The organism is Ruegeria sp. G12 (assembly GCF_056533565.1).
The window spans coordinates 57,475-112,927 of sequence record NZ_JBQFOO010000009.1; the positions used below are offsets into that span (position 1 = coordinate 57,475).

Annotated in this window: 54 protein-coding genes and 3 tRNA genes (1 of these 57 cut by a window edge); 30 read left to right on the forward strand and 27 right to left on the reverse strand. The window is 61.0% G+C overall.

From position 1 onward, the window contains the following. Positions 1-462 carry the final stretch of an acyl-CoA dehydrogenase family protein gene (locus ACR0JN_RS18340; protein WP_480887809.1) on the forward strand. The gene continues 696 nt to the left of window position 1, outside the view, so 462 of the gene's 1,158 nt are visible here — the last part of the coding sequence; its start codon lies off the left edge, out of view; it ends in the stop codon at positions 460-462. A gap of 142 nt (positions 463-604) precedes the next feature. On the opposite strand, the gene ACR0JN_RS18345 is transcribed toward ACR0JN_RS18340, so the two are convergent. Then, complete coding sequence (locus tag ACR0JN_RS18345; protein WP_480887810.1) at positions 605-1,492, reverse strand: LysR substrate-binding domain-containing protein; 888 nt, start codon at positions 1,490-1,492, stop codon at positions 605-607. A 134-nt stretch (positions 1,493-1,626) separates the two neighbouring features. On the opposite strand from ACR0JN_RS18345, the gene ACR0JN_RS18350 reads away from it, so the two are divergent. Together ACR0JN_RS18350 and ACR0JN_RS18355 are read left to right on the forward strand one after the other, a co-directional pair. Beyond that, positions 1,627-3,819: a dehydrogenase E1 component subunit alpha/beta gene (locus ACR0JN_RS18350; protein ID WP_480887811.1), complete on the forward strand. Its 2,193-nt coding sequence runs from the start codon at positions 1,627-1,629 to the stop codon at positions 3,817-3,819. Next, positions 3,816-4,850, forward strand: a complete 1,035-nt coding sequence (locus tag ACR0JN_RS18355) for an ACP S-malonyltransferase (protein WP_480887812.1) — start codon at positions 3,816-3,818, stop codon at positions 4,848-4,850. Before ACR0JN_RS18350 ends, ACR0JN_RS18355 begins: the two co-directional genes overlap by 4 nt. 3 nt (positions 4,851-4,853) lie before the next feature. Here ACR0JN_RS18355 and ACR0JN_RS18360 read toward each other — a convergent pair whose 3' ends face one another. Next, the gene (locus ACR0JN_RS18360) at positions 4,854-5,558 is read right to left on the reverse strand and encodes an SDR family oxidoreductase (protein ID WP_480887813.1); all 705 of its coding nucleotides are present in this window, start codon (positions 5,556-5,558) and stop codon (positions 4,854-4,856) included. A 105-nt stretch (positions 5,559-5,663) separates the two neighbouring features. Here ACR0JN_RS18360 and ACR0JN_RS18365 point away from each other — a divergent pair, with 105 nt between their 5' ends. From ACR0JN_RS18365 to ACR0JN_RS18390, 6 genes are all read left to right on the forward strand, one after another. Then, positions 5,664-6,515, forward strand: coding sequence for a LysR substrate-binding domain-containing protein (locus tag ACR0JN_RS18365; RefSeq protein ID WP_480887815.1), 852 nt, complete (start codon positions 5,664-5,666; stop codon positions 6,513-6,515). Positions 6,516-6,635: 120 nt separating this feature from the next. Then, a complete protein-coding gene (locus tag ACR0JN_RS18370) occupies positions 6,636-9,848 on the forward strand; it encodes a 2Fe-2S iron-sulfur cluster-binding protein (protein WP_480887816.1) in 3,213 nt (1,070 codons plus the stop codon). A 129-nt stretch (positions 9,849-9,977) separates the two neighbouring features. Beyond that, positions 9,978-10,844, forward strand: a complete 867-nt coding sequence (locus ACR0JN_RS18375) for an FAD binding domain-containing protein (RefSeq protein ID WP_480887818.1) — start codon at positions 9,978-9,980, stop codon at positions 10,842-10,844. Beyond that, complete coding sequence (locus tag ACR0JN_RS18380) at positions 10,841-11,320, forward strand: (2Fe-2S)-binding protein (RefSeq protein WP_480887820.1); 480 nt, start codon at positions 10,841-10,843, stop codon at positions 11,318-11,320. Before ACR0JN_RS18375 ends, ACR0JN_RS18380 begins: the two co-directional genes overlap by 4 nt. Then, a complete protein-coding gene (locus ACR0JN_RS18385) occupies positions 11,320-13,575 on the forward strand; it encodes a xanthine dehydrogenase family protein molybdopterin-binding subunit (protein ID WP_480887821.1) in 2,256 nt (751 codons plus the stop codon). The genes ACR0JN_RS18380 and ACR0JN_RS18385 overlap by 1 nt, the downstream gene beginning before the upstream one ends. Next, a complete protein-coding gene (locus tag ACR0JN_RS18390) occupies positions 13,568-13,813 on the forward strand; it encodes a MoaD/ThiS family protein (protein WP_480818430.1) in 246 nt (81 codons plus the stop codon). The genes ACR0JN_RS18385 and ACR0JN_RS18390 overlap by 8 nt, the downstream gene beginning before the upstream one ends. Here ACR0JN_RS18390 and ACR0JN_RS18395 read toward each other — a convergent pair. Then, positions 13,810-14,511: a lysophospholipid acyltransferase family protein gene (locus tag ACR0JN_RS18395; protein WP_480887823.1), complete on the reverse strand. Its 702-nt coding sequence runs from the start codon at positions 14,509-14,511 to the stop codon at positions 13,810-13,812. The genes ACR0JN_RS18390 and ACR0JN_RS18395 overlap by 4 nt on opposite strands. 142 nt (positions 14,512-14,653) lie before the next feature. On the opposite strand from ACR0JN_RS18395, the gene ACR0JN_RS18400 reads away from it, so the two are divergent. Then, positions 14,654-14,729 (forward strand) — tRNA-Trp (locus tag ACR0JN_RS18400). Between the two features lie 200 nt (positions 14,730-14,929). Here ACR0JN_RS18400 and ACR0JN_RS18405 read toward each other — a convergent pair. The 6 genes from ACR0JN_RS18405 to ACR0JN_RS18430 form a co-directional block, all read right to left on the reverse strand. Then, a tRNA-Met gene (locus tag ACR0JN_RS18405) sits at positions 14,930-15,006 on the reverse strand. Positions 15,007-15,090: 84 nt separating this feature from the next. Beyond that, positions 15,091-16,065 (reverse strand): alpha/beta fold hydrolase, encoded by a 975-nt coding sequence (locus ACR0JN_RS18410; protein WP_480887825.1) that lies wholly within the window; start codon positions 16,063-16,065, stop codon positions 15,091-15,093. Between the two features lies 1 nt (position 16,066). Beyond that, the gene (locus ACR0JN_RS18415; protein WP_480887827.1) at positions 16,067-17,539 is read right to left on the reverse strand and encodes a flavin-containing monooxygenase; all 1,473 of its coding nucleotides are present in this window, start codon (positions 17,537-17,539) and stop codon (positions 16,067-16,069) included. A gap of 95 nt (positions 17,540-17,634) precedes the next feature. After that, positions 17,635-17,895 carry a hypothetical protein gene (locus ACR0JN_RS18420; RefSeq protein ID WP_480818388.1) on the reverse strand — a complete coding sequence of 87 codons (261 nt, stop codon included), beginning with the start codon at positions 17,893-17,895 and terminating at the stop codon, positions 17,635-17,637. Continuing rightward, entirely contained in the window at positions 17,873-19,033 is a 1,161-nt protein-coding gene (locus ACR0JN_RS18425; RefSeq protein ID WP_480887829.1) for an aromatic ring-hydroxylating oxygenase subunit alpha, read from the reverse strand. Before ACR0JN_RS18425 ends, ACR0JN_RS18420 begins: the two co-directional genes overlap by 23 nt. Before the next feature lie 90 nt (positions 19,034-19,123). Then, a complete protein-coding gene (locus ACR0JN_RS18430; RefSeq protein WP_480887831.1) occupies positions 19,124-20,038 on the reverse strand; it encodes a LysR substrate-binding domain-containing protein in 915 nt (304 codons plus the stop codon). A gap of 435 nt (positions 20,039-20,473) precedes the next feature. On the opposite strand from ACR0JN_RS18430, the gene ACR0JN_RS18435 reads away from it, so the two are divergent. Next, a complete protein-coding gene (locus tag ACR0JN_RS18435; RefSeq protein ID WP_480887833.1) occupies positions 20,474-22,297 on the forward strand; it encodes a BCCT family transporter in 1,824 nt (607 codons plus the stop codon). Between the two features lie 583 nt (positions 22,298-22,880). Here ACR0JN_RS18435 and ACR0JN_RS18440 read toward each other — a convergent pair. Both ACR0JN_RS18440 and ACR0JN_RS18445 read right to left on the reverse strand, forming a co-directional pair. Further along, a tRNA-Ala gene (locus ACR0JN_RS18440) sits at positions 22,881-22,956 on the reverse strand. Positions 22,957-23,096: 140 nt separating this feature from the next. Continuing rightward, a complete protein-coding gene (locus tag ACR0JN_RS18445; RefSeq protein ID WP_480887835.1) occupies positions 23,097-23,423 on the reverse strand; it encodes a TIGR02300 family protein in 327 nt (108 codons plus the stop codon). Between the two features lie 100 nt (positions 23,424-23,523). Here ACR0JN_RS18445 and ACR0JN_RS18450 point away from each other — a divergent pair, with 100 nt between their 5' ends. The 3 genes from ACR0JN_RS18450 to ACR0JN_RS18460 all read left to right on the forward strand — a co-directional run bounded on the left by ACR0JN_RS18450 (position 23,524) and on the right by ACR0JN_RS18460 (position 26,139). Beyond that, positions 23,524-24,219 (forward strand): M48 family metallopeptidase, encoded by a 696-nt coding sequence (locus ACR0JN_RS18450; RefSeq protein ID WP_480887838.1) that lies wholly within the window; start codon positions 23,524-23,526, stop codon positions 24,217-24,219. 30 nt (positions 24,220-24,249) lie between these two features. Continuing rightward, positions 24,250-24,897, forward strand: coding sequence for a GntR family transcriptional regulator (locus ACR0JN_RS18455; protein ID WP_480818290.1), 648 nt, complete (start codon positions 24,250-24,252; stop codon positions 24,895-24,897). Positions 24,898-25,008: 111 nt separating this feature from the next. Continuing rightward, positions 25,009-26,139 carry a lytic murein transglycosylase gene (locus tag ACR0JN_RS18460; protein ID WP_480887839.1) on the forward strand — a complete coding sequence of 377 codons (1,131 nt, stop codon included), beginning with the start codon at positions 25,009-25,011 and terminating at the stop codon, positions 26,137-26,139. 4 nt (positions 26,140-26,143) lie between these two features. Here ACR0JN_RS18460 and ACR0JN_RS18465 read toward each other — a convergent pair whose 3' ends face one another. Then, positions 26,144-27,106, reverse strand: coding sequence for an acetyl-CoA carboxylase carboxyltransferase subunit alpha (locus ACR0JN_RS18465; RefSeq protein ID WP_480887841.1), 963 nt, complete (start codon positions 27,104-27,106; stop codon positions 26,144-26,146). A gap of 121 nt (positions 27,107-27,227) precedes the next feature. Here ACR0JN_RS18465 and ACR0JN_RS18470 point away from each other — a divergent pair, with 121 nt between their 5' ends. Beyond that, the gene (locus ACR0JN_RS18470; protein ID WP_480887843.1) at positions 27,228-28,061 is read left to right on the forward strand and encodes an AraC family transcriptional regulator; all 834 of its coding nucleotides are present in this window, start codon (positions 27,228-27,230) and stop codon (positions 28,059-28,061) included. A gap of 1 nt (position 28,062) precedes the next feature. Here ACR0JN_RS18470 and ACR0JN_RS18475 read toward each other — a convergent pair whose 3' ends face one another. Beyond that, positions 28,063-28,659, reverse strand: coding sequence for a LysE family translocator (locus ACR0JN_RS18475; protein ID WP_480887845.1), 597 nt, complete (start codon positions 28,657-28,659; stop codon positions 28,063-28,065). 73 nt (positions 28,660-28,732) lie between these two features. Between ACR0JN_RS18475 and ACR0JN_RS18480 the strand changes: the two genes are divergently transcribed. Continuing rightward, a complete protein-coding gene (locus tag ACR0JN_RS18480; protein ID WP_480887847.1) occupies positions 28,733-29,185 on the forward strand; it encodes an Lrp/AsnC family transcriptional regulator in 453 nt (150 codons plus the stop codon). 116 nt (positions 29,186-29,301) lie between these two features. Then, positions 29,302-29,880: a PA14 domain-containing protein gene (locus ACR0JN_RS18485; protein ID WP_480887849.1), complete on the forward strand. Its 579-nt coding sequence runs from the start codon at positions 29,302-29,304 to the stop codon at positions 29,878-29,880. A gap of 33 nt (positions 29,881-29,913) precedes the next feature. On the opposite strand, the gene ACR0JN_RS18490 is transcribed toward ACR0JN_RS18485, so the two are convergent. Next, a complete protein-coding gene (locus ACR0JN_RS18490) occupies positions 29,914-30,873 on the reverse strand; it encodes an L-malyl-CoA/beta-methylmalyl-CoA lyase (protein ID WP_480887851.1) in 960 nt (319 codons plus the stop codon). Positions 30,874-31,168: 295 nt separating this feature from the next. On the opposite strand from ACR0JN_RS18490, the gene dgcN reads away from it, so the two are divergent. The 3 genes from dgcN (at position 31,169) to ACR0JN_RS18505 (ending at position 34,073) form a co-directional block, all read left to right on the forward strand. After that, positions 31,169-32,170: an N-acetyltransferase DgcN gene (gene dgcN, locus ACR0JN_RS18495; RefSeq protein WP_480887854.1), complete on the forward strand. Its 1,002-nt coding sequence runs from the start codon at positions 31,169-31,171 to the stop codon at positions 32,168-32,170. Between the two features lie 66 nt (positions 32,171-32,236). Next, entirely contained in the window at positions 32,237-33,202 is a 966-nt protein-coding gene (gene dgcA / locus ACR0JN_RS18500) for an N-acetyl-D-Glu racemase DgcA (RefSeq protein WP_480887856.1), read from the forward strand. Between the two features lie 10 nt (positions 33,203-33,212). After that, positions 33,213-34,073, forward strand: coding sequence for a D-amino-acid transaminase (locus ACR0JN_RS18505; RefSeq protein ID WP_480887858.1), 861 nt, complete (start codon positions 33,213-33,215; stop codon positions 34,071-34,073). A gap of 35 nt (positions 34,074-34,108) precedes the next feature. Here the strand turns inward: ACR0JN_RS18505 and ACR0JN_RS18510 are convergent, their stop codons facing one another. The 3 genes from ACR0JN_RS18510 to ACR0JN_RS18520 form a co-directional block, all read right to left on the reverse strand. After that, complete coding sequence (locus ACR0JN_RS18510) at positions 34,109-34,423, reverse strand: DUF1244 domain-containing protein (protein WP_480887861.1); 315 nt, start codon at positions 34,421-34,423, stop codon at positions 34,109-34,111. A gap of 87 nt (positions 34,424-34,510) precedes the next feature. Continuing rightward, positions 34,511-34,750, reverse strand: a complete 240-nt coding sequence (locus tag ACR0JN_RS18515; RefSeq protein ID WP_480887863.1) for a DUF6868 family protein — start codon at positions 34,748-34,750, stop codon at positions 34,511-34,513. A gap of 66 nt (positions 34,751-34,816) precedes the next feature. Further along, positions 34,817-35,554, reverse strand: coding sequence for an N-formylglutamate amidohydrolase (locus ACR0JN_RS18520; RefSeq protein ID WP_480887865.1), 738 nt, complete (start codon positions 35,552-35,554; stop codon positions 34,817-34,819). A 112-nt stretch (positions 35,555-35,666) separates the two neighbouring features. Here ACR0JN_RS18520 and pyk point away from each other — a divergent pair, with 112 nt between their 5' ends. The 7 genes from pyk to ACR0JN_RS18555 all read left to right on the forward strand — a co-directional run bounded on the left by pyk (position 35,667) and on the right by ACR0JN_RS18555 (position 41,967). Further along, positions 35,667-37,112, forward strand: a complete 1,446-nt coding sequence (gene pyk, locus ACR0JN_RS18525; protein ID WP_480887868.1) for a pyruvate kinase — start codon at positions 35,667-35,669, stop codon at positions 37,110-37,112. 270 nt (positions 37,113-37,382) lie between these two features. Beyond that, positions 37,383-37,820 carry a universal stress protein gene (locus ACR0JN_RS18530; protein WP_480818275.1) on the forward strand — a complete coding sequence of 146 codons (438 nt, stop codon included), beginning with the start codon at positions 37,383-37,385 and terminating at the stop codon, positions 37,818-37,820. A 14-nt stretch (positions 37,821-37,834) separates the two neighbouring features. Then, positions 37,835-39,388, forward strand: a complete 1,554-nt coding sequence (locus ACR0JN_RS18535) for an alanine/glycine:cation symporter family protein (protein WP_480887870.1) — start codon at positions 37,835-37,837, stop codon at positions 39,386-39,388. Between the two features lie 183 nt (positions 39,389-39,571). Beyond that, the gene (gene rpmI / locus ACR0JN_RS18540) at positions 39,572-39,772 is read left to right on the forward strand and encodes a 50S ribosomal protein L35 (RefSeq protein ID WP_010443552.1); all 201 of its coding nucleotides are present in this window, start codon (positions 39,572-39,574) and stop codon (positions 39,770-39,772) included. Positions 39,773-39,787: 15 nt separating this feature from the next. Further along, the gene (rplT, locus tag ACR0JN_RS18545) at positions 39,788-40,153 is read left to right on the forward strand and encodes a 50S ribosomal protein L20 (RefSeq protein ID WP_170658380.1); all 366 of its coding nucleotides are present in this window, start codon (positions 39,788-39,790) and stop codon (positions 40,151-40,153) included. A gap of 190 nt (positions 40,154-40,343) precedes the next feature. Next, complete coding sequence (locus ACR0JN_RS18550; RefSeq protein ID WP_480887872.1) at positions 40,344-41,054, forward strand: hypothetical protein; 711 nt, start codon at positions 40,344-40,346, stop codon at positions 41,052-41,054. Between the two features lie 124 nt (positions 41,055-41,178). Next, positions 41,179-41,967: a hypothetical protein gene (locus tag ACR0JN_RS18555; protein WP_480887874.1), complete on the forward strand. Its 789-nt coding sequence runs from the start codon at positions 41,179-41,181 to the stop codon at positions 41,965-41,967. Positions 41,968-42,009: 42 nt separating this feature from the next. Here ACR0JN_RS18555 and ACR0JN_RS18560 read toward each other — a convergent pair whose 3' ends face one another. Then, a complete protein-coding gene (locus tag ACR0JN_RS18560) occupies positions 42,010-42,459 on the reverse strand; it encodes a hypothetical protein (RefSeq protein WP_480887876.1) in 450 nt (149 codons plus the stop codon). A 127-nt stretch (positions 42,460-42,586) separates the two neighbouring features. Beyond that, positions 42,587-43,978 carry an aminotransferase family protein gene (locus ACR0JN_RS18565; RefSeq protein WP_480887879.1) on the reverse strand — a complete coding sequence of 464 codons (1,392 nt, stop codon included), beginning with the start codon at positions 43,976-43,978 and terminating at the stop codon, positions 42,587-42,589. Between the two features lie 222 nt (positions 43,979-44,200). Here ACR0JN_RS18565 and ACR0JN_RS18570 point away from each other — a divergent pair, with 222 nt between their 5' ends. Continuing rightward, on the forward strand, positions 44,201-45,829 hold the full coding sequence (locus ACR0JN_RS18570) for an acyl-CoA synthetase (RefSeq protein WP_480887882.1): 1,629 nt from the start codon (positions 44,201-44,203) through the stop codon (positions 45,827-45,829). 129 nt (positions 45,830-45,958) lie between these two features. Here ACR0JN_RS18570 and ACR0JN_RS18575 read toward each other — a convergent pair whose 3' ends face one another. The 8 genes from ACR0JN_RS18575 to hmgA all read right to left on the reverse strand — a co-directional run bounded on the left by ACR0JN_RS18575 (position 45,959) and on the right by hmgA (position 53,278). Continuing rightward, on the reverse strand, positions 45,959-46,288 hold the full coding sequence (locus tag ACR0JN_RS18575; protein ID WP_480818268.1) for a DOPA 4,5-dioxygenase family protein: 330 nt from the start codon (positions 46,286-46,288) through the stop codon (positions 45,959-45,961). Positions 46,289-46,374: 86 nt separating this feature from the next. Next, positions 46,375-47,013, reverse strand: coding sequence for a maleylacetoacetate isomerase (maiA, locus tag ACR0JN_RS18580; RefSeq protein WP_480818267.1), 639 nt, complete (start codon positions 47,011-47,013; stop codon positions 46,375-46,377). 12 nt (positions 47,014-47,025) lie between these two features. Further along, positions 47,026-47,223 (reverse strand): DUF2783 domain-containing protein, encoded by a 198-nt coding sequence (locus ACR0JN_RS18585; RefSeq protein WP_480818266.1) that lies wholly within the window; start codon positions 47,221-47,223, stop codon positions 47,026-47,028. Between the two features lie 5 nt (positions 47,224-47,228). Continuing rightward, positions 47,229-48,839: an FAD-dependent oxidoreductase gene (locus ACR0JN_RS18590; protein WP_480887885.1), complete on the reverse strand. Its 1,611-nt coding sequence runs from the start codon at positions 48,837-48,839 to the stop codon at positions 47,229-47,231. Between the two features lie 133 nt (positions 48,840-48,972). After that, complete coding sequence (locus ACR0JN_RS18595) at positions 48,973-49,923, reverse strand: MBL fold metallo-hydrolase (RefSeq protein ID WP_480818264.1); 951 nt, start codon at positions 49,921-49,923, stop codon at positions 48,973-48,975. Between the two features lie 86 nt (positions 49,924-50,009). Next, positions 50,010-51,266, reverse strand: coding sequence for a fumarylacetoacetase (gene fahA / locus ACR0JN_RS18600; protein ID WP_480887887.1), 1,257 nt, complete (start codon positions 51,264-51,266; stop codon positions 50,010-50,012). Between the two features lie 36 nt (positions 51,267-51,302). Further along, positions 51,303-51,926: a LysE family translocator gene (locus ACR0JN_RS18605; RefSeq protein ID WP_480887889.1), complete on the reverse strand. Its 624-nt coding sequence runs from the start codon at positions 51,924-51,926 to the stop codon at positions 51,303-51,305. Next, positions 51,923-53,278, reverse strand: a complete 1,356-nt coding sequence (gene hmgA, locus ACR0JN_RS18610; RefSeq protein WP_480887891.1) for a homogentisate 1,2-dioxygenase — start codon at positions 53,276-53,278, stop codon at positions 51,923-51,925. Before hmgA ends, ACR0JN_RS18605 begins: the two co-directional genes overlap by 4 nt. A 57-nt stretch (positions 53,279-53,335) precedes the next feature. Between hmgA and ACR0JN_RS18615 the strand changes: the two genes are divergently transcribed. After that, positions 53,336-53,788, forward strand: a complete 453-nt coding sequence (locus ACR0JN_RS18615; protein WP_480887893.1) for a MarR family winged helix-turn-helix transcriptional regulator — start codon at positions 53,336-53,338, stop codon at positions 53,786-53,788. Between the two features lie 60 nt (positions 53,789-53,848). Continuing rightward, positions 53,849-55,084, forward strand: coding sequence for an adenylate/guanylate cyclase domain-containing protein (locus tag ACR0JN_RS18620; protein ID WP_480887895.1), 1,236 nt, complete (start codon positions 53,849-53,851; stop codon positions 55,082-55,084). The last annotated feature ends 369 nt before the right edge of the window (positions 55,085-55,453 follow it).

Below are 55,453 nucleotides of genomic sequence, written 5' to 3' on the forward strand. Positions count from 1 at the left end.
GAAGAAGGGCAGGGGTTCTACCAGTTGATGAACCAACTGCCGTGGGAACGTCTGACCATCGGATTGATGGCATTGGGCGCGATCGACTTCGCCATCGCCGAGACGGTGAAATACGTGCAAGAGCGCAAGGCCTTCGGGCAGCGCGTCATGGATTTCCAGAACACACGTTTCAAACTGGCGGAATGCAAAACCAAGGCCGAGGTTCTGCGCAGCTTCGTCAACGATTGCATCGGCAAGCTTGAGGCGGGTGAGTTGGACGCGGCCACCGCATCGATGGTCAAATACTGGGGCTCGGAGGTGCAGAACGAGATTATGCACGAATGCCTGCAATTGTTTGGCGGCTATGGCTTCATGATGGAATACCCCATCGCCCGCCTTTATGCCGATGCCCGCGTGCAGATGATCTATGGCGGCACCAACGAGGTGATGAAGGAACTGATCGCGCGGTCGATTGACGTGTGAACAGGGCGCTCCCGCCCGTCGTCACCGTTCCTAGCGGAACGTCTCCTCCCGTTGGGCCGGGCAGGTGCGGGTGCAGCCCGCACCTGCCCGGCCCACCTGCCGTCCGCAGGACGCAAGGCCGAAGGCCGCGCAGTTTCTTACGCTATGAGGACAGTTGCTCCTCTAGCCAGATCCGAAACGATTTCAGCGGTTCTGCCTCGGCCCGTCCGTTCGGCCAGACAAGGTAGTAGTCGCCAAGGCTGACCTCTGGCCCGTCGCAGGCCTGCACCAGCCGACCGCTCTGCAGGTCTTCGGCCACCAGATAACCGGGCAGCAATCCTACGCCCAGCCCATGAATAGTGGCCTGAATCATTGTCGAGAACTGGTCGAACATCATCCCGCGCTGTCCGCTGGCCGGGTGCCCTTGAGCGGCGAACCATCGGTCCCAGCCATCCGGGCGCGTTTCAAGATGCAGCAGAGGGGCCTGTGTCAGCCACTCAATTCCTGACGGCTGGTCTGGCAGAAGCTCTGGCGCGCAGACCGGAAGCACCACTTCGTGCATGATCTTCATATAATTCACCCCGCTCCAGTCCTTCTGACCGAAGTGGATAGCGGCATCGAATGGCTCGGTGTCGAAGTCGAACGGTTTCAGGCGGGTGTTCAGAATGACCGTCACCTCCGGATGGCGGCGGGCGAAATCCTGCAGCCTTGGGGCCAGCCAGTGCATACCGAAAGCCGGAAGGATCGACAGATGCAGGGACCCGCCGGTGGGGTTCGCCTTCAGCTTCAGCGAGGCCTGCGCCAGTTGCTGCAGGGCCGCGCGCGCCGTCTGGACATAGTCCTTGGCGGCTGGGGTCAGGTGCAGCCGCATCTGCGTGCGCTGGATAAGGTCGACGCCCAGCTGCTCCTCCATCGCTTTCAACTGACGGCTGATCGCGCTTTGGGTCAAAGATAATTCCTCGGCGGCAGCCGAGGCGCTGCCGAGCCGGTCCACCGCCTCGAGCGCCAGCAGGGACGATATGGATGGCAGAAAGCGGCGGGGCGCAATCATATGACATTTCCTCATACCTTTGCTTCTGATTATCACTGGCTTTTTGCTTGCGCCAGCGGGATATAAGGGATGTTTGGCGCAGGGATGCGCCCAGATGTCGGGCATGCCCCACCCCGTTTGAAAAAGGCCAGACTATGGACCGCGCCCAGATCGTTCATGAAAACTTCCTGTCTCGGGTTGCAAATCGCGACTTTCCCGACGGGCCGCCGCCACGTGTGGGCCTGACGGATACGGATGCGGTGTCCCTGTTCCGCTCGCAGGTGCTGAGCCGGGCGCTGGATCGCACCAGCAGGGCGATGCAAAAGGCAGGGCAGGGGTTTTACACGATCGGGTCCTCGGGTCACGAAGGCATGGCTGCCGTCGCCCACGCCCTGCGCCCGACCGATATCGCCTTTCTGCACTACCGGGATGCTGCGTTTCAGATTGCCCGCGCCGAGCAGGTGCCGGGCCAGCAGATCGCTTGGGACATGTTGCTGAGTTTTGCTTGTTCTAAGGAGGACCCGACCTCGGGCGGGCGGCACAAGGTGCTGGGGTCGAAGGCGCTGACCATACCGCCGCAGACCTCGACCATCGCCAGCCATCTGCCCAAGGCTGTCGGGGCCGCCTATTCGCTGGGCGCCGCGCGCAGGCATGACCCTGAGCATCGGGAATTGCCGTTGGACGGGATCGCCATGTGCTCGTTCGGGGATGCCTCGGCCAACCATTCGACCGCGCAGGGGGCGATCAACACGGCGGGCTGGACCAGTGTGCAGTCCACGCCTTTGCCGCTGTTGTTCGTATGCGAGGACAACGGGATAGGCATTTCGGTAAAAACGCCGAAAGGCTGGATTCAGACCTCAATGGAGCATCGTCCGGGGATCAAGTATTTTCAGGCCAACGGGTTGGATATCTATGAAACATACGCTGTGGCCCAAGAGGCGGCCCACTATGTCCGCACGCGTCGCAAGCCTGCCTTTCTGCATCTGAAGACCGTGCGTCTCTATGGTCATGCCGGGGCGGATGTGCCGACAACCTACCTGAGCAAGGCTGAGGTCGAAGCGGATGAGGCTAACGATCCGTTGTTGCATTCGGTCCGGTTGCTGGATCAGGCCGGGGCGTTGTTCCCGGATGCGGCGTTGCAGATTTATCAGGACACGTGCGCCCGCACCGACCGCGTCGCCGCCGAGGCCGCGACCCGCCCGCATCTGGCAAACGCGGAACAGGTGATGGCCAGCCTGATCCCGCCCAAACGCGCCTGCAAGCCCACAAACGGGCCCACCGCCGACGCCCGGGCCGCCGCTTTCGGTGGCGACATGCGGGCCATGCAGGACCCGCAGCCAATGAGCCGCCTGATCAACTGGGCGCTGACCGATCTGATGCTGGAGCATGGCGAAATCGTCTGCATGGGTGAAGATGTGGGCCGCAAGGGCGGGGTCTATGGCGTGACCCAGAAACTGCAGCAGCGCTTTGGCCCGGACCGGGCGATCGACACGTTGCTGGATGAGCAATCCATTCTGGGTCTGGCCATCGGCATGGGCCATAACGGATTTGTCCCGATCCCAGAAATCCAGTTCCTGGCCTATCTACACAATGCCGAGGATCAGATCAGGGGAGAGGCTGCCACCTTGCCCTTCTTCTCGAACGGTCAGTTCACCAACCCGATGGTGCTGCGGATCGCGGGTCTTGGGTATCAGAAAGGCTTTGGCGGGCATTTCCACAATGACAATTCGCTGGCAGTTCTGCGCGACATTCCGGGCGTGATCATTGCCTGTCCTTCCAACGGCGCGGATGCGGCGATGATGCTGCGCGAATGTGTGCGGCTGGCGCGCGAAGAACAGCGGGTGGTTGTGTTTCTGGAGCCCATCGCGCTCTATCCTATGCGCGATCTGCATCAGGCGCAGGGTGGCGGGTGGATGACGACCTACCCCTCGCCCGACCAGAGGATTGCGCTGGGCGAGGTCGGAGTGCATGGGGATGGCGACGATCTGGCCTTCGTGACCTACGGCAACGGGCACTACCTGTCTCACCAGGCGCTGCCCGAGTTGCAGGCGGCGGGATTAAAAACCCGGATCGTCGATCTGCGCTGGCTGGCACCGTTACCTGCCGAGGCACTGCTTGCGGCGACGCGTGGCTGCAAGCATATCCTGATTGTAGACGAATGCCGCCGCACCGGCAGCCAGTCCGAAGCGCTGATGACTTTCTTCCAAGAAGAAAGTTCTGCGACCCCGACCGCCCGTGTGGCGGCTGATGATTGTTTCATCGCAACCGGCCCGGCCTATGCAGCACCACTGCCGTCGAAAGACGGTATTGTCGCCGCCGCCTTGACCCTGACCGGAGGCAAAGCATGACCCGCACCGCTGTTGTCATCTGCCCGGGCCGTGGCACCTATAACAAGCCCGAGTTGGGCTATCTGCATCGGCACCATGCCGACCGGGTGCAGATGTTCCGCACATTCGACGCCATTCGGGAAGAAACCGGGCAAGAGACTGTGACGGCGCTCGATGCCGCAAGCCGCTTCACGGTGAGCAAATATTCCCGCGGCGACATTGCCTCACCCCTGATCTACGCCGCGTCTCTGGCGGATGCGCAGACGCTGGCCGAGGATATTGAGGTGGTCGCGGTCACCGGGAACTCGATGGGTTGGTACATTGCGCTGGCCGTGGCCGGGGCTCTGAGCGCCGAGAATGGGTTCCGCGTCGTCAATACGATGGGAACCCTGATGCAGCAGCATCTGATCGGCGGGCAACTGGTCTATCCCTTTACGGACGACACTTGGGTCAATGATCCCGTTCGGAAACAGGCGCTGCTTATGGACGTTGCGCGTATCGACGCGAGCGAGGGGCAGGATCTGGCCCTGTCGATTGATCTGGGCGGGATGCTGGTTTTGGCCGGAAACGAGGCCGGGCTGGCCGCGTTCGAGGCGTCTCAGCCCGCGATTCAGGATCGCTTCCCCATGCGCTTGCCCAACCACGCCGCGTTCCATACCCGTCTTCAGGCGTCCGTGGCAGCAGAAGGGCGGGCGCAACTGGCGGCAAATTTATTCTGGCAGCCCCGCCATCCGATGATCGACGGGCGCGGCAAAATCTGGTGGCCGGGCGCGACAGACACGGATGCGCTGTGGGACTACACGCTGGGCCATCAGGTGACCGAGCCGTATGATTTCACCCGCGCCGTGCAGACGGCCGCGCGCGAATTCGCGCCGGACCTGTTCATCGTGACTGGGCCGGGCGCGACCTTGGGCGGGGCGGTGGCACAATCGCTGGTCCTGGCCGAATGGCGCGGCATGACGGACAAGGCCGCGTTTGTAGCGCAGCAGGAGGCCGCGCCCCTGCTGATCGCCATGGGCCGCGACGACCAGAGGGCGCTTGTGACCGGATAGCCGTCAGACCGAGCGGGTGATGCCTCCGTCCACCCGGATGTTCTGTCCGGTGATGTAGCCGCCGCCGTCCGAGGCCAGCAGGGAAATGACCGAGGCGATTTCGTCATAGCTGCGGCCATAGCGGCCCATCGGGATGCGCGACCGGAATTCCTCTTTCTCTGGCAGGCTGTCGATGAAGCCGGGCAGCACGTTGTTCATGCGAATGTTGTCGGCCGCGTATTTGTCCGCGAACAGCTTGGTAAAGGCGGCCAGCCCGGTGCGGAATACGCCGGAGGTCGGAAACACCGGATCAGGTTCGAACGCGGCGAAGGTCGAGATGTTGATGATGGCCCCGCCGCCCTGCGCCTGCATGATCGGCGTGACCAGCCGGGTCGGGCGGACGGTGTTCAGGAAATAGACATCCATGCCGGTGTGCCAGTCGTCATCGGTCAGTTCCAGAACCGGGGCGCGGGGGCCGTGCCCGGCAGAGTTGACCAGCACATCGACCCGTCCCCAGTGGGCCATCGCAGCATCGACCAGATTCTGCAGATTGTCGCCGGATTGGTTCGATCCGGTGATGCCGACACCGCCCAGTTCGCTTGCCAGTGCCTCGCCCTTTCCGGATGAGGACAAAATCCCCACCTTGAACCCATCTGCCGCCAGTCGCCGGGCCGCATCCGCGCCCATGCCGCTGCCGCCCGCCGTTATCAGCGCAACCTTGTCTTCCATTTCTTAATCTCCGTTTCCTGTCTGCGATCAACATGGGGCCAGAGCCGAGATTTGACCAATCAGTTCTTCTGCCATAAAGCTGTAGAAAATCTACTGAGTTGCGACATGCCCGCCCTTCCTCCGCTCAACGCCTTGCGAGCCTTCGAGGCTTCCGCCCGACACCTGAATTTCCGCCTCGCCGCTGAGGAACTGGGCGTCACCCAGGGTGCCGTCGCGCAGCAGGTGCGCGGGCTTGAGGCACGGCTGGGCGAGGCGTTGTTCGACCGCCTTCCGCGTGGATTGCGCCTGACCGAGGCGGGGCGGCGGTTTCATACCCCTCTGCGCCGCGCGTTTCGTCTGATCGAAGGGGCGGTCGAGGAGTTCTCGGGCCAGCATCAGATCGTGATCTCGGTCACCCCGAGTTTTGCCTCGAAATGGCTGGTTCCGCGCTTGCCGGATTTCACGAGCAAAAACCCCGATATCGAGGTGCGCGTTGACGCCCGCGAAGGGCTGGCGGATTTCAGCCGGGACGGGGTCGATATTGCTGTGCGTCAAAGCCGCAGACCGGTGGCGGCAGGTTTGCAGGCCCAGCCGCTGTTCTCGACCGAGTTCATGGTGGTCTGCGCGCCTGATCTGGCCACGCAGGTCTCGGGCCCGGCCGATCTGATGCAGCGCGTGCTGCTCAGCGATTCTCATGGGCTTTGGCCTTTGTTTCTTGAACATGCCGGGGTGCAGGGCAAGCCGCGCATGATGACGTTCAACCAGACCGGTCTGGCGATTGATGCCGCTGTCTCGGGGCAGGGTTTTGCGCTGGCCAATGCCGCTTTGGTGGCGTCGGAGCTGGAGAGCGGACGGTTGGTCAGGCCCTTCGATCAGGTTCTGGTCGATGATCTGGGCTTTTACGTAGTCGTCCCCAAAAAGCCGCGCCATCCCGAACTTGTAGGTAAGATGCGGGACTGGCTGCTCTCCCAGGCCTGAAATGGCGCGGTAGATTTCTTAAGCACCTGAAATCACGCCGTTAAGGCCCATTCGTGGCTTTTGTGAATGGATTTGCCGCCCATGGCAGGTTAGGGGGTTAGGGAAGACAGGAGGCTTAGGATGGGGATCCGCTTTTTCTCGGACAAGAACCGGCCGGTTCATATGGGACCATTTCCGCTGGAACGTTTGGCCCGGCAGGACCACCTGCCTGATCTGTCCGGCACGCCTGCGATGCCGGTGCTTAGCTTTCACAGGCCGGATCAGCCCGAAAGCATCGTGAATGCGATGGGTGAGTTTCAGGCCATGCTGGACACGATCCGGGATGGGTTCGTGAACCCGGTGGCCTCCGAGATTCCGTCCGACCCGCAGGACCGCGCCAACCATCTGAAAGCGTTCGGCTATTTCAACGATGCCTCGATGATGGGTTGCGGTCCTCTGCCGTCCGAGGCCCTGCTGGACCAGCCGCGCCGCAACCCGGATATCGACCGGCTGGCCCATGCCCTGCGCACGCGTCAGACCAAAACGCTGGCCTCGGGCATCGACGTGATCATGGCCGATCTGAAAGACAGTATGGAGGCGACGCCGGGACCGCTGGATGCGCATCGCCACGCCATTGTCTTCCTCTATGAACACAATCGCGATCCCGACCCGGATGAGCCCGGCGCGGAGTGGATCGGGGAGGCGCAAGACCATCGCGCCTGTCTGCTGGCCTCGGAAAACGCTGTGGTGATCGCCAATTACATCCGCCTGCTGGGCTTCGATGCACGGGCGCATACGGCCATGTCCTCGGATGTCGATCTGGGCAAACTTGCGGTGGCGGCGGGGTTGGCCTCGGTCGAGGGTGGCGACCTTGTCGTCCCATGGCTGGGCCCACGGTTTGGGCTGGCGGCTGTCACCACCGAGATGCCGATTGCCCATGACAAACCTCTGCAGCCGCTGGCGCAACAGCCGTGGTTTCGCACGCAAGGCCCGGCGTGGTGGCTGGGGGTGGGGTTCGCCAAGAACGCTTTGAACCGCGATCCCTACGCGAAGCGGCGCTATGTGGACGGGGCGCATCCGTTTGAAGCCCTCAAACGCGTGGAGGACCCGACCACCTATATCGACGAGGGAAACGTCGCCCGCGTGCCGAAACGGGCGGACATGTTCGCGCGGGCGCAGTTTGGCGATATGGGCAAGCATCTGCAGGATGCGGCGAAGGGCGGGCATTACGTCCGCAAATCCGCCCCGAGCTTTGCCCAACGTCGCGCGTTGGGGGCCTTTGTGTTGCTGCAAGATGGGGAAAGCGCGGACGTGCCCAAGCCAACCGATGCGGCGCGCAACGCCGCCAATATCAAAGCGGCGGCCTATTTTCTGGGGGTCGATGCGGTGGGCCTCAGCCGCTGCCCGGACTGGGCGTGGTATTCCCATGATGCGACCGGTGAGGAAATCACTCCGCCCCACGATCAGGCCATCAGCATGATCATCGACCAGGGCTATGAGACGATGGAAGGTGCCAGCGGCGACGACTGGATCAGCGTCGCTCAGTCGATGCGGGCGTACCTGCGATTCTCGCTGCTGGGCGGTGTGATTGCGCAGCAGATCCGCAACCTCGGGTTTAAGGCCAAGGCCCATACGGTAATGGACGGCGAGGTGCTGCAGCCGCCGCTGCTGCTGCTGTCGGGGCTGGGCGAGGTCAGCCGGATCGGCGAGGTCATTCTGAACCCTTATCTCGGCCCGCGTCTGAAATCGGGCGTGGTGACGACCAATATGCCGATGGCACATGACAAGCCGATTGATTTCGGTCTGCAGAGTTTCTGCGAGGCCTGCAACAAATGCGCTCGCGAATGCCCCTCGGGCGCGATCACTGCCGGGCCCAAGCTGATGTTCAACGGCTATGAGATCTGGAAGTCCGACAGCCAGAAATGCGCAACCTACCGGGTAACCACTCCGGGCGGTGCGATGTGCGGGCGGTGCATGAAAACCTGTCCGTGGAACCTGGAAGGTATCTTCAAGGAACGCCCCTTCCGCTGGGCCGCGATGAACATCCCCAAGGCCGCACCCGCCTTGGCCAAATTGGATGATGCCGTGGGCAATGGCGGGCTGAACGACATCAAGAAATGGTGGTGGGATATCGAATTGGAGGCTGACGGGGCTTACCGCCCTTCGCAGCATCCGTTGAACCGGCGGGACCTGCAGACCGATCTGGACCTGAAATACGAGGATCAGACGCTGGCCGTCTATCCCGCCCCACTTGCACCGCACCCCTGGCCTTATCCATTCCACATGGACCGAGAGGCAGGGATCGCCGCCTATGAGGCGATGGTCGGCGCCGACGACTACAAGACCCGCAAGGCGGCGGGTGACACGTCCGTCATCCACCGCTATCAGATCGCAGGTGACGCGCCGGTGATGCGGGTGGAACTGACCAAGGTCGACAAGATGACCGCCGATGTCACCAAGTATGAGTTCTCGACACTCGACGGCGCACCTCTGCCGGACTGGACCGCAGGCGCGCATCTGGACGTGTTGGTTGCGCCGGAATTTCTGCGGCAATACTCGATGTCGGGCGATCCCTCTGATCGGGCGAGGTATCAGATTGGAGTGCTGCGTGAGGATGAAGGGCGCGGCGGCTCGGCCCTCATGCACCGCATCTTCAACGAAGGGCGTAAGGTGTTCATCTCGAAGCCGATCAACCATTTCGAACTGGATGAAACCGCGACCAAAACCTTTCTGATGGGCGGCGGTATCGGCATCACTCCAATGATTGCCTTTGCCCACCGGCTGCATGCTTTGGGCAAACCGTTTGAACTGCATTACTCCGCCAGCTCCCGCGCAGGGGCCGGGTATCTGGACGATCTCGCCGCAATGCCGTGGGCAGACCATGTGCATTATCATTTCTCGGACGAAGGCACGCGGGCCGATCTGGATGCGATCCTTTCGGGCTATCAGGACGGCTGGCACGTATACACCTGCGGCCCGGACCGCTTCATGGACGGCGTGATGCAGGCGGCTGAGGTGCAGGGCTTCCCCGAAGAGGCGCGGCATCTGGAATACTTCTCGGTCCCCGAACAGCCCGACTACGAAAACCATCCCTTTACGCTGAGGCTGGCGAAATCAGGCCATGACCTGACCGTCCCCGCTGACAAGGACGCAGCCCAGGTGCTGAACGAGGCGGGCGTTCACGTGGATGTGAAATGCTCGGACGGTATCTGCGGCGTCTGCAAGTGCGGTGTGATCTCGGGCGAGATCGAGCACCGCGATTTCGTGCTGTCCAACAAACAACGCGAGAGCGCTATCATCCTGTGCCAAAGCCGGGCCGCGCAACCGGGCGGTGTGATCGAGATTGATCTGTGACGCAAAGTCTGGAAACGACATTTTGAATCCGAAAAATTGGTCGTTCCAGCCATGGACGCCGCCCCAATGCTGCACTAACGTCCCCAGCGAACCCCAGTAATCCCTGATCAACAGGTGCGAGGTATTTTCATGGAGTATCACAGCCCCGCCAGCTTTGCCGAGGCGTCGGCACTGGCTGCAAACGCAACGGGCGTCACCCGGTTTCTGGCCGGTGGAACGGATGTGCTGGTGCAGTTGCGCTCGGATCTGGTGACGCCGGATACGCTGATTGACATCAAGAAGATCGTCGGTGTTGGTGACATCACCCGCAACGGTGATGGCAGCTGGACGCTGGGCGTCGCCGCCACCGGGGCCGAGATGAGCGAGCATCCCGATCTAGGCCGCGACTGGCCCGGTGTGGTCGAGGCGATGGACCTGATCGGATCGACTCAGGTGCAGGGCCGCGCGACGCTGGTTGGCAACCTGTGCAATGGCTCTCCGGCGGCGGATTCGGTGCCTGCGATGATTGCGGCGGGTGTGACTGTGACGGTCACCGGCCTGGACGGCACTCGCGAGGTTGCGGTCGAGGATATCCCGACCGGACCGGGTAAGACTTCGCTGGCCAAGGGCGAAGTGATCTCAGCGGTCAATATCCCGGCGCGCGGGGGCAATGCGGGCGATGCCTATCTGCGCTTCATTCCGCGCACCGAGATGGACATCGCTGTGGTCGGCGTTGGAGTCAGCCTGCGTTTGGACGGGGATACGGTTACCGAAGCCCGCGTCTCGCTGGGCGCTGTGGCCCCGACCGTGCTGCTGGTCGAAGACGCGGCCCGTGCGATCATCGGCTCAACGCTGGATGATGCGGCTCTGGAAGCGCTCGCCGCAGCGGCCTCAGCCGCCTGCAACCCGATTGACGATAAGCGCGGCACGATTGCATTCCGCACCGAAGTGGCTGGAGTTCTGGCCAAACGCGCTGCGAAAATCGCCTATGCCCGCGCGAAGGGAGAAGACGTATGAGCAAGTTCCACGTATCCACCACCGTCAATGGCGACGCGGTCGAATACCTGTGTGACCCGCGCGAAACCCTGCTGGACTGTCTGCGCGACAAGCTGAACCTGACCGGCGCGAAAGAGGGCTGCGGCACCGGCGATTGCGGCGCGTGCTCGGTCACCGTTGATGGCCGTCTGGTCTGTTCCTGCCTGATGCTGGGGGTCGAGGCCGATGGCAAGCAGATCGAAACCGTCGAAGGCATCGCGGATGGCGACATTCTGCACCCGCTCCAGCAAAAGTTCATCGAAAATGCCGCCCTTCAATGCGGTATCTGCACGCCGGGCATTCTGGTGGCCGCTAAGTCGCTGCTGGAGAAAAACCCCAACCCAACGGAAGAGGAAACCCGGTACTGGCTGGCAGGCAACCTCTGCCGGTGCACCGGTTATGACAAGATCATTCGCGCCGTGATGGAAACGGCGGAAGAGCTGCGGGAGGCTTCGTAATGGCACTGGACGACCGTAAATCCGATTTCAACTTTGTCGGCACCCGCCCGAACCGCCCGGACGGGTTGGACAAGGTCACAGGCCGCGCCAAGTTCGGGGCGGATATGTCCGCCCCCGGCATGCTGCACGGCGCGATCCTGCGCTCTCCGCACGCGCATGCGCGGATCGTCAAGATCGACGCCTCCAAGGCCGAGGCGCTGAAGGATGTCAAAGCCGTTGTCACCCGCGCGGATTTTGCCGATGTGCCGTTCAAACCCGGTCTGGAGGGCGAGTTTTACAACGTGCTGGAAAACGTCATGGCGGGTGAAAAGGCGCTGTATGACGGGCATGCGGTTGCGGCTGTCGCGGCCACATCGGCGCTGGCGGCGCGCGACGCGCTGAAACTGATCGAAATTGAGTACGAAGTCCTGCCTCACGTCACCGATGTGGATAAGGCGATGGCCAAGGATGCGCCAGTTATCCGCGAAGGCGCGGCGGACTATTCCGTTCCGCAAGGCATGCACCCCAACGTCGTACGCTACCATGAAAGCGGTCACGGAGATGTCGAGGCCGGGTTTGCCGAGGCCGATCTGGTCATGGAAGACAGTTTTGTCACCGAAGCGACCCATCAGGGCTATATCGAACCCCACGCCTGTCTGGCGATGCTGGGCAATGACGGCAAGGGTGAGCTGTGGTGCACCACCCAGGGCCATTGGATTGCGCAGAAAACCTGCGCGGCCCTGCTGGGCATTGAGACCTCGCAGCTGCGCGTCACCGCCTCTGAGATTGGTGGCGGCTTCGGGGGCAAGACCACGGTGTTCATCGAGCCGGTGGCCTTGGCGCTGAGCCGCAAGGCCAACCGCCCGGTCAAGCTGGTGATGTCTCGGTCCGAGGTGTTCCGGGCCACGGGGCCAACCGCCTCGGCCTCGATGGATATCAAGATCGGCATGAAAAAAGACGGCACGATCACTGCGGCGCGCGGCGAATTCCGCCTGCAGGGTGGGGCGTTCCCGGGTGCTCCGGGCGATATGACCGCTATGTGCGCCTTTGCGGCCTATAACCTCACCAACGTCAAACAGATCGGCTATGACGTGATGGCCAACCGTCCCAAGCAAGCCGCCTATCGCGCGCCCGGCGCGCCGATGGGGGCTTTTGCGGTCGAGTCGGTGATTGACGAGATGTGCAAGAAGCTGGGGCTCGACCCCATCGACGTGCGCCTGAAAAACGCCGCGCACGAAGGTACCAAGGCCAGCTATGGCCCTCGCTACGAACGCATCGGTCTGGTCGAAACGCTCGAGGCCGCCAAGGCGCACCCGCATTACTCGGCCCCGCTGAAACCGGGGCAGGGGCGCGGGATCGCTTGCGGGTTCTGGTTCAACCACGGCGGCGAGACCTCAGTGACACTGGCGCTGTCCGAGGATGGCTCGGCGCAACTGATGGTCGGCACGCCCGACATTGGCGGCTCGCGCGCGTCCATGGCGCTGATGGCGGCTGAGGTGCTGGGTATTCCGTACGAGAACATCCGCGTGACCATCGCCGACACCGCCTCGCTGGGCTACAACGACGTCAGCCACGGCTCGCGCGTGACCTATGCCAGCGGCCTTGCGACCATCAAGGCGGCGCGCCACGCGGTCGAAAAGCTGAGCGAACGAGCCGCGGCCAAATGGGGCATCCCGGTGGACGCTGTGAAATGGGAGAACGGCTGTGCGGTGCCATCTGGCCCCAACGCGGGCGACTTCGACCCGCTGCCTTTGGCCGATATCACCGCCAACATGGGGCGCACGGGCGGCCCGATCTCGGGCCATTTCGAAGCTACCCCGGAAGGCGCGGGCGTATCTTTCGGCACCCATATCGTCGATGCCGAGGTCGACCCTGAAACCGGCAAGACCAGCGTCACCCGCTACACGGTTATTCAGGATGCGGGCAAGGCGATCCACCCCACCTATGTCGAAGGCCAGTATCAGGGCGGTGCCGCGCAAGGCATCGGCTGGGCGCTGAACGAGGAATATATCTACGGCGAGGATGGACGCCTGCAGAACTCGATCTTCCTCGATTACCGCATACCGGTGGCCAGCGACCTGCCGATGATCGACACAGTGATCGTCGAAGTGCCCAACCCCGGCCACCCGTTTGGTGTGCGCGGTGTGGGCGAGACGGGCATCGTGCCGCCACTGGCCGCCATCGCTAACGCGGTCTCGCATGCGGCGGGTGTGCGAATGAAAGAACTGCCAATGTCACCTCCGCGCATTCTGGCGGCGCTGAAGGACAATGGTTGAGGTCCATCTCTGGTCCGGCCTCCGGTCTCTGACCGGGGGCCAGCAGGTGGTTGAGGTTGAGGCCAAAACCACCGGCGACCTGCTGCGGGAACTGGTGCGCGCGCACCCGCAGCTCAAAGGTCCGATTGATGCCGGGGTGTCCGTCGCCATTGACGGGCGCGTCATCGCCACCGGCTTGACAGAACCCATTCCCGAAGGCAGCGAAGTCTATCTGATGCAGCGCCTGAGGGGCGGTTAACGGGGCGACCAAGGCGCGCGCCCGACCATGCGGTCGGCCTCGGCCGTGATGTCGTTCATATGTTGCTCAAGGTTTTGGCGAAGGGCCTCGATTTGGTCTTCACTAGCCTTGCGCGGCACCGTTTCGGTCCATTCCCGGCACAGAAACACGCCCTCATTCCGCCAGGGGCGCGGCATCAGTAGTCGGTCCCAAGTGCCTGCCTCGCGCCCATGTCTGGCCGAGAACGTGATCCCGAACACCCGCTTGCCCGAGGTCCGCGCCCACACCAGAGGCACGGTCGACAGCACCCGTTCCGGCCCGCGCGGCCCGTCGGCGGCGATGCCGATCGAAATCCCCTCTTTCATCTTCCCAAGCACCTGCCGCGACAGGGCCACGTGGCGGGTTTTGCTGGCCATAGCGATGGTGTCCATGCCGAACAGCTTTTGCACCCGCCCCACCATGCTGCCCGCCCGCGCCGAAGAGGTGATCGAGCAGATACGCCCCTTGTCCAGCGGAAAGAAATACGGGGATTGCGCCAACCGCTGATGCCACAGCACCACAATCACAGGCTCGCCCTGTTCGGCCAGCTGGTCCAGTTCCTCATACCCGATGCGTTGCCAGCGCGTGTTGCGGTTGACCATCCGGATATAGCTGGCAATCCGCCGCGCGGCCCAGTTCAGGACGGCTTCGCTGTCTGCAATCTTTTTGCGTATGCTCACCCGAGGTTCCTTGTGCTGACAGAGACTTGTCTTACCGGACTGCGCGCCACGCGCAACTTGTTTGTCCCTGAAGGAGCCGCACAGGAATTTAAAAAAGCCTCTTGAGTCCGCCGCGCCGCTGGCATATCTGGGGGCTCACCACAGGGGTATAGCTCAGTTGGTAGAGCGACGGTCTCCAAAACCGTAGGTCGCGGGTTCGAACCCTGCTGCCCCTGCCATTAAAATCAATCCACTACATGATGTTTTCCGTAAGGCGCGCCAACCTGTGTGCCTGTTTTGAGTTGCATGCGTGAATCGGGCATGGCCATCGTCGTAGTGGGCAATCCCAATAAAGTAACAAGCTCTTCGCTTGAAAGCCCTGACGTCGGAGATGCAATGGCATGTCGCGGGTAAGACTGCAGTTTCTATAGGGGAATTCTGGTAGCGGAGGAGGGACTTGAACCCCCGACACGCGGATTATGATTCCGCTGCTCTAACCAACTGAGCTACTCCGCCACGAGTGAGAGGCGATGTAAGCGAGGGGCCCGAGAGGGTCAAGAGGGAAATGACCCCGCAAACCGGATTCTTTTGGGTGCGGGTTTATCCCCGCGTGCTGGCGGCCTCTGCCTTGTCCTTCTGACCTTCGGCCATACGGCGGATGAAGGCGGCGCATGCGTCGGGGGCGGTCAGTGGGATCATGTGTCCCAGCCCCTCGATCTGTTCGTTGGACAGGCCGAACCGTGTCATCGGCGGCCCATGGACCGAGGCCGACAGGATGACGTCCTGAGCGCCGTACAGGATGCCTCCGGGCACGGTCAAGTCGGGATAGCGGGCTACCTGTTGGCCCAGGCTTTCATCCAGCCCCACGACATCCTGCGATCCGGTCACATAGGCCGAGGGGCGCAGCCCCAGTGCGCCGCCGGCGCGGTCCAGAAAATCGGCCGGGGCCGGTTCGGGGGCAAAGACGGTGTCCAGCGTGTGGGGCGCGGTTTTGGCGGCGATGGGCACGGCGATTGTGTTGGCGATGAAGCTGCGCAGCCATTCCGTTCGGATCTCAAGCGGTTTGAAAACCGGAGGTGTGCCGGGCAGTTTCTGCGTCAGCGGAGCCAGCAGGGCGAGCGCCTTGACCCTGTCAGGGTAATCCAGCGCAATAGCCAGCGACACGGCCCCGCCCAGAGAATGGCCGACCAGAACCGCATCTGTTACGCCTTTGGTATCCAGAAACTCTTGGATCATACGGGCCTGTTCGGGTAGGCGGCCCAGATCGGCTGTGTCGCGGGTCGAGTATCCGCAGCCGGGGCGGTCGAGGGCGATGACGTGGTACTCTTCGGCCAGCACATCCACCAGCGCATAGGTGAAGTGCTGCAACTGGCCCGTCAACCCGTGGATCATGACAAGGGTCTGTTTCGACGGGTCGCCCTTTTCCACATAATGGATATTGCCGCCCCGCACGGGAGTGATCTGCCCCGGCTGGGGGACGCGGATACTGCCCTCGCGGGTTAGTTTACGGGTCCACAGGTGCATGACCAGAAAGAAGGCGGCGATCAGAAGGACGATAATCAAAAATGCGGTCATCTTACGTGTCCCGATTTGGGGGTGAGTCGGAAAGATATTGCTCGAGCCCCGATTGTGCCATGCGCTTTTCGAATTCGGCAACGGTTCCCGGCCACAATGTCGTGTTGCGCCCCTGCGCGTCCTGATACCAGGACGTGCAGCCGCCGACCTGCCAGACGCTGTTTTGGTGACGGCCCTGCATTTCGCGGGTAAAGGCGGTTTGTTTTGCCGGGTCGGGGGCGATGGCGGTCAGGTTCTGTCGCTGCATCTGGTCAAGGACGCGGCCGATATGGCCGACCTGCGCCTCGATCATCAGAACGACCGAGTTATGGCCCAGCCCGGTATGCGGGCCCAGCAACATGAAGAAGTTCGGAAACCCGGAAATGGCGGTGCCCAGATGGGCCTGCATTCCGTCGGCCCAGGCTGCCTGCAGGGTCAGGCCATCGGTGCCGGTTATGTCCAGCCGCTCGACCACGTCGGTGACGTGGAACCCCGTGCCCCAGATCAGAATGTCGGCCTGTGTCACACTTCCATCCGCAGCTGTGATCCGGTCCCCGTCAATCGAGGTCACGCCGGACGGGATCAGGGTAACGTTGTCGCGGGCCAGCGCGGGATACCAGTCGTTGGAACTGAGAATCCGCTTGCAGCCGATCTGGTAGTCAGGGGTCAGGTGCTGCCGCAGGGTTGGGTCAGAAATCGCCTTCTCAAGAGATTTACGCCACATTTTCATGGCAAAATTCACCATCCGCTGCTCGCCCCGGAAGACCCGGTGGCGATGCTCGAACACTGTGTAGATCAGCTTGCGCCGCAGGCGGGGCAATAGAGGTATGCGACTATAGAGGCGGCGTACCCACGGCGCGATCGGCCCGTCCGGGCGGGGCAGCACGTAAGGCGCGCTGCGCTGGAAAACGGTCACGTGCGCGGCGGTTTTGGCAATCTCGGGCACAAATTGAACCGCCGAGGCCCCGGTGCCGATGACCGCGATCCGCTTGCCCGCAATCACCGCATCATGATCCCATTGGGCGGAATGAAAACACGGGCCGGGGAAGCTGTCTGCGCCGGGAATGTCGGGAATGCTTGGAATATGCAGCGCGCCGATGGCCGAGACCAGAAAGCGCGCGGACCAGCGGTCTCTGCTTTCGGTTTCCACCTGCCAGCGCGAACCGTCCCATTGGGCGGATTTCAGCTGCTGATAGAAGTGGCACAGGTCATAGAGCCCCTCGTCCCTCGCGACCTTCTGCAGATAAGCCTGAATTTCCGCGCCACCGGCATAGGCGCGGCTCCAGTTCGGGTTGAGGTGTGTGGCCATGGAATACAGATGCGAGGGCACATCGCAGGCCACACCGGGATATGTGTTCTCGCGCCAGGTGCCGCCGATATCATCGGCTTTCTCCAGAATCGCGATGTCGCGAATACCGCGTCTGCGGGCTTCCAGCGCCATGATCAGGCCTGAAAAACCGGCACCGATGATCAGCATGTCTGTGTTGTGATCCAACCGCCCGTCCCTCCTGCGCCGAACACAAGGCGTCTGAGGATAAGTATATGCGCTTGCGGTGACCTGAACAGGGTCCCGTTAGGTCAACCTTGGGATCAGAACGTAAGCCTGTGCGCTCGGCCGTGGCTAGCCAGACGGGCGTTCAACGCGTCGGCCTGCGGTGCGCCAGCTTCGAGTGCGAAGACAAAAGCGTGTGTCAGAAAGAAACAGGCGGCGTCGATATCGCCTGCCTGCTCCCGTTCATCAGCGGCCAGAGTGTAGAGCCGCACCAGATCGCTCAGGTCGTTTCTCGCATGCGCATCCAGTAATCGGCGGTCCAGATCGCCTGTACCGTCACTCGGCTGCGGTTCGGCCATTTTCAACCTGTGTGGCAACCCAGTGGTGGAAATTGTGGGTCGGCCCGTCCATGGCCGGCGAGAAACGCCCGCCGTCGAACAACAGGCCGTGACGGCCCTTTTGCATGCCTTCGACGACAAAGACGTCCTCTTCGAACACAGCCTGCCATTGATGCGCGTTTGCGGTGCGCAAATCGTCCAGTTCCGGGGACTCGGTTTCGCTGACAGAGTAGTAAAGCTCGATATGTTCCACGGTGTGTTCGTGATCGACCGGTTCGAGGATGATCGCGAAGCTGTGGTCGCGTTGCACGCCCAGCAGAACGTTGGGGTAGACCGCGATGTATTCGGCACCCTCATTCCACTTGTCGCTGAGACCTGCGAAATCGGGCAGCGTTGCGCCGTCCTCATCCTTTAACTGGCGATAGACAAGGGTGCCCTGACCAGAATACTGCCCACGCGCTTCGATGTTGTAGTGATCTTCCAGCCGGGAATAGCTATTCAGGCCGGGATGCACCCAGGGTAGGTGGTAGCTTTCGCAGAAATTCTCGACCGCCAGCTTCCAGTTGGTTTTGACCTCAAGCTTGAGGGACGACACGTCGCCGCCATGAAACAGAGGCTGTTCGAACTCGGCCCAGCGCTCCAGCAGCGCGGCATGGGCGTCTTCGAATGCGGGCGCGGTGCCGTCGACATTGACGAAGATCACATCGCGCCAGACATGGGACCGGATGCGGATCAGCCCAAGGTCCTTGTTGTCGACGTCTTCGTGCTTGTTCTGCCCTGGCCCGCCCACATGAGGGGTCGCGCGCAATTCACCTTTCAGGCTGTAGCACCAGCTGTGATAGGGGCAGCGGATGGCGCCGCCGATCTTTTTCGGCGCGTCCACAAGGATCATGCCGCGATGACGGCAGGTGTTCTGGAACACGCCGATCTGGCCGTCCCGGTCCCGCACGATCAGCAGGGGCATGCCCAGAAAATCAACCGGCTTGGCGTCGCCTGCTTCGGGCACGTCCTTGCCAAACCCGATCCCGGACCAGTTGGAGTAGAGGACAGATTGCCGTTCCTCGGCAAATACCGTGGGATCGATATAATGTTCGTTCGGCAGACCGTTGGCGGTGTTGACATCGGCCAGAACGGACGAAAGCGCGCTGTGCTTGTTCATCGAACTCTCCTATGGCTGGGATTACCCTGACTTTACCCTATTGGCCGGGTCAATAGGCGCGGCGCAATATCAGAAAAGCTCATCAACGGTTTAACTGATTTCATCCGAGCCGGTGCGAACCTCGTCAATGATCCAGTTCTTGAGGGCGCGGGCATTGTCCGAAAGCTCATCGTCGGGGCGGCCCACAAGGTAGAACTGATTGGGTGCGGTCAGGTGATGTGGTCCGATGGCCACCAGTTTTCCCGATTGCAGCATCGGCAATATCAACCGCTGCCAGCCCAAAGCCAACCCGGCCCCCTTGCGCGCCAGTTGCAGCGCGACCGAGTAGCTGTTGACCCGCGAATCGACCGGGATGGTGCCGGTATAGCCAAGCTGCTGAAACCAGTCCGGCCAAGTTGTCCAACTGCGATCATCCGACTCCAGATGGATCAGGCGCTGGGCGGCCAGGTCCTGCAGGCTTGCACCGGACAGTTTTTTGGCCAGGTCCGGGCTGGCGACGGGGATCAGATGATCCCGGTACAAGGGCGTATGCGATAGGCTGGGGTCATTGTCACGGCCATATCGGATAAAGAAATCCACATCCGGCCGATCCCGAAACGGGCGATCCTGCGAGATCTGGTCAACACTCACCTCCGGGTTTTCGCGCCAGAACCGGATGATTGCGTGCGAAAGCCACAGGGCCGCCACCGCCGTCGTCGCCCCGACAGTGACCTTTTCGCCGGTGGGCCTGTCGCGGATGGCCGCCAACACCTTGGAGATGCGGGTGAAAGAGGTCGAAAGCGCCTCATACAGCGCCTTGCCGTCATCGGTCAGATCGACCCCGCGATGCTTGCGCTGAAACAGGGCGGTCTCCAGATCACCCTCAAGCGCCTTGATCTGATGGCTGACCGCGCCGGGGGTGACCGAAAGCTCTTCGGCGGCGTTTTTGAAGCTCAGATGCCGCGCTGCCGCTTCAAAGGCGGACAGGGTGGTGAGCGGCGGTAAATTGTAGTGGCGTCTGGACATTTTTGCAGGTTTCCGGGCTTCGGATGAACTGGCCTCGCTTGACTATTAAAATTTTTCCCGTTGAAGACCAGCGAATGATACGCTGAAGGTACATTTGAGCGTCCGGTTTGCGACGCGGGTCGCCGAAGCGGCAAATTACGTCGGTTCTGGTCACGCCACCTGCCGGGCAAACCTATACGCAGGCGAACCAACACACGTGGCAATCGACACCCTGCCCGGAATGAAAGCTCGGGCACAGTCAATCGCTCCCGCTGAAACCTGTTTGGTTTGAGCAAACGGGAACTGGCAAAGGACTGACGATGAACAGACAAAGCGCAGAATGCGATTGCCTGCCTGCTTTGGGCAATGCTCTGAAACATCAAGCAAAAACAAGAATAAAACAGCGGCTGTAACGGCAGTCGGAACCATACGGATCGACAACACGGGAGGAATAATATGTCGGTACCTGAGCCATTTACGGATCTAGAGATAGAAACGGCGGATGCCGGTTTCTATGAAAATTACAGCGTACCGATTGCGCTGATCAGCAAGGCCATTATGGTTGGTCTTGTGCTGTGGGCGCTGGTCTTCCCGGCAAATGCCAACAGCACGCTGGGTAGCCTGAACAGCCAGTTGCTTGAGCTTTTCAACAGCTTCTACGTCATCATTGTCGGTTTGTTTTTCTTCTTTCTGGCAATCGTGGCCATTATCCCGAGCACGGGCAAACGGATCATGGGCACGCCGGGTGAGAAGCCCGAGTTTTCCAATTTCTCGTGGTTTTCGATGATGTTTGGTGCCGGTCTCGGCGTGGGCCTGATGGTCTTTGCCACAGCCGAGCCGCTGGGCCTGTGGGGATCGAACCCCGTTGTCGTTTCGGGCGCGGTCGAGGGGAACTCGCCCGACGCACTGCAATCGGCGTATCGCTTTACCTATCTGCACTACGGTTTCCACGCCTGGGCGATCTACGTGGTGACGGGTCTGTCGCTGGCCTATTATGCCTATACTCGCGACATGCCGCTGACGATCCGATCGGCGCTGACGCCGCTGTTCGGTAAGCTGATGAACGGGTTTCTGGGCCATGTGGTTGATGTGTTGGGCGTTGTCGCCACCATCCTGGGTGTGTCGGTGACAATCGGTTACGGCGTCAGCCAATTCATCGACGGTCTTTATGCCATCACCGGCATGGGCTGGGTCATGGATTTGGGCGGCGAGGTGCCGACCCCCAGTAAAGTAGGTCTGATCGCTGGACTGGTTGTTATCATGAGCCTGTCGATCATCTCGGCTGTGTCCGGGGTTGGCCGTGGCGTTAAATACCTGTCGAACCTGAACCTTGTACTGTCGATCATCCTGCTGGGTACGTTCGTGGTGTTCGGCTCGTTCGTCTTCGCGATGACCACCTATGGCTCGGCGATGGTTGACTATATTCTGCACTTCCTGTCGCTCAGCTTCAGCGCCTACGGCCCGCTGTCGACCGAGGCCTTTGCGGCCTCTCTGCCCGAGGCCGCACAGGCGCATGCCAATGACCTTGTCGGCGGTGCGACCAATGCCTGGGGCAGCTTTGCCGGCTTCAAAGACGGTCTGGAAGGTGCAGCCGCCGAGTTGGATGAGGAAACGCTGGCCGCAGTCTATGCCGCAGGCGAGCAGGGCCGACAGTTCGGCTGGCAGGCCGGTTGGACCACGTTCTACTGGGCCTGGTGGATCGCGTTTTCGCCCTTCGTGGGCCTGTTTCTGGCGCGCATCTCCAAGGGTCGTTCGGTGCGTGAGTTCATTCTGGGCTGCGTGTTCGCTCCGGCACTGGTCTGCTTTGCCTGGATGACCGTTCTGGGCGGCACCGCGATCGATCTGGAACTGGCTGGTGCTGCAGAAGGCGCAATCATCGGGGCCTCGAATACCAACAAGCTGTTCGTGACGCTGTCCTATATGATCGACGGCGGGCTGCTTTCGATGCTGAACATCATGTGCGTGATCCTGATCATGACCTTCCTGGTCACATCCGCTGACTCGGGCATTCTGGTGATGAACACCATCATGTCGGGAGGCAGCCAGGAAACCGGCATCAAGCACCGGATCATCTGGGGCGTAATCCTGACCGCCGTGATCGGGGCGCTGATCCTGGCAGCAGGTGACAACAACCCGATGGACGCGCTGCGCAATGCGATGATCATAGGCGCGCTGCCGTTTACAATGGTCATGGGCCTAATGTGCATCGCACTGGCCAAGGCGCTGTTCCGCGACGGTCAGCGCGACAAGCAGGGCGCCGCCACACAGGCCGCTGAGTAAGCGATCCGCATCACCTGACACCAACGCCGCCCCCTAACCGGGGCGGCGTTTTTTCGAGAATGGATTACCGAATGGTCTTCCCGACATGAGCACCACGCCGTATCGGCGCGGTCGCCAATCGGGAAAGCCGGGTTTTCGGACGCGGGACCTTTATTCAGGGTTATCAAGGCGGGGGGAGTGGTTGGGCCACTTTCAGGGCAACCAAACGCTCGCCCCCTATCCCGCCGAAGACCCCCTCGTTAAAACCGGACTAATCAACATATCGGCAGGACTAACTGCTGATAGAAACAGAACAGGGCATAACTATTGCGACAACGTGTCGGATGTAGGGTTTGTTCCGCCACAAAGATTAAGGTGTCGAAGAAGGTCTGCGTTTTTGCCAGCGGAAGCGGGTGACCTGCGGAAACCACTAGTCGCGATGTTCAAGACTATTACACAAAGGGCTGTCCAGTTCGATGGCCTGACGCGCATCGATATTTTAACGTGGGCACACTGAGCAGCGCGGAACCGCAGTAGTCGCCTAAGCCGAGTCAAGCGGGGGCGCTGCCTGCCGGATAGTACTGACGCTGAAATGTTAGGATTTTGGTGGAGCCTAGGGGAGTCGAACCCCTGACCTCTTGCATGCCATGCAAGCGCTCTCCCAACTGAGCTAAGGCCCCACTAAGGTACCGCTGCTGCGGTGGACGGACGTTTATGAGACAGCGGGGGCGAGTGCAAGTCCAAAAATTGCTTTGAGGGAAAGAATCCGCGCCGCGCAGGGAAGGGTGATGAGGCGGGCCGGGTCCGCCTCAGACCCGGATCAGTTTTCGTCTTCCGACGACATGTCGGTGATGTCGTCCAGCGAGACATCATCGTTGCTGTCGTCATCATCGTCCAAAAGATCATCGTCCAGTTCGACATCGACATTGTCGTCGTCATCCAGAACCATATCTTCTTCCGATGCGTTTTCGCGCGCTTTGGCGGTCGCCGCATCTTCGGCGTCGGCGGCGATCATCCGGCTTTTGCCGGTCTCAAGCTCCACGATCTCGCCCGTGTAGGGGCTGACGATCGGGTCCTTGTTCAGGTCGTAAAAGCGCTTACCAGTGGTCGGGCAAACACGCTTTACGCCCCATTCTTCCTTGGGCATGTCAAATCCCCTTGATATCAGGTGAGTCGTCTAAAAGATTCAGTTCACGTGCCACAAGCGGCGGGGACTGTCAAAGCCTTTGCGCAGGGAAGGACTGGATATGGGAAAGCACGCCTTGCCGGGGACGCCGCCGGTGCCGCTGACACTGCGCAAATCGGCGCGGGCGCGGCGCATCAGCCTGCGGATTTCCCAGTTGGACGGGCGGGTTACGCTGACCTATCCGCAAGGCGTCCCTGAGGCCGAGGCGCTAAGTTTCGCCCAAACCAAAGAGGGATGGATTCGCCAGCACCTTCTGGACCGGCCCGATCCGGCGCGGGTTCAGTTCGGGCAGATCATCCCGATTGAAGGGATCGACCGGCGAATCGTTCCCGCAACCGGGCGCAGGGTGTTGCTGCAGCCGGATGCGGTTGCGGTTCCAGCGGGGGCAGAGGCGCGCCGTCTGGCCCGGTTTCTGAAAGAACTCGCACGAGATCGCTTGACCGGAGCCTGTGATGATTATGCGGCAATGCTGGGCCGCCCTTACACCAGCCTGACACTGCGCGATACGCGGTCCCGCTGGGGTTCGTGCGGGTCCCATGGGGGGCTAATGTTCTCGTGGCGGCTGATACTCGCACCGTCCGACGTGTTGCACTACGTGGCCGCGCACGAGGTGGCACATCTGGCCGAGATGAACCATTCGCCTGCCTTCTGGGCGCAGGTCGAGCGGCTGTTTGGCCCGTATAAAGACCCGCGCAAATGGTTGCGCGACAATGGCGCGGCGCTGCATCGCTATAGGTTTGATGCGCCTCCGAGTTGACCCTGCGGGATTTTGTGATCACATGGGCTCATGTTGACTCCGCGCCCTTCAGACTCCCACACCGCCACCCATGATCGGGTGTACCGCGCCCTGCGATCCCGGATCATGCACGGGGACATTGCACCCGGGCAGGCGCTGACCCTGCGTGGGATCGGCAAGGAATTCGGCGTGTCGATGACCCCCGCGCGCGAGGCCGTGCGCCGTCTGGCCGCCGAGGGTGCGCTGTTCCTGTCCACGTCCGGGCGGGTTTCGACCCCCGAACTGACCAATGACCGGATCGAGGAGCTGGCCGCGTTGCGAGCCTTGCTCGAGGTCGAACTGGCCAGCCGCGCCTTGCCCCGCGCGCATATCGCGCTGATCGACCGGCTGCAAAGCATCAATATGAACGTGGCCGAGATGGTGACGAAGCGCGATGCGGTCGGCTATATCCGCACCAACCTCGAATTTCACCGCACGCTCTATCTGCGCGCGCAGGCCCCCGCGATGTTGGCGATGGCCGAGACCGTCTGGCTGCAGCTTGGACCGACGATGCGGGCGCTTTACGGGCGGCTGCGCCGCACCGAACCGCCGCATTATCACAAGCTGATCATCGCCGCGCTAAAGGCGGGGGATGAGCCCGGATTGCGGCTTGCGGTACGCTCGGACGTGACGCAGGGGCTGCGGATGCTGGTCAGCTAAGCGGCATACCGCCGACAGTAAGAATGGCCCCGTTTGGGCGGGTGATTTTCTGGCCTGCGCGACCGGACTGCGATACGCTGAGGCAAATCACAACAAGAGCAGATTTCAGTCATGATCAATCGTCGAACCTTTTCCGCCGGGCTTGGGGCAAGCCTTCTGGCCGCCTGTTCCGGCGGCGGTACTCCGGCCAGCGCGCCCGCATCGCGGATGCGCCCGGTGCCCAACGCAGGTTGGGACGCGTGGGTTGCCAGCTTCAAGGGCCGCGCCGCGTCTCAGGGTATTTCGCAACCCACGCTTAACCGCGCCTTTCAAGGCGCAGGATACCTGCCCGAGGTCATTGAACGCGACCGCAATCAGGTGGAATTCAAACGCTCGCTCGAGGATTATCTGGCCATTGCCGCCTCGGATGAGCGGATCAGCACCGGCAAGCAGATGATGTTGCGCCATGCGGGCACCCTGTCGCAGATCGAGGCGCAGTATGGCGTCGACAAAGAGGTGGTCGTGGCCGTCTGGGGGCTGGAAAGCCGCTATGGCGCGCGGCGCGGGGATGTGCCGGTGATCTCGGCCACATCAACGCTGGCCTATGACGGGCGGCGCGGGGCGTTCTTTGAAAAGCAACTGGTGGCCGCGCTGAAGATCATTCAGGAGGGCGACACGAGCCCTGCCAACATGACCGGCAGCTGGGCCGGGGCGATGGGGCACACGCAGTTCATCCCGACCTCGTATCTGGCCTATGCGGTGGATTTCACCGGCGACGGGCGACGCGATATCTGGTCCGAGGATCCGGCGGATTCGCTGGCCTCAACAGCCGCCTATCTGGCGCGCGCCGGATGGGTGCGCGGGCAGCCTTGGGGTGGCGAGGCCGGTACAGTTTCCGGCACACCGGTAGCTGTTCTGCAGCCGCAGACGCCCGGGCCGCGCATTGCCGTGTTCCGCAATTTTCAGGTGATCAAGCGGTACAACAACTCGGACAGCTATGCGATTGGCGTGGGGCATCTGTCTGACCGGATTGCCGGGGGCGCGCCGTTTCAGGCCTCGTTCGGGCCGGATGAGAACGGGCTGACGCTGGAAGACCGCAAGGAGTTGCAGCGCCGCCTGACCGCCGCGGGGTATGACACGCAGGGCGCGGACGGGGTGATCGGCAAGAAGTCCGAGGCGGCGATCAGCGGCTATCAGCGCGCCAATGGCATGGCCGTGACCGGCACGCCATCGGTTGACTTGCTGCGGCGTCTGGGCGGCTGACGGCCTAGGCCGCCAGACCCTTGGAACCGATATCGAGGAATTTCTGACGGCGGTCCTTGATCAGGGCCGCCGCATCCTTGCCGTCCAGCTCTTTCAGCATGGCCGCGATGGCTGCGCGTACCGATTCAACCGTGGCAGGGCGGTCACGATGGGCACCGCCCTTGGGCTCGGTGATGATCCGGTCGCAGACGCCCAGTTTATAGAGGTCTTGCGCGGTCAGGCGCAGCGCCTCGGCCGCTTCGCGCATCTTCTCGGAATCCTTCCACAGGATCGAGGCACAGCCCTCGGGCGAGATCACCGAATAGACCGAATGCTCCAGCATCGCCACGCGGTTCGCGGTCGCGAATGCAACCGCACCGCCCGAGCCGCCTTCGCCGATGATGACCGACACCAGAGGCACGCCGATCTTCAGGCACATTTCGGTTGACCGCGCGATGGCTTCGGATTGGCCGCGTTCCTCGGCCCCTTTGCCGGGATAGGCCCCGGCAGTGTCGATCAGGGTGATCACCGGCAGGCCAAAGCGACCCGCCATCTCCATCAGGCGCACGGCCTTGCGATAGCCCTCGGGGCGGGCCATGCCGAAATTCCGTTCGATCCGCGATTTGGTGTCGCTGCCTTTTTCGTGACCGATCACCATGACCGGCTGGTCGTTGAACCGGGCCAGACCGCCGATCACCGCCAGATCGTCGGCAAAGTTCCGGTCCCCGGCCAGAGGCGTAAATTCGGTGAACAGCGCATGGACATAATCGTTGCAATGGGGGCGTTCGGGATGGCGCGCCACCTGACATTTACGCCAGGGGGTCAGATCGGCATAAAGCTCGTCCAGCAGCTTGGCGGCCTTGGCGTCCAGCGCGGCGGCCTCTTCGGCCACGTCCATCTCTTCATTGGCGCGGGCCAGCGCGCGCAGCTCTTCGGCCTTGCCTTCGATCTCGGCCAGTGGTTTTTCAAAATCCAGATACTGGGTCATGACGCCTCTCAACGCGGAAGTTCCCCGCTATATGAACTTGCCGCCACCGGAATGCAACTCAGCAAGATTTGCGGATGCTGAATATGCGATCCCGGTTGGGCAAGGGAAAGGAAGGATGCCAATGGCCGCCAGCTACGAAGACCGCATTCTGCGCGTTCTGGATTATATCCACGACCATCCCGCAGGGGACCTGTCGCTGGACGCGCTGGCCGATGTCGCCGCCATGTCGCGGTTTCACTGGCATCGCGTGTTCCGGGCGCTGACCGGCGAGACCTGCGCGCAGGCCGTGCGCCGGGTCAGGCTGCACCGGGCGGCCACGTGGCTGTTGCGCAGCGACAAGCCCGTGGCCGAGATCGCGGCGTCGGTGGGCTATCCCAACCTGAACTCCTTTGCGCGGGCCTTTTCCGAGGCCTACGGCAGCAGCCCCACCGCCTTTCGCAAGGCCGGGCAGTTTCTGCCAGCCCATCCCTACTTCAAAACCGGAGGATATCCGATGCATCCCGTCACGACCCGAACCGAACCCGCCCGCCGCGTTGTCGCCTTGCCGCACAAAGGGGCCTATGCCGAGATCGGCAAAAGCTTTGAGGCTTTCAGCGCGCTGTGCGAATCCCGCCAGCTTTGGCCTAAGCTGGGTCCGGTGATTGGAGTGTATTGCGATAGTCCTGACGAGGTGCCCGAGGATCAGTTGCGCAGCTACGCGGGCGCGGAATTCATGGGCGACACAACGCCCGAAGGGATGCAGCAGCTTGATATTCCCGGCGGCAAGACTGCCGTGCTGACCTATAAGGGGCCGTATTCCGGGATTGCGTCCGCCTATCACAGCCTGTTCGGCAACTGGCTGCCCAGTTCAGGCGAGGAGCCCGCAGATCAGCCCTGCTACGAAATCTACCTCAACGACCCGCGCGAGACCGCGCCCGAGGAGTTGCTGACTGAAATCTGCCTGCCGCTGAGATAACTCAGGTCGGCCAAAGAACCGGGTAAAGCGAGGCGACCAGCAGCGCTGCCATGGTCCAGTTGAACGCCAACAATCGGCGCGGGTTCGTGAGTACTCGCGCCATTTGTTGCCCCAGAACTGTCCAGGTGCTGACCGACGGCAGGTTGATCGCGCCGAAGACCAGCGCGACGATCAGGATCGCGTTCAGCGTGTGATCCGGCGTGTACGCGGTGGTTGCCGTCAGCGCCATCGCCCACGCCTTTGGATTGACCCATTGAAACGCCGCGGCCTGCAGGAAGGTCATCGGCACACCCGCGGCCTCGCCTGCCTTGGCCGGGGCCGCGTGGGCAATCTTCCAGGCGAGGTACAGAAGATAGGCAACCGATACGACCTTGAGCACGGTGTAGCTGATCGGAAACCGATCAAAGACCTGCACCAGCCCGGCCCCCACCAGCAGCACCATGAAAGTGAAGCCCAGCCCGATGCCCAGCATGTGCGGTATCGATCGCCGGAACCCGAAATTCGCCCCTGAGGCCATCAGCATCAGGTTGTTCGGCCCCGGCGTGATCGAGGACACGAAGGCAAAGGTGATCAGGGCCAGCAGGATGTCGTAGGTCATGCCGCGAATAATTGCCGAACAGAGGGGAAATGAAATTGCGTTTTGATGCGCCTTAGCGCTACGATCACAACAAATGACGAAAATTGACCCAATAAACAAACATATATTGCGCGAGATTTCCTCGGACGGACGTATCAGCAATCTGGACCTTGCGGAACGGGTCGGCCTGTCGCCCTCGGCCTGCCTGCGCCGGGTGCAGGAGCTTGAGCGCGCGGGCGTGATCGCGGGCTATCGCGCGGTGCTGAACCCGGCGGCGTTGGGGATCGGGTTCATTGCCTATATCGGTGTCGGGCTGGGCGAGCATACAAAAGCCGCTCAGGAAGGGTTTGAGCGCGCCGTTAACAGTGCACCGGAAGTGGTCGAATGCCACAACATCACCGGCACCATCGAATACCTGCTGCGGGTCGAATGCGCCGATCTGCCCAACTATAAAACCTTCCATACCGAGGTGCTGGGAACCCTGCCGCATGTGATCTCGATCACGACCTATGTGGTTATGGATTCGCCCAAGGATATGCGGGCGTGACCATGGAAAAGTGATGTTTAACCGTCTTGCAGGGTAATTTTGCACGTCTTAGTGTCATCCTGACGGCCTACTCATAAGGGGAAAATCCCAAAAGGGCCAAACTCAGGGAGAAGACCATGACATTCCTTCGGACCGGAGCGCTTGCCGCAGCCATGGCGTTGATCGCCGGGGCGGCCCTGTCGGCGCCGCTGAAACTGCAACCCGCGAACCCGCAGCCCAGCCCCAAGGCCGGGCTGGATGTGCAATATGCGTGGGAGGGTAATCCGCCACGCAAGATTCAGAACCTGACCAAGGTCAAGCAGATGGGCAAGAAGATGAAGCCCGGGCAGCCGCTGCGGGGTCTGGACTATCGGGACACGGAAGAGGGCGATCCGGTTCTGACTTTCAACAAGGCGTTCAATGTAGCGGCAGAGATCAGCGGTTACATCCGCTTTGACTCGCCGGGCATCTATGAGCTTGAAACATGGTCCAATGACGGCATCGACGCATGGGTCGGCGGGCAGCAGATTGGCTATTTCAACGGGCGTCAGGTCTGCGAGGCCAATCAGCGGACTGAGGTCGAGGTGCCGCAAGCGGGCTGGTATCCGCTGAAGATCAGCTATTTCCAGAAATACGGAACGTCCTGCCTGATGATGAAATGGGGCAAGCAGGGCGAACGGTTTACCTGGACGCCCAACGACGTCTTTGGCCGGTAAGAAATAGGCACCCCGAAGGGTGCCTTTTCAGGTCTACCTGTTTGCAATCAGTTCGGCCTGCGCCACAATCACCTCGGCCTGTTTTATCGAGGCGATGTCGACCAGACGTCCTTTGTAAACGGTCGCGCCTTCGCCGCTGGCCTTGGCCTGCTCCATCGCCGCCAGAATCTCGCGCGCTTCGCCGACTGCCTCGTCGGACGGGGTGAAGACCTGATTGGCCAGCGCGATCTGCTTGGGGTGGATCGCCCACTTGCCGACCATGCCCAAGGTGGCCGAGCGTTTGGCCTGCGCGATGAACCCCTCATCGTCCGAGAAATCGCCGAAGGGGCCATCCACCGGCAGCACACCATGGGTGCGGCAGGCGGCGACGATGGCGGCCTGCGCCCAGTGCCACGGGTCGGACCAGTGTTTCTGGCCCTCGTGCAGCATGTAATAGTTTTCCTGCGTGCCGCCGATGCCCGTTGTCTGCATACCCATCGAGGCAGCGAAATCGGCCGCCCCGAGGCTCATGGCCTGCATGCGAGGCGACGACGCGGCGATTTCCTCGACATGCGCGATCCCGGCGGCGGATTCGATGATGACCTCGAAGCTGATCGGTTTGGTGCGGCCCTTGGCGCGCTCGATCGCGGTGACCAAAGCGTCCACCGCGTAAACATCCGCCGCACAGCCGACCTTGGGGATCATGATCTGGTCCAACCGGTCGCCTGCCCGTTCCAGCAGATCGACTACGTCGCGATACCAATAGGGCGTGTCCAGACCGTTGATGCGGACCGACATGTACTTGCTGCCCCAGTCGACGGTGTTCAGCGCCTCGGTCACATTGGCGCGGGCAATGTCCTTGTCCGAGGGGGCGACCGAATCCTCTAGGTCCAGATTGATCACATCCGCCGCCGAGGCCGCCATTTTCGGGAACAGTTTCGTGTTCGATCCCGGCCCGAACAGCTGGCAGCGATTGGGGCGCGCAGGGGCGGTGGGTTGAATGCGAAAGCTCATCTGGACCTCGTGGAGGAAAGGAAATTACGATTTTCTTGGCTAATGAGGTATTAAATTGCGCGAAGCGGTGCAAGGACCTTTGTGCGGACGCAGCATTGCATTCGCAGCATAATCTACGAAAGGGCGCGATTCCGGCGAGTAAAGTTTAATCATTTTGAAATCCCGCAATATTGTTGCGAGAATTGGCAAATCCACGCGAATTTTTCCCGTGCGAGCATTCACCGTCGGGTGGAATCGGGACACACTCGTTTGCTTGGTCCCATAGCCTGCATCGGAATCAAAGGAGGGCACCGCAATGATCGAGACACCGTACCTGCTGTTTTTGGGCGATGCGCCCGACCATCTGGCGGCTAAGGTCGCTATCGGCATCCGCGACTGGCGTCCGGAAAACGCCGTGGGCCAGTTCCGCATGGAGGGCTGTAAGGCCAATCTGGGCCTGACCGACCTGACCTTGGCCGAGGCCAAGGCCGCCGGGGCAAAGACCCTTGTGATTGGGGTTGCAAACCGGGGCGGGGTGATTAGCCCGGCATGGAAGGCGGTTCTGATTGAAGCGCTGGAGATGGGATATGATCTTGCCTCGGGCCTGCATAACCTGCTGCGCGACGAAGGTGATCTGGTGGCCGCCGCGCAAACCCATGGCTGCACCCTGCACGATGTGCGCGTGCCGACTGTTGGTTACCCGATTGCCAATGGCCGCAAGCGCCGTGGCAAGCGGTGTCTGGCCGTTGGCACCGACTGTTCGGCAGGCAAGATGTACACCGCGATGTCGATGGATGCCGAGATGCGCAAGCGCGGGCTGAACTCCACGTTCCGCGCCACCGGACAGACGGGCATTCTGATCACAGGGCAGGGCGTGCCTCTGGACGCGGTTGTCGCGGATTTCATGGCCGGCGCGGTCGAGTATCTGACGCCTGAAAACGATGAGGATCACTGGGATCACATCGAAGGTCAGGGTTCGCTGTTTCATGTCTCGTATTCCGGGGTCACCATGGCGCTGATCCATGGCGGGCAGCCGGACGCGCTGATCCTGTGCCACGAGCCGACCCGGACGCATATGCGGGGCCTGCCCGAATATTCTCTGCCGACTCTGCCCGAACTGCGCGACACAGCTTTGCCATTGGCGCGGGTTGCGAACCCGGCCTGTCAAGTCGTTGGGGTTTCGATCAACACGCAAAACCTGAGCGAGGATGAGGCGCGGGCTTACATTGCCAAGGTCGAGGCCGAGATGGACCTGCCCGCCACCGATCCCTATCGCTTTGGCGCGGGCAAACTTGTGGACGCGCTGGCGGCCCTGTGATCAAAGAAACCTGCCGGAGGGCCGCCTCCGGCGGGAGTATTTTTGAAAAGATGAAAGGGTAGGCGCGTGCAGATTGATGTTTCTCGGGATGTCTTCCGGCTGGCGCAAGTCTTTACGATCTCGCGCGGGTCGCGGACCGAAGCGAAGGTGTTGACCGTTCGCCTGTCTGATGGGGCCCATCAGGGGTGGGGCGAATGCGTCCCTTACGCCCGTTATAACGAGACGTTGGAGTCCGTTGAGGCGGAGATTTTGGGCCTTCCCGGCGATGTCACACGCGACCGGCTGCTGGACCTGCTACCCGCCGGGGCGGCGCGCAATGCGGTGGATTGTGCGCTGTGGGATATTGAGGCGAAACGAGCGGGCAAGCGCGTCTGGGAACTCGCCGGTTTGACTGCGCCGGGTCCCGAGATTACCGCCTATACCTTGTCGCTGGATACGCCCGAGGCGATGCAGGCGCAGGCCGCCACGCACGCGCATCGCCCGCTGCTGAAAATCAAGCTGGGTACACCGGATGACATGCCCCGGCTTGAAGCGGTGCGCGCCGGTGCGCCCGAGGCGCGGATCATAGTGGATGCAAACGAAGGCTGGTCTGCCGAGGTTTACGCCGATCTGGCCCCGCATCTGGTGCGACTGGGCGTGGCGCTGGTCGAGCAGCCTTTGCCTGCGGGCGAGGACGAGGCCCTGATCGGCATGGACCGTCCGGTGCCCGTTTGTGCCGACGAATCCTGCCACGACCGCGCCAGCCTGCCTGCGTTGAAGGGCAAGTATGACGTGGTCAACATCAAGCTCGACAAAACCGGTGGGCTGACCGAGGCGTTGGAGTTGCGCAAGGCGGCGCTGGCCGATGGGTATAAAGTCATGGTCGGGTGCATGGTTGGCAGTTCGTTGGCTATGGCGCCCGCGACACTGCTGGCGCAGGGTGCGATGGTAACGGACCTTGACGGCCCGCTTCTTCTGGCCGAAGACCGGAAAAACCCGCTGATATTTGATGACGCCGGAGTGCATCCGCCCAGTTCGGACCTCTGGGGCTGAGGAGAACCATATGACCCGCACCGTGTATGTGAATGGCGAATACCTGCCCGAAACCGAAGCCAAGGTTTCGATCTTCGACCGCGGCTTCCTAATGGCGGATGCTGTTTATGAGGTCACGAGCGTTCTGGGCGGCAAGCTGATCGACTTTGACGGCCACGCGGTGCGTCTGAAACGCTCGTTGGACGAGTTGCAGATGGCCGAGCCCTGCAGCAAGGACGACCTTTTGGAAATTCACCGAAAGCTGGTGGAGTTGAACGGCATTGACGAAGGGCTGATCTATCTGCAGGTCACGCGCGGCAGTGATGGCGACCGGGATTTCGTGTTCCCGTCGGCGGATACGAAACCGACGCTGGTTCTGTTTACCCAGAACAAGCCGGGTCTGGCCGACAGCCCGGCGGCCAAAAAGGGTGCCAAGATCATCTCGATCGACGATATCCGGTGGGGCCGCCGCGACATCAAGACGACGCAGTTGCTGTATCCCTCACTGGGTAAGATGATGGCCAAGGCCGCCGGGTGCGATGATGCCTGGATGGTCGAGGACGGCTATGTCACCGAGGGCACCAGCAACAACGCCTATTTCGTCAAGAACGGCAAGATCGTGACCCGACCGCTGTCGAACGACATCCTGCACGGGATCACCCGAAAGGCGGTGTTGCGCATGGCCGCCGAGGCGCAGATGGAGGTTGAGGAACGCCTGTTCACCATCGACGAGGCGAAAGAGGCGGATGAGGCGTTTACCACCTCGGCCAGCGCCTTTGTCATGCCGGTGGTTGAGATCGACGGGGTGCAGCTGGGTGATGGCACGCCCGGTCGTATCGCGATGCGTCTGCGCGAGATCTATCTGGACGAAAGCCGCAAGGCCGCGATCTGAAGACAAAGCCCGCCGGTTCGGCGGGCTTTGTCGTGTCAGTCTTTTTTGCCCACATTCTGTTCGAAGGCGACTTCGAAGGCGGCTTGTTTTTCGGGGCTGGCCTCGGTCTGATAGTTGGCTTTCCATTCGTCCATGGTCATGCCGTAGAAAATCTGACGGGCCTCGTCCTTGCCCATCTCGATGCCCTTTTCATTGGCGGCTTCCTGATACCAGCGGGACAGGCAGTTGCGGCAGAACCCGGCCAGATTCATCATGTCGATGTTCTGAACGTCCGTGCGATCCTCCATCAGGTGCTGTTGCAACCGGCGAAACGCGGCGGCCTGAAGTTCGATTTCGGTTTGGGTGTCCATGAGGGTCTCCGGCTGAAGGGCGATGTTACGCGTCAGAGTTAAGCGTCTTGTCCCCGCGTTGCAACAAAGGGGCAGGACTGCCTGCGATCAGGTCAGTTTCAGCGCCAGCCAGGGCACCACGCAGAATACGATGGTCAGTAGCTTGTACTTGGCCAAATACCGGAAATAGGCCTGTTTCAGATTGGGGCGGCCCATGTGAAACAGGCTGCTGTGAAACTCTGCGATCCGGTCTTGCAGGGTGACGATCATGACTGTTGAAAATAGTAACAGTCCGATATTGATAACGGACATCCAGCCAAAGAAAGTTATCAGTGTTTCCTGTGACATAAGCACATCCTTTCCCCTTTAACATGGGGTCTGGCGGGGCCGCTCACAAGAGGATCGCGATGGCGCTCAAAGGCCGCTTTGGCCCAGAGCGTCTTCTAGGATGGTGGCCAATCTTTCCGCCCACCGGCGCTGTCCGGCGTGATCGGCAATCAGGTCGTTGCGTACTTCAATCAACGCGTTCGGACGGCCATGGGTGGTGCAGTGTTTATCGATGGCATCGCCGGGCAGCACGCCGGTATAGGGCTCGTTTTCGCCAACGCACAGGTCCCCTTCGGCGTTCAAACGGTCGATTAGGGGGCGCGAAAACCGCTCATCCGGCGTGTGCAACACGCCGATATGCCAGGGGCGCGGGTCGCGGCCGCGCAATTGGCGGGTGAAGGAGTGCATCGAGATAATCACTGCGTGCGGCAGGGCGGCCAGGCGGGCCAAGGCGTCATGATAGGGGCGGTAGCACATGTTCAGCCGCCGCTCCCGCTCGGTCGCATCTGCGTGCCGGTTGCCGGGAATGATCGAGCCATCATACAGCTTCATCAGCAGGGTGGGATCGTCCTCACCTCGGTTCGGGTCGATCACGAGGCGCGAGAAATTAGCGGCGATCACCGGTGCGTTCAGTATCTCGCCCAGATGCTTTGAGACCTCATAAGCCCCCACATCGTAAGCGATGTGCCGTTCCATATCTTCGCGCGGCAGGCCAAGGTCGCCGCCATTGATTTCGGGCGGTACCGTATTGGTGGCATGGTCGCATGTAATCAGCCAGCGGGATGGGCGATCCTCGCCGTGAACAAAAAACGGAGTGTACGTCATAAGCCTGTCATCAAGTTTGCCGCAGGTGTAGGACAGTTGCGTCCAAAAGGGAATTGCGCAATAAGCATGCCAAGCACTGTTTGCGGTAACATGGACGAGAGGGACAAGATCGATGCGACGCCTGAGAAATGTAAAAATCGTGGCGACGCTGGGACCGGCGTCCAATGACTATGACACCATCCGCGCGCTGCACGAGGCCGGGGCAGATGTTTTTCGCCTGAACATGAGCCATGGCAGCCACGACGAGATCCGCGAACGCCACCGCATCATTCGTCAGGTGGAAAAGGATCTGGACAGCCCGATTGCCATTCTTGCCGATCTGCAAGGCCCAAAGCTGCGCGTGGGCGTGTTCGCCAACGATGCCGAGGAACTGGAAGAAGGGGCAGCGTTCCGTCTTGACCTCGACCCGGCACCCGGAGACCTGTCGCGAGTCTGTCTGCCGCATCCCGAGATTTTTGCCGCGCTCGAGCCCGGTGCCCGCCTGTTGGTCAACGACGGAAAGATCCGCCTGATCGTCAAGGATTGTGGTCAGGACTACGCCAATTGCACGGTTGAAATCGGCGGAACGATCTCGAACCGCAAGGGGGTAAACGTTCCCGATGTGGTGCTGCCGCTGGCGGCGCTGTCGGCGAAGGATCGGGACGATCTGGAATTTGTCTGCCAATTGGGCGTGGATTGGCTGGCGCTCAGCTTTGTGCAGCGCGCCAAGGACGTGTTCGAGGCGCGCGCGCTGGCCGATGGCCGTGCCTCGATCCTGTCGAAGATCGAAAAGCCTGCGGCGGTTGAGGCGTTTGACGACATCCTTGATGCATCAGATGGCATCATGGTCGCGCGGGGCGACCTTGGCGTGGAACTGCCGGTGTCCGCCGTACCGCCGATCCAGAAACGTCTGGTGCGCAAATGCCGGGGCGCGGCGAAGCCCGTCATCGTGGCGACCCAGATGCTGGAAAGCATGATCGAAAGCCCGATGCCCACACGGGCCGAGGTTTCGGACGTGGCCACCGCAATCTATGAAGGCACGGATGCCATCATGCTCAGCGCGGAATCAGCCGCCGGGTCCTATCCGGTTGAGGCGGTTCAGACCATGAACAAGGTCGCCATCGAGGTCGAGGCTGACCCGACCTATGACCAGATCATCGCCGCCTCGCGGACGGCAAAGGGGACAACCATCGCAGACGGTATCGTTGCCGCCGCGCGTGAGATCGCCGAGAAAACCGATATCAAGGCGATCTGCTGTTTTACCCAAAGCGGTACAACCGCCCTGCTGACCGCCCGCGAACGCCCGGGCGTTCCGATTATCGCCATGACCCCTGCGACGGGAACCGCGCGCCGCCTGTGCCTGAGCTGGGGCTGCCATTGCGTTCTGACGCCCGAGTTGGAGCGGTTCAAGGGGGCCGTGGTCAGCGCGGCCCGCGCCGCCCGCGCCGGAGGGTTCGCGTCCGAAACCGATCAGATCGTTGTCACTGCGGGTGTGCCGTTCAACGTGCCGGGCACGACCAACATTCTGCGCGTGGCGCCCTGTGATGAACGGCTGATTTACAGCACCGATCCTGAGTAACCTTCGCAGGTCAATGGCAGGTGAATCTAACCGCCCCCGTGCCGGGGATTGCAGCGGATGAGGGGACTATCGTCGCTTAACAGGCCCGATAACCCCTTAATTTTCAGCGGAATTTGACCGCAACGCACGAATTTGCCAGAATAAGTTTCATTTCTAGGTGGAAATGCCTAATAAATGACCTAAGGGCAGTCACACTACATATGTTCCAAGTTCCGGCTGCTCTGCCGGGGGCACGGGCCCCGGATAAATTAACAATAACGGAGGAACGAGATGACAACAAAGATTGTCATAGGACTGGACGGAACAGAAACCGGAGAGCGCGCGATTGCATTTGCCAAGGACATGGCGGAACGCATCGGTACCTGCGAGCTTTTGGTTGTGTACGTCATCGAATGGTCCCCTTTCACTTTCCAGACACCGGAAGAGAATGCGCTGCGCCATAAACGGCGCGAAGAGGAGATTGAACTGGCGACAACACGGGTCATCACACCTGCGGTCGACGCTTTGAAAGCAGCCGGGTTCGAGGCGCACGGCATCGTGCAGCATGGCGACGTTGCCGAAACGCTGAACGCCATCACCGTCGAACATGGCGGTTCGCAGATCGTTGTCGGGCGGGCCTCGGCGGACGGGTTCAAGAAACGCCTGTTCGGCAGTTCGACGCAGAATCTGGTGATGCACGCCGACGTTCCGGTCACGGTCGTAAATTGAGGGGAGGCATGGACATGAATAGGTTTAAAAAACTGGGCCTTCCCGCCGTTATGGCGGCGATGATGGCCAGCGCCGCCTCGGCGCAAGAGGCACCGGGCTTGGACGAGAAGATCAATCAGGCCTTTGCCGATTTCACCGGACCTTTCGTCAGCTTTATCTTTGCCCCCTTCCCGGGAACCGGATTCCCGTGGATCGTGGGCTGGCTGGTGATCGCGGCCACCGTTTTCACGCTGTATTTCGCTTTCGTGCAGCTGCGGTTCTTCAGCCACGCCATCAGCCTTGTGAAAGGCGACTATTCCGACCCCAACGACGCGGGTGAGGTCAGCCACTTTCAGGCGCTGGCCACGGCGCTGTCGGGCACGGTTGGTCTTGGCAACATCGCCGGTGTGGCGGTGGCCGTCGGCATCGGCGGGCCGGGCGCGACCTTCTGGATGATCGTCGCAGGCCTGCTGGGCATGGCGTCGAAATTCACCGAATGTACGCTGGGCGTGAAATACCGCAACGAATACGAAGACGGCACCGTATCGGGTGGCCCCATGTATTACATGTCCAAGGGTTTTGCCGAGCTTGGCCTGCCGGGCGGTAAGATTCTGGCCGTTCTGTTCTCGATCTTCTGTATCCTTGGCGCGTTGGGCGGGGGCAATATGTTCCAAGCCAATCAGGCGCACCAGCAGATCGCGGGCATCGTCGGTGATTATCCGGGCTGGATCACGGGTCTGGTCTTTGCGGGCATCGTGTTCGCGGTGATCGTGGGTGGCCTGAAATCCATCGCCAGCGTGACCGAGAAGGTCGTGCCGTTCATGGGTGTGATGTATGTGCTGGCCGCGCTGATCATCATCATCATGCACGCCGATCAGATCGGCTGGGCCTTTGGTCAGATCTTCGCAGGTGCCTTTACGGGTCTGGGCGTTGCTGGCGGCATGGTCGGCGCGCTGATTCAGGGCTTCCGTCGTGCGGCGTTCTCGAACGAAGCGGGCGTGGGTTCTGCGGCCATCGCACACTCGGCCGTGCGGACCAAAGAGCCGATCACCGAGGGTTTTGTCTCGCTGCTGGAGCCGTTCATCGATACGGTCGTGATCTGTACGATGACGGCGCTGGTGATCATCATCACCCAGCAGCTGATCATCGACCCGGATACCGGCAACTACATGCTGAACGAAGCGGGCAACGCGATTGCAACCGTTGACGGCAACTCGGGCGTCAGCCTGACCTCGGCCGCCTTCGCAAGCGCCTTCGGCTGGTTCCCCTACGTGCTGGCGATTGCCGTGGTGCTGTTTGCCTTCTCGACCATGATCAGCTGGTCCTATTACGGCCTCAAGGCCTGGACCTACCTGTTCGGTGAAGGCCAGACCAAGGAGCTGGTGTTCAAGATCATCTTCTGCGTCTTCGTCGTCATCGGTGCGGCGGCCAATCTTGGCCCGGTCATCGACTTCTCGGACGCGGCGATCTTTGCCATGGCGGTTGTGAACGTCTTCGCGCTCTACTTCCTGATGAAAGTGGTGCGGCAGGAGCTGGCATCTTACGCCGAGCGGCTGAAGAGCGGCGAAATCCGCAAATTCGAGCACTAAATCAATTCACCGGGGCGGCCCCGCAGCTGCCTCGGTGCCTGACCTGTGCGGATTCCGCAGATTCTGGTCGAAACCCCCTTGCCAGTATGATCGAACTTGCGTAAACGGCGCATCTGTTGCGTGACCGGCCGAGATGGCATGCCGAGTCGCGTCTGAAACCGAACCCGAGAATAGGAGACGGAAATGCCTAAGATGAAGACCAAGTCGAGCGCCAAAAAGCGCTTTAAGGTGACTGCGACCGGTAAGGTCCTTGCTGGCCAGGCCGGCAAACGGCACGGCATGATCAAGCGGACCAAGAAGTTCATCCGCGACGCCCGTGGCAACACCACCCTGTCCGCCCCCGACGCAAAGATCGTCAAGGGCTACATGCCCTACGACCGCTAAGAGGAGATTTGAGAGATGTCCCGCGTTAAAGGTGGAACCGTAACTCACGCCCGTCACAAGAAGATCATCAAGGCCGCAAAAGGCTATTATGGTCGTCGCAAGAGCAACTTCAAAGTTGCCACTCAGGCCGTCGACAAGGCCAACCAGTACGCAACCCGCGACCGCAAGAACCGCAAGCGCAACTTCCGCGCCCTGTGGATCCAGCGCATCAACGCGGCTGTGCGTTCCCATGACGAGGCTCTGACCTATTCCCGCTTCATCAACGGCCTGAACCTGGCCGGTATCGAAGTGGACCGCAAAGTTCTGGCCGACCTGGCCGTGCACGAACCGGAAGCGTTCGGCGCGATCGTCGCCAAAGCTCAGGCCGCTCTGACCGCCTGATCCTCTGATACAGAGACAGTGAAAGAAGGGCCGCTCCCGTTGGGGCGGTCTTTTTTGTTTTTTATTTGGAAACAGTTGACGGCGCTCCGCGGGGAAAGCAGGGGTAAGGGAAACCCCTCTGGCCAGAACACTTTTTTGATGTAAGGCTGTGGCAATAACACTAATTGGTTGAACGCAGGAATATTTGAAGATGTCTTTTATCAAAGAGTTTGCACATGCGGCCATGATCGCCTCGGTCCTATCCTTTGGCCTGTCATCGGCGGCCCTTTCACAGGAGCAGGTACCTGAGTCGGACGCGCCGGTTGTCATCACCGAGTCGTTCGATGGTGAGGACAAAACCCTGATGCTGGGCGGGCAAATCTTCTTCAACCTGACAAAATCAAATTGGGTGGTCTATGTCGCGGACGGTGATCTTGTGATGGAAAACCGCGAAAACCCGCAAAGCCTGCATTACAACGACATTGCTTGGGTCAAGTTTCCGGATACAGAGTCCGTGGAGTCCACCGAAGAGCTGATGATTTCTGCGGTGGTCGACAGCCAGAATGATGGGCGTGGCGGCGCGGGAATTCTTGTTGGCAGTGGCAAGTCCGGCAAATACTTGGCCTTTGCGGTGGATGGGCAGGGCCGATTCCATGTTCTGCAGAAAGACGGCCGTCAGCTTCGGTCCGTGCACAGTGCCAAACATGACGCGGTGCTGGTCGATGGCTCGAACGAACTAAGCTTCAAGGTGCGCGGCGCGCATATCCAGTTCTACGTCAACGGAACGAAGGTCATTCAGGTTCCCTTTTCAAAAAGCGGCGCCAACTCGCGCAATCAGGACGGCGGGACCGGTATCGGCCTCGCCGCGTTTGGCACCGGTGCGTTTCATTTTGAAGAGGTCGAGATTTCCAGACCCAACTGACTATTCTACCGCACCAATTGCGCTGCAAAACCCGTTGAAAAAGGCAGACACCCCGTCGTTTGTGTGACAAGAACGTCCTCGGTACGAAATCCTGCCAGCATACTGGCCAAAGAACCAAAGCGCGATGACACCTCATATCATTTTTCATCTGGGGCCGCAGAAGACGGGCACGACATCCATTCAGACCCTGCTGGACCGCAACCGGGCAGCGCTTAAGCCGAAGGTAGAGAGCCTTATCCATCCGCAGCAAACCCGGGATCTGTTTCGGGCCGTGGGTGCGTGGATTTCGAACCCAAACCAAGGTACACGCGAGCGCATCGAACAGGTTGTAAAAGGCGCGATTCAGGCAACGAGTGCAGAGTGCCAGACGCTTATAATTTCAGAAGAAATGTTGGTCAGCCGACGCCTGTTCGCCGACCAGACCAACTTCATCGAAAAATGCGCCCGCCTGTTGCCGCTTCTGGCCCAGATTGTCGGCCCTTCGAATTGCACATTTGTTGCCTATCTTCGCGACTATGAAGGCTGGATCGAGAGCGCGTATCGGCAAGACGTCAAGGAGTTGTCGGAAACCAGAACCCGAGCAGAATGGATGGCGGCGCTGCCTATTGACCGAGAGTGGCCTTCGGCCCTGCGCTCGGAACTCGACCCAGAGATAAACCTTGTGTTTATAGATATGCGCGAGGATTCACGTCATCCGCCACTGGGGCGAGAGTTACTGAAACTCGCAGGACTGACGGATGACGAAGTCGACGGGCTGGCCCCCGTCCAAAAACAGAATGAGCGTCTGCCAGACGGGGCGATTGCCTTCATGCGCGAAATCAACCGCCTGGGTCTTGGCCCGCGGCTGGAACGGCGCATTCGGCGGGTTGTGCGCAACAACCAGAGCGCGTTCACCGACGATCACGAGCTATAGGGTTAGGGTTGGCGTCTGAAACCAAGGCCGCGCAGTAAGGCGCTAATTGCTGCCATCCTTCTTCACCAGTTGCGCCGCAAAGGCCACGCCCGTTCCCGGACCGGCATAGGTGACCATCAGCACGTCATCCAAATAGACGCCGTTGAAGATGCCGGACGAGACGTCATCGCCCGATATTCCCGCCTCGGCCAGAACAAAGCGGGTGGGGTCGTCTAGGGAAAAAGTGCCCATCGCCTCTTCGACGATCCAGTCTTTGTCGCCGATCCGCCGCCAGCGGTTGGTGGCGGTGATCAGGTTACCGTCCAGTTTGGTGATCTCCAACTCCATCTCGGTCTGTAACAGACCCTTATCATGGTTCGGGTTGGATTTGGCAAAGGCCACCAGATAGGTGCCGTGCCAGGTGCCGACGATCTGGGGGAACCCGCTGCCGTCATCAGCGCTGACCGGGGTGGCGAGGGCGAGAAGGGAAGCGGTGGCAAGGGCGCGTAGCATCGGGGGTTCTCCTGCGAGGGGTGCGGTACGTACAGGCTAACCGAGTTCTGATTTTTGGCAAATAACCGTCTGCAAAAGAAAAACCGGCGCGGGATGCGCCGGTTTCAAAGGGGTCGGACCCAAAGGATCAGGCAAATACACGCCCCAGCGCGCCATCGACCGCGTCGGTGATCTGGTCGATATCATCTGCCGTCGCGATCAGCGCGGGCGAGAAGCACAGCGTGTTGTTCTTACCGGGGACCGAGCGGTTGGTGACGCCGATGATCACACCCTGCGCCATGCAGTCGGCCACAACGGCTTGCGCCAGTTTCTCATTCACCGGCTCGCGCGAAGACCGATCCGCGACCAGTTCTGCCCCAAGGAACAGGCCCTTGCCGCGCACGTCGCCGATCACCTTGTGTTTCTCCATCAGCGCCTGCAGGTTGCCCATCATGCGGTCACCCATGGCAGCGCAATTCTCCAGCAGGTTCTCATCCTCGATGATGCGCATGTTTTCAATGGCCGCTGCAGGACCGGCGGTGCAGCCGCCGAAGGTCGAGATATCGCGGAAATAGTTCATCGGGTCGTCGGCATTGTCTTTGAACATGTCAAAGATTTCCTCGGTCGTGACCAGGCAGGCAATTGCCGCATAGCCCGAGGCGACGCCCTTGGCCATCGTCACGAAATCAGGTTTCACGCCGTATTGCTGGTAACCGAACCAGGTGCCGGTCCGGCCAACACCGCAGACGACCTCATCAATATGCAACAGGATGTCGTATTTCTTGCAAATCTCCTGCACCCGCTGCCAGTACCCTTCCGGCGCTTCGATGACGCCGCCACCGGCGGTGACCGGTTCAAGGCACAGGGCACCCACCGTGTCAGGGCCTTCGCGCAGGATCACCTCTTCGATCTGATCAGCGGCCCATTCGCCAAAGTTCTCTTCGGGTGCGCCGTTAAGTTCATGTTTGCGGTATTCCATGCAATGGGGCACGCGCACGAAGTCAGGCGCAAAGGGGCCGTATTGCGCGTTGCGCTCGTCCTGCCCACCCGCCGACATCGCCGCCAAAGTCGAGCCGTGATAGTCGCGGTCGCGATACAGAATCTTGGTCTTCTTGCCGCCATAGCGTTTATGCGCGATCTGGCGAACCATCTTGAACGCCTTCTCGTTCGCCTCGGACCCGGAGTTCATGTAGTAGACCCGGCTCATGCCTGGCATCTTGCTGATCAGCTTTTCAGCAAAGATCGACCCCGGGATCGAACCTGCGGACTGCGCGAAGTAGCACAGTTTCATCAACTGGTCATAGACCGCCTTGCAGATGGATTCGCGGCCATAGCCCACGTTCACCGTCCAGACCCCACCTGAAACCGCGTCCAGATGTTCTTTGCCTTTCTGGTCCCAGACGCGCATGCCTTTTCCTTCGACAATGATGCGGGGATCATTGGTTTCAAAGGGTTTGTGCTGGATCAGATGGTGCCAGATATGGGCGCGGTCGGCCTCGACCACGCGGGAAAGATCGTTTTCGTTGAACGTGCCGTCCATGACATGTCCTTTCAGTCAGATGCGATATGCAGGATGCGGGACCTGCCCCACAATAGCATGGAAATGCGATGGCTCAGATCACCGCGAATGCCCGCCTGAATATAGGGCCAGATGCCATGATCCCGTATCGCCAGACGGGGGGATCGGCGTATTTCTACGGGTTTGTCAGACGCACGGCTTTGTGATCAAGTCGCAGACAATAGGATTTGGGAGGATTGACCGATGCAGCCCGCCAATATGTATGAGCGTCATCTGGACAGAAACCGCGCGAATTACACGCCGCTGTCTCCGCTCAGTTTTATCGAACGGACGGCTTCGATTTACCCGGATTACCCCTCGGTCGTGTATGGCGAGCGCCGTTACACATGGGGCGAAACCTATGCGCGTTGTCGCCGTCTGGCCGGGGCTTTGGCCGTGCGTGGGATCGGCAAGGGCGATACGGTGTCGATCATTGCCGCCAATATCCCTGAGCTTTACGAGGCGCATTTTGGCGTGCCCATGACCGGTGCGGTTCTGAACGCGATCAACACCCGTCTGGATGCCCCGATCATCGCCTTCATCCTGAACCACGCCGAGGCCAAGGTGCTGCTGGTCGATCCCGAATTCTCGGGCGTGGTGAAGCAGGCGCTGACGCAGGTGGATCATGATGTTCTGGTGATCGACATCGAAGATCCCAGCTTTGACGGCGGCGAACGGTTGGGCGCGCTGACCTATGACGCGCTGTTGGATGAGGGCGATCCGGACTACGACTGGTCCCTGCCCGAGGATGAATGGGACGCGATCACGCTGAACTACACCTCGGGCACGACCGGAAACCCAAAGGGGGTCGTCTATCACCACCGTGGCGCGGCACTGAATGCGCAGTCGGACTTGCTGGACTGGAACATGCCACGGCACTCGGTCTATCTGTGGACCTTGCCGATGTTTCACTGCAACGGCTGGTGCTTTCCGTGGGCGATGGCGGCCAATGCCGGGGTCTCGGTCTGTCTGCGCGCGGTGCGGGCCGAGCCGATCTACGCCGCGTTCCGGGACGAAAAGGTCACGCATTTCTGCGGTGCGCCGATTGTGCTGAACATGCTGGCGCACGCGCCCGCGCACCTCAGGGATTTTGACCACCAGATCAAGGTGATGACCGCAGGTGCGCCGCCGCCTGCCGCCGTGATCGAAGCGATGGAGGCGATGGGCATCGAAGTCACCCATGTTTATGGCCTGACCGAGACATACGGGCCCTCGGTCGTCTGCGCGTGGAAGCAGGAATGGGACACCAAAGATGCCCATGACCGGGCCGCGTTGAAGGTCCGGCAGGGCGTGCGCTATTCCGCTCTGTCCGGCCTGATGGTGGCCGACCCCGAGACGCTGGAACCGGTTCCAGCAGATGGCGAAACCATGGGTGAGATTTTTATGCAGGGCAATGTGGTCATGAAAGGTTACTTGAAGAACCCCGACGCGACGGACAGCGCCTTCAACGGAGGCTGGTTTGCCTCGGGCGATTTGGGGGTGATGCATCCCGACGGCTATATCGCGCTAAAGGACCGCTCAAAGGACATCATCATTTCCGGGGGCGAAAACATCTCATCGGTCGAGATCGAAGGCATCCTCTACAAACACCCTGCAGTGATGGAGGCCGCAGTGGTGGCCCGCCCGGACGAGAAATGGGGTGAAACCCCTTGCGCCTTTGTCGAACTGAAACCGGACACAACCGTCACCGAGGCGGACCTGATCGCGTTCTGCCGGGATAACATGGCCCATTTCAAGGCCCCCAAGACGGTGGTGTTCGGAACCCTGCCCAAGACCTCAACCGGCAAGGTGCAGAAATTCGTGTTGCGGGATCAGGCGCGCGACCTGCCCTAGCTGAGGTCAGACCAAACCCACAGCCCCCTGCTTCTTCTGTTTAAAAATACCTCGGGGGCGCCTAGCCCCCTGTGGGGATGGGCGGGGGCAGAGCCCACAACCGGCCTGCCTGGGACGCGAGCAAACCCGTCAGTCAAAGATCGAAAGGTCAAGCTCCAGCAATTCCCCCATCCACAGCGCGTGGTCGCGGTGATCAGCGAGGTGATCGCCTGTTTCCGGGTGAGTGAACACGGTCAGTCCCTGCCGGTTCAGCATTAGCCAGGGAATGACCTGATCGAACGCCTCGGGCGCAAAGCCCAACTGGCAGCTCCACCGGGGATGCGGGCCGACATTGCGGGCGTGCATTCGACCCATCTGAACAGGGAACAGGCGGGCGGCCTCTTCGCAAATCTGCTGCGCGGTGTCCTGCGTGGCGGCGTCGAAATAGACATGGGCGTGATAGCCGGTGATTTCTGACATCGGGACCTCATTTGTCTGACACGTTCAAGCTAGGCGAACCCGCCCGCTCTGCCCACCCGCACAAGCACACAGGGTCTGTGCGGGTTTTACGCCGGCGCGTGCCTGTCAGGATGCGCCGCCGCGAAAGCGGGGTGGTCGGCACAGGCGGCCTCGACGCTCAGCAGGCGCGGCATGTCTGACAGATCCAACTGCCACCGGCGAGCGTTGTATAGCTGAGGGATCAGGCACAGATCGGCCAGACCGGGCTGCGACCCGACACAATAGGGCGCTTGGTCGAACCCGCCCAACAATGCCTCGAAGGCCATCAGCCCCGGACGGATAAAGTGCCGCATCCAGTCGCCGGGCATGCCCGAGGCATCAGCACTAAGCGCCGTTGCGTGCCGCGCGACCGACAGGTTGCAGACCGGATGGACATCCACCGCGACCGAATGCGCCAGCGCCTGAACCCGGGCGCGGGCCTCCGGATCATCGGGGAGCAGCCCAATCTGCCGTGTCTGATCGAGGTATTCGAGAATGGCCAGTGACTGTGTCAGCCGCAGCCTGTCGATCTCCAGCACGGGAACAAGGCCTTGCGGATTGCGCGCCAGATGCGGGTCGCTCCTTTGCTCTCCGCTCGTCAGGTCGACCGAGACCGCCTGATAGGCGATCTCGGCCAGATTCAGCGCAATCCTGACCCGGTAACTGGCCGATGAGCGCCAGTAATCATAAAGAATAACCTCGCTCAAACACCGTCTCCGTCAGGGTTTCTGCAGCGTCGCGGCCTGAATGGCCTGCGTCAGAACCGAAGCATCGCCGATATGGTTGGCCAGAACAAGAACAAGCCGCGCATTCAGCGCGTCGCTGTCCGCCTTGTCCAGCCCCTCATGCGCCGCCAATAAATCCGCATAGAAATCATCGGCGTTTTGGATGTTGGGAGAGAGGATCAGATCGGTCATATCGCTTACTCCTTGCCAATGGCGCGGCGGATTGCGTGGCGAAAGGCGTTTTCTTCATATGTGTCGCGCCGGTCCGCCACGTGCTGATCCGGGCGGATCAGATACACGGCACTGGAGGCATCACCCAGATAACGGCGTTTCAGCGCCAGCGTCTGGTCGTCCTTGACCGACAGCGCCAGCCGCGTGACCTGCACCCCGTCTTCTTCCAGCAGGTCAGGCGCGTCAGCGTCAATCGTCAGCAGGGTAAACCGGCCCTCGAGTTTGGGCAGCAGGAACCCATCCCCCAGCGGCACATCCGGGCAGGCCGAGCCCGGACGCGTTCCGGGCGGCCCACTCAGCGCATCCGCAGAATTCAAAGGCGATCCATCATAGGTGCAGGGCTGGCTCAGCCGCCCGGAATTCACCAGCGGGCGCGCGAACTCATAGGCTTCGCTGAGGTCCAGAACCGCATCACGGAGCAAACGCGACATGTCGGATTTCGGAGTGATGAAATCGGTCGAGCGGCTGGATTTCTGGATATTCTCGTCCGCGCCGTGAATCCGTTCGGCATCATAGCTGTCCAGCAGGCTTTCCGGAGCCTGGCCGTCCAGCACCAGTTTCAGCTTCCAGCACAGGTTATCGGTGTCCTGCAGGCCCGAATTGGCCCCGCGGGCCCCAAACGGGCTGACCTGATGCGCGCTGTCCCCCGCGAACAGGGCGCGGCCTTTGCGGAAGCTTTGCATCCGGCGGCACTGGAACGTGTAGATCGAGACCCATTCCAGCTGAAACTCCACATCCTCACCCAGCATAGCCTTGAGGCGGGGGATCACGTTTTCGGGCTGTTTCTCGCGCTCTTTGTCGATGTCCCATCCAAGCTGCAGGTCGATGCGCCAGACATTGTCGGGCTGTTTATGCAACAGGGCCGATTGCCCCTTGTTGAAGGGCGGATCGAACCAGAACCAGCGTTCCGAGGGGAAGTCGGCCTCCATGATCACGTCGGCGATCAGAAAGTTGTCTTCGAACACGCGCCCGTCGAAGTCGATCCCCAGCATCCGCCGGGTCGGAGAGTTGGCCCCGTCGCAGGCGATCAGCCACTCAGCTTCGACCGTATAGGGGCCTTCGGGGGTATCGACCTCGAGCCGGACGTGATCGTCGTGCAGGCCGATGGCCTCGACCTTGTTGCAGCCGCGCAGGTCAATCGGCGCGCCGCTGGCCTGCAACGCGCGCACGCGGTCTACCAGGAACTGTTCAAGGTAATATTGCTGCAGGTTGATAAAGGCCGGGTTGGCAAAGCCTTCCTCTGGCTGCAGGTCAAAATCGTAGACCTGCCGTTCGTCAAAAAACACCTTGCCGCGATCCCACTGGACGCCCTTGTCCACAAGGGGCTGCCTGAGGCCCAGCCGGTGGGCGATATCCAGCGTGCGCTGGGAAAAACAGATGGCGCGGCTGCCGAAGCTGACCTTGTCATTTTCGTCCAGCACCACGACCTCGACCCCTTGCTGGGCAAGGTCAATCGCCGCAGCCAGCCCGACCGGGCCTGCGCCGATTACGATGACCTTGTGCCGCACCGGCATGGCGGCGTCCTGATCGGGGCTGCGGTCATAGGCGTAGAGCGGAACTTCAAAGATCTTGTTCATGGGTCTTCCCCTTCAATCTTGATGCGCCGAGGCGGAACTGATCGTTCACCGGCAGCAGGTGCCGGTGGCCTTGGGTCTATGGTTTCACCGATTCCCGGTTGGGAAAACGATCTGGATCAAACGCTGAGTATTCTTAGCCTTGCAGGGCCTCCCACATCTCAAGATCGCGTTGGGCGGTCCAGATGCGGGGAGTGTCGATGCCGCGCGCCTCGTCATAGGCGCGGGCGACGTTGAAGGGCAGGCAATGTTCGTAGATCGCGTAGTCGGCGAATTTCGGGTCGCATTCCGCGCGCACCGCGTCCCAGGCCTCTTTCAGGCTGCCGCCGCGCGCCGCGACCTTCGCCGCCGGGCGATAGGTGCTTTCGACGAAATCGCGGGTGTTTTCGATGGCCGCGTTGACCATGTCCTTGCCGATCAGGGCATCGCCCCGCCCCGGGGCAATCGCGTCGACGTCGAACCATTTGATCTCATCCAGAGTGTCACCCCAGTCGCTAAAATGCCCGTCGCCGCAATAGCAGGCCGAGTGGTATTCAACGATATCGCCCGTGAACATGACATTCTGATCGGGCACATGGATGACAATATCGCCTGCCGTATGGGCGCGGCCCAGATGCATCAGATCGACCCGGCGGTTGCCCAGATAGACCGTCATCGTATCGCTGAAGGTGGTGGTCGGCCATGTCAGGCCGGGGATGCTTTCATGCCCTTCGAACAGGCGCGGGAAGCGTTGGAATTCGCTGTCCCAATCCTCTTGCCCGCGTTCCACGACCATGGCGCGGGCCATGTCCGACATCAGGATCTGTTGCGCGCCGAAGGCGCTGGCCCCCAGCACGCGGACCGCGTGATAATGGGTCAGCGCCACATGGGTGATCGGCTTGTCCGTCACCGAGCGCACGCATTCGATCACCTTTTGGGCCAGACGCGGGGTCGCCTGCGCCTCGACAATCATCACGCTGTCATCACCGATAATGACGCCCGAGTTCGGGTCGCCCTCGGCGGTAAAGGCGTAAAGCCCTTCGCCCACCTCGGTGAAGCTGATCTTTTTTTCCGACATGTCCCCTTGGGACGCGAATGCTTTGGCCATGTTGGGTTCCTTTTTCGAAACGTGTGCGGTTTGCGGTGTTGCACCGCCTCCGGCGGCCGTATTTTCAACGAGAAGAAGGGCTGGGATTACCTTTTGTAGGGGTCATCCAGAGCGGACAGGACAGTGCCGGTGCAATCGCCGAACCCGATCGTGTAGCCATCGCCTTTGGCCGCGCCGGTCAGGGTCAGGGTGTCGCCGTCCTCGATAAAGCTGCGGGTTTCGCCGGTATCGAGCGTCAGCGGCTCTTTCCCGCCCCAGCTGAGTTCCAGCAGCGAGCCGCGCTCGGGCTTGGTCGGGCCCGAGATGGTGCCCGAGCCCAGCAGGTCGCCGGTGTTCATCGGGCAGCCAGAGGTCGTGTGATGGGCCAGTTGCTGCGCGGCGGAGTAGTACATCTGGTTGTAATTGGTGCGCGCGATGGTGGTGGCGTCCTTGCCGTCGGGTGCCATCGTGACGGACAGGTCGATGTCATAGAGCATCGGGCCGTGGTCTTTCAGGTGATCCAGCAGCTCGAACTCGCGCACGGGGGTGTCGCAGCGGAACGGCTCTAGCGCGGCTTTGGTCACGATCCACGGGCTGATCGAGGTGGCCGTGGCCTTGGCCTGAAACGGGCCCAGCGGTTGGTATTCCCACGCCTGAATGTCGCGGGCGGACCAGTCGTTCAGCAGCACGTAGCCAAAGATGGCGTCATCGGCTTCCTGCACCGAGATCGGGCCGTCTGAAGGCGTGCCGACAATCGCGCCCATTTCCAGTTCGATGTCGAAGCGGCGGCAGGGCAGGAAGGCAGGCACGTCCTGATCGGGGGATTTCAGTTGGCCCCAAGGGCGGCGGATATCCGTGCCCGATACAACAACCGAGGACGCCCGGCCATTATAGCCGATGGGGATATGCAGCCAGTTCGGCGGCAGCGCGTTTTCGGGGCCGCGGAACATGGTGCCGACATTCTGGGCATGGTTCCGGCCTGCGTAGAAATCGGTGTATTCGCTGACTTCGAAGGGCATGTGCATCTCGGCATCGCTTTGGGCGATCAGCAGGGGCTCGACGCGGGTCTGGTCTTCCGAGCCTTCGGCCAGAAGCGCGGTCAGCCGGTCTCGAAGTGCGGCCCAGACGGCCGGGCCTTCCTCCATCAAGGGGTTCCAGAAGGGCAGGTCGAACAGGGGCTCGTCGCTGAGTTCGATCAGGCCTTCGGTCTCGGCTGTGGTCACATCCAGAATCATATCGCCGATGGCCACGCCGCAGCGCGGGTCGATACCCTCAGTCGAGAAGACCCCATAGGGCAGGTTGTTCAGCGGAAAGGGATGCGCCGCGTCATTGGCCGATGTCACCCAGGATTTCATCAAAGGCATGGTGTGTCCTTATGTCAGTTGCGCGTGCGCATGTGTCTACGAGGTCGTGCGAAGCGATTTCAGCCCCAGCAGGATCGCCGCGAGTATCATGAAGCTGCCGCCAATTCTGTCCAGCCACAGTTTTGCCGGACCCCTGAGCCGCGCCGCCAGCCAGCTTGCGCTGCCGCCATAGGCGGTCAGGAACAACCCGTCTAGGATCAGGTAGGTGGCCGTAAGCAGCGCGAACTGAGGCCAGAAGGGCAGCGCCGGGTCGATGAACAGCGGAAACAGGGCCGCAAAGAACACCACCGCCTTAGGGTTCGCGGCAGAGGTGATGAACCCCTGCATCCACAGCGCCTTGCGGCTGGCTTTGGGGGCATCCTTGGCGGCGTTGCTCTTGGCCCGCAGGATCTGGCGCAGGCCCAGGAACACGAGATAGGCAACGCCAAGCCATTTGATCACGGTCAGCGCGTTTGCCGAAGTCGCGATCAGCGCGGCAAGGCCCAGCCCGGCGGCCAGCATTTGCAGCAGGTTCGCCGTCAGATCGCCCGCAGCAGTGAACAACCCGCGCCGCAGTCCGTTGGTTGCCGAGTTCGACAGCATCAGCAACTGGCTGGGGCCGGGCGTGCTCATCAGCAGCAGGACCGTGACGACATAGGTGATCCAGGTCTCGGTGCTCATTTCTTGCCCGGCGTGCCGTCGAATTTCTTCTCAAGCGAGGTCCAGCAGTCGATATAGTCGTCCTGCAGAGGGGCCTCGGTCGCGGCAAAGGCAGTCAGGTGCTGCGGGAAGCGGGTTTCGAACATGAAAGACATGGTGTTGTCCAGCTTGTCTGGCCCTAGGTTGGAATAGGACGCCTTGTCGAACGCGTCCTTATCGGGACCATGGGGGATCATCATATTGTGCAGGCTCATGCCGCCGGGGACGAAGCCTTGCGGCTTGGCGTCGTACTGGCCGTAAATATTGCCCATCAACTCGGACATGATGTTCTTGTGATACCAGGGCGGGCGGAACGTATCCTCCATCACCATCCAGCGTTCGCGGAACAGGACAAAGTCGATATTGGCAGTGCCCGGTTGCCCTGAGGGCGCGGTCAGAACGGTAAAGATCGACGGATCGGGGTGGTCGAACAGGATCGCGCCGACCGGGCAATAAGTGCGCAGGTCGTATTTGTAGGGCGCGTAATTGCCATGCCATGCCACCACGTCGAGCGGGCTGTGGCCGATTTTGGTGGTGTGGAACTGGCCGCACCACTTGATTGTCACGGTCGAGGGCACCTCGCGGTCCTCGAACGCCGCTACGGGTGCCTTGAAGTCGCGCGGGTTGGCCATGCAGTTGGCGCCGATTGGGCCGCGACCCGGCAGTTCGAACTTCTGCCCGTAATTCTCGCAGACAAAGCCGCGCGCGGGGCCTTCCAGAACCTCGACCCGGTACAGCAGGCCCCGTGGCAGGATGGCGATTTCCTTGGGTTCCAGATCAATGATCCCCAGCTCGGTCGCAAACCGCAGGCGGCCTTCTTGCGGCACCACCAGCAACTCGGAATCGGCGGAGAAGAAATAGTCATCAACCATCGACTCCGTGACGAGATAGATATGGCTGGCCATGCCGACTTGCGTGTTCACATCCCCCGCCGTGGTCATGCTGCGCATACCGGTCAGCCACGTCAGGCCGCTGTCGGAATGCGGCACCGGGTCCCAGCGGTACTGGCCCAGGCTGATCACATCCGGGTCAATGCAGGGGGCCGATTTCCAGTAGGGCAGGTCGATCTTTTCGTAGCGATGCGAGTGCTTTACGGATGGCCGGATGCGATAGCACCACGTGCGCTCGGGCGGGTTGGCGGTAAAGGCGGTGCCGCTCAGCTGCTCTCCGTACAGGCCGTAATTGCAGCGCTGCGGGCTGTTCATGCCTTGGGGCAGCGCGTCGGGCAGGGCCTCGGTTTCGAAGTCGTTGCCAAAGCCCGGCATATAGCCGGCATGGGTTCCAACAGGCGTGGCGGCCTGCGTCAAAGTATGCGGATCGGTCGGACGATTCATTCTGTGTTCCTCCGTTTGCTGCTTGTCGGATAATAGTTGATTTTGTAACTAACAAGCATGGCAAATGATGAATCCGACAAAAAAGATGAGTTTAACCTGCAAAATTTCCTGCCGTTCCTGTTGAATCAGGCCGCTGAAGAAGCCTCGTTGGAGTTTCAGCAGGTCTATAAAAGCCGCTACGGGATGCTGCGCACGGAATGGCGGGTGCTGTTTCACCTTGGTATTTTTGGCGAATTGACCGCCAGAGATATCGGGGAGCGGGCCAAAATTCACAAAACCAAGATCAGCCGCGCTGTACATAAGCTGGAAAAGCGCCGGTATCTTAAGCGGTCGCGCGACGAAAAGGACCGCCGGGTCGAGTGGTTAACCCTGACGCCCTCGGGGCAAACTGTGTATCGTGAGCTGCGTGGGGTCGCGCAGGACTATGACAGCAAACTTGCCGGTCTGTTCAGCGCGGAAGAGGCCGACCTGCTGCGCCGCATGTTGCGGCGGCTGGCCGGGATGCAATGACCTCTGGTAATTCACCGCACCGGCCCCCAGATGATACCTGAACGGACACAGGAACGTGATATGACAGCCTCGGACCCCAACGCGGCGAATGCAACTGATTTAATTGACTGGCTTGTGACGCGCGGACTGGAAGGCGCAGACAAAGAAGAACTGCTGGACGGCTATTGCAACAAACTGCTGGACTACGGCGTGCCGCTAATGCGGTTTCACGCCGCGCAGTCGGCCTTGCACCCGGTCTATGGCGGAACTGGCTATAGCTGGTATCAGGACAAGGGCGGTGAGTTTGAAACCTTTGCCTATTCTGAAGTAGCCAGCGAGATGTGGCAGCAGAGCCCGCTATACGCGATCCTAAACGAAGATATCGACGTTGTGCATGAACGCATGGTCGATCAGAACCAGCCCAGCCGCTATCCCTTGGTGAACGACCTGCGCGAAAACGGCGCGACCGAATATTACGCGACCGGTGTCACGTTTGACACGCCCACCCATAGCAGCCCGGCAGACGCGAAAAAGGCCGTGGGCGGTGTTCTGTTGTCCTGGACAAGCAATGCGCCCGAAGGGTTTGGCGAGGGTGATCTGGACCTGATCAACACCGCCCTGCCGCATCTTGGTCTGGCGCTGAAATCGGCCTCGAGCGCGCGGGTCTCGCAGGATCTGATGCGGGTTTATCTGGGGCGCGATGCGGGGCAGCGGGTTCTGTCGGGAGAAATCCGGCGCGGCTCGTTGCAGCAGATCGACGCGGTGATCTGGAACTTTGATCTGGAAGGCTTCACCAGCCTGTCCGAAGAACTGCCGGGCACCGAGATCATCGACATGCTGAACGACTATCTGGCTGTGGCCGTCGATGTGGTTCACAAATGCGATGGCAGTATCCTGAAATTCATGGGCGACGGGCTGATGGCCATGTTCGATGTCGGCGACATCGACGCGGATGCCCGCGCGGCGCTTGAAGCGGTGGCGATGCTGCAGGATGAAATGGCCGAGTTGAACGCCCGCCGGACCGAGGCCGGGCTGCGCGTCTCCAACTACACGCTGGCGCTGCATGCCGGAGAAATCCTCTACGGCAATATCGGGGCCGAAAGCCGTCTGGACTTCACCGTGATCGGCCCAGCCGTCAATCAGGCCGCCCGTATTGCGGGCATGCACCGGTCGCTGGGCCAGCGCATCCTGATCTCGGACGACGTTGCCCGCGCGGCGCAGCCTTGCGGGCACGAGTTGATATCCTTGGGCCGCTATATGCTGCGCGGTGTGCCGGAACCGAAGGAGTTGTTTACGGTTTATAATGCGGCAGGTTAGTTTCGTTTGATCGAAACAGGTTGCGTCCGGTTTGGGTGTCAACCGTCAACTGTTTCAGCGACCGTTTACATCAAAGTCCGAAAACTCTCCGTTTTTCAGATTGTAGAGGATACCCCATGATGATGGACCTCCGTCGCACAAAATGATCACCTTGCCGGTTTCAGCTCTATTTAAATTGGAGTACGAGCCGTAAATATATCTATCGGTCCCGAAGCCAAATCCGACATGCTGTCCCCGGTATGGTCGGAGCGACCATCGGGGGTCAGTAAACCGTTCGCTGCCAAGCGAAGCAAAGTACTCGACAAGCCTTTGCTCCATCTCTGTGATTTCTTTTTCGGATGGCAGCCAGATTGGCCCGACGGGTTTCGG

Excerpts from the sequence above, each read along its gene's own strand:
- ACR0JN_RS18345 (WP_480887810.1), bottom strand. The coding sequence starts at position 1,492 with ATGATTGCGCCCCGCCGCTTTCTGCCATCCATATCGTCCCTGCTGGCG.
- ACR0JN_RS18350 (WP_480887811.1), top strand. The coding sequence starts at position 1,627 with ATGGACCGCGCCCAGATCGTTCATGAAAACTTCCTGTCTCGGGTTGCA.
- ACR0JN_RS18355 (WP_480887812.1), top strand. The coding sequence starts at position 3,816 with ATGACCCGCACCGCTGTTGTCATCTGCCCGGGCCGTGGCACCTATAAC.
- ACR0JN_RS18360 (WP_480887813.1), bottom strand. The coding sequence starts at position 5,558 with ATGGAAGACAAGGTTGCGCTGATAACGGCGGGCGGCAGCGGCATGGGC.
- ACR0JN_RS18365 (WP_480887815.1), top strand. The coding sequence starts at position 5,664 with ATGCCCGCCCTTCCTCCGCTCAACGCCTTGCGAGCCTTCGAGGCTTCC.
- ACR0JN_RS18370 (WP_480887816.1), top strand. The coding sequence starts at position 6,636 with ATGGGGATCCGCTTTTTCTCGGACAAGAACCGGCCGGTTCATATGGGA.
- ACR0JN_RS18375 (WP_480887818.1), top strand. The coding sequence starts at position 9,978 with ATGGAGTATCACAGCCCCGCCAGCTTTGCCGAGGCGTCGGCACTGGCT.
- ACR0JN_RS18380 (WP_480887820.1), top strand. The coding sequence starts at position 10,841 with ATGAGCAAGTTCCACGTATCCACCACCGTCAATGGCGACGCGGTCGAA.
- ACR0JN_RS18385 (WP_480887821.1), top strand. The coding sequence starts at position 11,320 with ATGGCACTGGACGACCGTAAATCCGATTTCAACTTTGTCGGCACCCGC.
- ACR0JN_RS18390 (WP_480818430.1), top strand. The coding sequence starts at position 13,568 with ATGGTTGAGGTCCATCTCTGGTCCGGCCTCCGGTCTCTGACCGGGGGC.
- ACR0JN_RS18410 (WP_480887825.1), bottom strand. The coding sequence starts at position 16,065 with ATGACCGCATTTTTGATTATCGTCCTTCTGATCGCCGCCTTCTTTCTG.
- ACR0JN_RS18420 (WP_480818388.1), bottom strand. The coding sequence starts at position 17,895 with ATGGCCGAACCGCAGCCGAGTGACGGTACAGGCGATCTGGACCGCCGA.
- ACR0JN_RS18425 (WP_480887829.1), bottom strand. The coding sequence starts at position 19,033 with ATGAACAAGCACAGCGCGCTTTCGTCCGTTCTGGCCGATGTCAACACC.
- ACR0JN_RS18430 (WP_480887831.1), bottom strand. The coding sequence starts at position 20,038 with ATGTCCAGACGCCACTACAATTTACCGCCGCTCACCACCCTGTCCGCC.
- ACR0JN_RS18435 (WP_480887833.1), top strand. The coding sequence starts at position 20,474 with ATGTCGGTACCTGAGCCATTTACGGATCTAGAGATAGAAACGGCGGAT.
- ACR0JN_RS18445 (WP_480887835.1), bottom strand. The coding sequence starts at position 23,423 with ATGCCCAAGGAAGAATGGGGCGTAAAGCGTGTTTGCCCGACCACTGGT.
- ACR0JN_RS18450 (WP_480887838.1), top strand. The coding sequence starts at position 23,524 with ATGGGAAAGCACGCCTTGCCGGGGACGCCGCCGGTGCCGCTGACACTG.
- ACR0JN_RS18455 (WP_480818290.1), top strand. The coding sequence starts at position 24,250 with ATGTTGACTCCGCGCCCTTCAGACTCCCACACCGCCACCCATGATCGG.
- ACR0JN_RS18460 (WP_480887839.1), top strand. The coding sequence starts at position 25,009 with ATGATCAATCGTCGAACCTTTTCCGCCGGGCTTGGGGCAAGCCTTCTG.
- ACR0JN_RS18465 (WP_480887841.1), bottom strand. The coding sequence starts at position 27,106 with ATGACCCAGTATCTGGATTTTGAAAAACCACTGGCCGAGATCGAAGGC.
- ACR0JN_RS18470 (WP_480887843.1), top strand. The coding sequence starts at position 27,228 with ATGGCCGCCAGCTACGAAGACCGCATTCTGCGCGTTCTGGATTATATC.
- ACR0JN_RS18475 (WP_480887845.1), bottom strand. The coding sequence starts at position 28,659 with ATGACCTACGACATCCTGCTGGCCCTGATCACCTTTGCCTTCGTGTCC.
- ACR0JN_RS18480 (WP_480887847.1), top strand. The coding sequence starts at position 28,733 with ATGACGAAAATTGACCCAATAAACAAACATATATTGCGCGAGATTTCC.
- ACR0JN_RS18485 (WP_480887849.1), top strand. The coding sequence starts at position 29,302 with ATGACATTCCTTCGGACCGGAGCGCTTGCCGCAGCCATGGCGTTGATC.
- ACR0JN_RS18490 (WP_480887851.1), bottom strand. The coding sequence starts at position 30,873 with ATGAGCTTTCGCATTCAACCCACCGCCCCTGCGCGCCCCAATCGCTGC.
- dgcN (WP_480887854.1), top strand. The coding sequence starts at position 31,169 with ATGATCGAGACACCGTACCTGCTGTTTTTGGGCGATGCGCCCGACCAT.
- ACR0JN_RS18505 (WP_480887858.1), top strand. The coding sequence starts at position 33,213 with ATGACCCGCACCGTGTATGTGAATGGCGAATACCTGCCCGAAACCGAA.
- ACR0JN_RS18510 (WP_480887861.1), bottom strand. The coding sequence starts at position 34,423 with ATGGACACCCAAACCGAAATCGAACTTCAGGCCGCCGCGTTTCGCCGG.
- ACR0JN_RS18515 (WP_480887863.1), bottom strand. The coding sequence starts at position 34,750 with ATGTCACAGGAAACACTGATAACTTTCTTTGGCTGGATGTCCGTTATC.
- ACR0JN_RS18520 (WP_480887865.1), bottom strand. The coding sequence starts at position 35,554 with ATGACGTACACTCCGTTTTTTGTTCACGGCGAGGATCGCCCATCCCGC.
- pyk (WP_480887868.1), top strand. The coding sequence starts at position 35,667 with ATGCGACGCCTGAGAAATGTAAAAATCGTGGCGACGCTGGGACCGGCG.
- ACR0JN_RS18530 (WP_480818275.1), top strand. The coding sequence starts at position 37,383 with ATGACAACAAAGATTGTCATAGGACTGGACGGAACAGAAACCGGAGAG.
- ACR0JN_RS18535 (WP_480887870.1), top strand. The coding sequence starts at position 37,835 with ATGAATAGGTTTAAAAAACTGGGCCTTCCCGCCGTTATGGCGGCGATG.
- rpmI (WP_010443552.1), top strand. The coding sequence starts at position 39,572 with ATGCCTAAGATGAAGACCAAGTCGAGCGCCAAAAAGCGCTTTAAGGTG.
- rplT (WP_170658380.1), top strand. The coding sequence starts at position 39,788 with ATGTCCCGCGTTAAAGGTGGAACCGTAACTCACGCCCGTCACAAGAAG.
- ACR0JN_RS18550 (WP_480887872.1), top strand. The coding sequence starts at position 40,344 with ATGTCTTTTATCAAAGAGTTTGCACATGCGGCCATGATCGCCTCGGTC.
- ACR0JN_RS18555 (WP_480887874.1), top strand. The coding sequence starts at position 41,179 with ATGACACCTCATATCATTTTTCATCTGGGGCCGCAGAAGACGGGCACG.
- ACR0JN_RS18560 (WP_480887876.1), bottom strand. The coding sequence starts at position 42,459 with ATGCTACGCGCCCTTGCCACCGCTTCCCTTCTCGCCCTCGCCACCCCG.
- ACR0JN_RS18565 (WP_480887879.1), bottom strand. The coding sequence starts at position 43,978 with ATGGACGGCACGTTCAACGAAAACGATCTTTCCCGCGTGGTCGAGGCC.
- ACR0JN_RS18570 (WP_480887882.1), top strand. The coding sequence starts at position 44,201 with ATGCAGCCCGCCAATATGTATGAGCGTCATCTGGACAGAAACCGCGCG.
- ACR0JN_RS18575 (WP_480818268.1), bottom strand. The coding sequence starts at position 46,288 with ATGTCAGAAATCACCGGCTATCACGCCCATGTCTATTTCGACGCCGCC.
- ACR0JN_RS18585 (WP_480818266.1), bottom strand. The coding sequence starts at position 47,223 with ATGACCGATCTGATCCTCTCTCCCAACATCCAAAACGCCGATGATTTC.
- ACR0JN_RS18590 (WP_480887885.1), bottom strand. The coding sequence starts at position 48,839 with ATGAACAAGATCTTTGAAGTTCCGCTCTACGCCTATGACCGCAGCCCC.
- ACR0JN_RS18595 (WP_480818264.1), bottom strand. The coding sequence starts at position 49,923 with ATGGCCAAAGCATTCGCGTCCCAAGGGGACATGTCGGAAAAAAAGATC.
- fahA (WP_480887887.1), bottom strand. The coding sequence starts at position 51,266 with ATGCCTTTGATGAAATCCTGGGTGACATCGGCCAATGACGCGGCGCAT.
- ACR0JN_RS18605 (WP_480887889.1), bottom strand. The coding sequence starts at position 51,926 with ATGAGCACCGAGACCTGGATCACCTATGTCGTCACGGTCCTGCTGCTG.
- hmgA (WP_480887891.1), bottom strand. The coding sequence starts at position 53,278 with ATGAATCGTCCGACCGATCCGCATACTTTGACGCAGGCCGCCACGCCT.
- ACR0JN_RS18615 (WP_480887893.1), top strand. The coding sequence starts at position 53,336 with ATGGCAAATGATGAATCCGACAAAAAAGATGAGTTTAACCTGCAAAAT.
- ACR0JN_RS18620 (WP_480887895.1), top strand. The coding sequence starts at position 53,849 with ATGACAGCCTCGGACCCCAACGCGGCGAATGCAACTGATTTAATTGAC.